Source organism: Vibrio pelagius (genome assembly GCF_024347575.1).
Taxonomy (GTDB): Bacteria; Pseudomonadota; Gammaproteobacteria; order Enterobacterales; family Vibrionaceae; genus Vibrio; species Vibrio pelagius.
In genome coordinates this window covers 288,358-346,028 of the sequence record NZ_AP025505.1, presented here as the reverse complement: position 1 = coordinate 346,028, position 57,671 = coordinate 288,358, and the positions used below count along the sequence as shown (strand labels likewise).

47 protein-coding genes and 3 pseudogenes (1 of these 50 running past the window's edge) are annotated in these 57,671 nt (G+C 42.3%); 18 read left to right on the top strand and 32 right to left on the bottom strand.

What is annotated here, in order from left to right; all coding sequences use genetic code 11:
• Positions 1-310, bottom strand: the 5' portion of a protein-coding gene (locus tag vsple_RS21700; protein WP_261884159.1) for a hydrolase. Its footprint begins 233 nt before the window's first position; 310 of the gene's 543 nt are visible here — the first part of the coding sequence; its start codon is at positions 308-310; its stop codon lies off the left edge, out of view.
• A 175-nt stretch (positions 311-485) separates the two neighbouring features.
• Here vsple_RS21700 and vsple_RS22065 point away from each other — a divergent pair.
• A pseudogene (locus vsple_RS22065) lies at positions 486-611 on the top strand (IS4 family transposase); the annotation flags it as partial.
• Here vsple_RS22065 and vsple_RS21690 read toward each other — a convergent pair.
• Complete coding sequence (locus vsple_RS21690; protein ID WP_420833826.1) at positions 589-2,250, bottom strand: sensor domain-containing diguanylate cyclase; 1,662 nt, start codon at positions 2,248-2,250, stop codon at positions 589-591. The pseudogene vsple_RS22065 and the gene vsple_RS21690 overlap by 23 nt on opposite strands.
• 151 nt (positions 2,251-2,401) lie before the next feature.
• On the opposite strand from vsple_RS21690, the pseudogene vsple_RS21685 reads away from it, so the two are divergent.
• Together vsple_RS21685 and vsple_RS21680 are read left to right on the top strand one after the other, a co-directional pair.
• A pseudogene (locus vsple_RS21685) lies at positions 2,402-2,533 on the top strand (IS4 family transposase); the annotation flags it as partial.
• Between the two features lie 212 nt (positions 2,534-2,745).
• Positions 2,746-4,290, top strand: a complete 1,545-nt coding sequence (locus vsple_RS21680; protein WP_261884158.1) for an inorganic diphosphatase — start codon at positions 2,746-2,748, stop codon at positions 4,288-4,290.
• A 176-nt stretch (positions 4,291-4,466) separates the two neighbouring features.
• On the opposite strand, the gene vsple_RS21675 is transcribed toward vsple_RS21680, so the two are convergent.
• The 3 genes from vsple_RS21675 to vsple_RS21665 all read right to left on the bottom strand — a co-directional run bounded on the left by vsple_RS21675 (position 4,467) and on the right by vsple_RS21665 (position 6,492).
• Positions 4,467-4,850, bottom strand: coding sequence for a VOC family protein (locus vsple_RS21675; RefSeq protein WP_261884157.1), 384 nt, complete (start codon positions 4,848-4,850; stop codon positions 4,467-4,469).
• A 30-nt stretch (positions 4,851-4,880) separates the two neighbouring features.
• A complete protein-coding gene (locus vsple_RS21670) occupies positions 4,881-5,480 on the bottom strand; it encodes a LysE family translocator (RefSeq protein WP_261884156.1) in 600 nt (199 codons plus the stop codon).
• 85 nt (positions 5,481-5,565) lie between these two features.
• Positions 5,566-6,492, bottom strand: coding sequence for a LysR substrate-binding domain-containing protein (locus vsple_RS21665; protein ID WP_261884155.1), 927 nt, complete (start codon positions 6,490-6,492; stop codon positions 5,566-5,568).
• Between the two features lie 154 nt (positions 6,493-6,646).
• Here vsple_RS21665 and vsple_RS21660 point away from each other — a divergent pair, with 154 nt between their 5' ends.
• Positions 6,647-7,450, top strand: a complete 804-nt coding sequence (locus tag vsple_RS21660) for an alpha/beta fold hydrolase (RefSeq protein WP_261884154.1) — start codon at positions 6,647-6,649, stop codon at positions 7,448-7,450.
• Here the strand turns inward: vsple_RS21660 and vsple_RS21655 are convergent.
• Positions 7,434-8,213: an AraC family transcriptional regulator gene (locus vsple_RS21655; RefSeq protein ID WP_261884153.1), complete on the bottom strand. Its 780-nt coding sequence runs from the start codon at positions 8,211-8,213 to the stop codon at positions 7,434-7,436. The genes vsple_RS21660 and vsple_RS21655 overlap by 17 nt on opposite strands.
• 108 nt (positions 8,214-8,321) lie before the next feature.
• Here vsple_RS21655 and vsple_RS21650 point away from each other — a divergent pair, with 108 nt between their 5' ends.
• On the top strand, positions 8,322-9,263 hold the full coding sequence (locus vsple_RS21650; protein WP_261884152.1) for a DMT family transporter: 942 nt from the start codon (positions 8,322-8,324) through the stop codon (positions 9,261-9,263).
• 156 nt (positions 9,264-9,419) lie between these two features.
• Here vsple_RS21650 and vsple_RS21645 read toward each other — a convergent pair whose 3' ends face one another.
• Positions 9,420-10,328, bottom strand: a complete 909-nt coding sequence (locus tag vsple_RS21645; RefSeq protein WP_261884151.1) for a LysR substrate-binding domain-containing protein — start codon at positions 10,326-10,328, stop codon at positions 9,420-9,422.
• Between the two features lie 124 nt (positions 10,329-10,452).
• Here vsple_RS21645 and vsple_RS21640 point away from each other — a divergent pair, with 124 nt between their 5' ends.
• On the top strand, positions 10,453-11,859 hold the full coding sequence (locus vsple_RS21640) for a glycoside hydrolase family 1 protein (RefSeq protein ID WP_261884150.1): 1,407 nt from the start codon (positions 10,453-10,455) through the stop codon (positions 11,857-11,859).
• Between the two features lie 74 nt (positions 11,860-11,933).
• Here vsple_RS21640 and fecE read toward each other — a convergent pair whose 3' ends face one another.
• Genes fecE through vsple_RS21625 form a run of 3 tightly spaced genes read right to left on the bottom strand, consistent with a single transcriptional unit; the run spans position 11,934 to position 14,664 of the window.
• Complete coding sequence (fecE, locus tag vsple_RS21635) at positions 11,934-12,698, bottom strand: Fe(3+) dicitrate ABC transporter ATP-binding protein FecE (RefSeq protein ID WP_261884149.1); 765 nt, start codon at positions 12,696-12,698, stop codon at positions 11,934-11,936.
• Positions 12,695-13,669, bottom strand: a complete 975-nt coding sequence (locus tag vsple_RS21630; RefSeq protein ID WP_261884148.1) for an iron chelate uptake ABC transporter family permease subunit — start codon at positions 13,667-13,669, stop codon at positions 12,695-12,697. The genes fecE and vsple_RS21630 overlap by 4 nt, the downstream gene beginning before the upstream one ends.
• Positions 13,666-14,664, bottom strand: coding sequence for a FecCD family ABC transporter permease (locus tag vsple_RS21625; protein ID WP_261884147.1), 999 nt, complete (start codon positions 14,662-14,664; stop codon positions 13,666-13,668). Before vsple_RS21625 ends, vsple_RS21630 begins: the two co-directional genes overlap by 4 nt.
• Before the next feature lie 368 nt (positions 14,665-15,032).
• On the opposite strand from vsple_RS21625, the gene vsple_RS21620 reads away from it, so the two are divergent.
• Positions 15,033-17,162 (top strand): TonB-dependent siderophore receptor, encoded by a 2,130-nt coding sequence (locus vsple_RS21620; protein ID WP_261884146.1) that lies wholly within the window; start codon positions 15,033-15,035, stop codon positions 17,160-17,162.
• The gene (locus vsple_RS21615) at positions 17,162-18,055 is read left to right on the top strand and encodes a Fe(3+) dicitrate ABC transporter substrate-binding protein (RefSeq protein ID WP_261884145.1); all 894 of its coding nucleotides are present in this window, start codon (positions 17,162-17,164) and stop codon (positions 18,053-18,055) included. The genes vsple_RS21620 and vsple_RS21615 overlap by 1 nt, the downstream gene beginning before the upstream one ends.
• Positions 18,056-18,540: 485 nt before the next feature.
• On the opposite strand, the gene vsple_RS21610 is transcribed toward vsple_RS21615, so the two are convergent.
• Positions 18,541-19,167 carry a LysE/ArgO family amino acid transporter gene (locus tag vsple_RS21610; RefSeq protein ID WP_261884144.1) on the bottom strand — a complete coding sequence of 209 codons (627 nt, stop codon included), beginning with the start codon at positions 19,165-19,167 and terminating at the stop codon, positions 18,541-18,543.
• Position 19,168: 1 nt separating this feature from the next.
• Complete coding sequence (locus tag vsple_RS21605) at positions 19,169-19,873, bottom strand: B3/B4 domain-containing protein (protein WP_261884143.1); 705 nt, start codon at positions 19,871-19,873, stop codon at positions 19,169-19,171.
• 45 nt (positions 19,874-19,918) lie between these two features.
• Between vsple_RS21605 and vsple_RS21600 the strand changes: the two genes are divergently transcribed.
• The gene (locus vsple_RS21600) at positions 19,919-20,521 is read left to right on the top strand and encodes a helix-turn-helix domain-containing protein (protein ID WP_261884142.1); all 603 of its coding nucleotides are present in this window, start codon (positions 19,919-19,921) and stop codon (positions 20,519-20,521) included.
• 270 nt (positions 20,522-20,791) lie between these two features.
• Here vsple_RS21600 and vsple_RS21595 read toward each other — a convergent pair whose 3' ends face one another.
• Together vsple_RS21595 and vsple_RS21590 are read right to left on the bottom strand one after the other, a co-directional pair.
• Positions 20,792-22,438, bottom strand: a complete 1,647-nt coding sequence (locus vsple_RS21595) for an ATP-dependent helicase (RefSeq protein WP_261884141.1) — start codon at positions 22,436-22,438, stop codon at positions 20,792-20,794.
• The gene (locus vsple_RS21590; protein WP_261884140.1) at positions 22,435-24,354 is read right to left on the bottom strand and encodes an AAA family ATPase; all 1,920 of its coding nucleotides are present in this window, start codon (positions 24,352-24,354) and stop codon (positions 22,435-22,437) included. Before vsple_RS21590 ends, vsple_RS21595 begins: the two co-directional genes overlap by 4 nt.
• Positions 24,355-24,601: 247 nt before the next feature.
• Between vsple_RS21590 and vsple_RS21585 the strand changes: the two genes are divergently transcribed.
• Positions 24,602-25,768: an Abi family protein gene (locus vsple_RS21585; protein ID WP_261884139.1), complete on the top strand. Its 1,167-nt coding sequence runs from the start codon at positions 24,602-24,604 to the stop codon at positions 25,766-25,768.
• 420 nt (positions 25,769-26,188) lie between these two features.
• Here vsple_RS21585 and vsple_RS21580 read toward each other — a convergent pair whose 3' ends face one another.
• Entirely contained in the window at positions 26,189-27,334 is a 1,146-nt protein-coding gene (locus tag vsple_RS21580; RefSeq protein WP_261881594.1) for a YecA family protein, read from the bottom strand.
• Between the two features lie 521 nt (positions 27,335-27,855).
• Here vsple_RS21580 and vsple_RS21575 point away from each other — a divergent pair.
• Positions 27,856-28,859 (top strand): annotated as a pseudogene (locus vsple_RS21575) (hypothetical protein).
• Between the two features lie 146 nt (positions 28,860-29,005).
• Here the strand turns inward: vsple_RS21575 and vsple_RS21565 are convergent.
• From vsple_RS21565 to vsple_RS21555, 3 genes are all read right to left on the bottom strand, one after another.
• Positions 29,006-29,374, bottom strand: coding sequence for a VOC family protein (locus tag vsple_RS21565; RefSeq protein WP_261884136.1), 369 nt, complete (start codon positions 29,372-29,374; stop codon positions 29,006-29,008).
• A 98-nt stretch (positions 29,375-29,472) separates the two neighbouring features.
• Complete coding sequence (locus vsple_RS21560) at positions 29,473-29,919, bottom strand: NUDIX hydrolase (RefSeq protein ID WP_261884135.1); 447 nt, start codon at positions 29,917-29,919, stop codon at positions 29,473-29,475.
• Between the two features lie 530 nt (positions 29,920-30,449).
• On the bottom strand, positions 30,450-32,510 hold the full coding sequence (locus tag vsple_RS21555; RefSeq protein WP_261884355.1) for a TonB-dependent siderophore receptor: 2,061 nt from the start codon (positions 32,508-32,510) through the stop codon (positions 30,450-30,452).
• Positions 32,511-32,690: 180 nt separating this feature from the next.
• Here vsple_RS21555 and vsple_RS21550 point away from each other — a divergent pair, with 180 nt between their 5' ends.
• On the top strand, positions 32,691-33,653 hold the full coding sequence (locus vsple_RS21550) for a LysR family transcriptional regulator (protein ID WP_261884134.1): 963 nt from the start codon (positions 32,691-32,693) through the stop codon (positions 33,651-33,653).
• Here vsple_RS21550 and vsple_RS21545 read toward each other — a convergent pair.
• The 4 genes from vsple_RS21545 to vsple_RS21530 are packed head-to-tail and all read right to left on the bottom strand — an operon-like array spanning position 33,638 to position 37,507.
• Positions 33,638-34,438: an ABC transporter ATP-binding protein gene (locus vsple_RS21545; protein ID WP_261884133.1), complete on the bottom strand. Its 801-nt coding sequence runs from the start codon at positions 34,436-34,438 to the stop codon at positions 33,638-33,640. The genes vsple_RS21550 and vsple_RS21545 overlap by 16 nt on opposite strands.
• Entirely contained in the window at positions 34,435-35,475 is a 1,041-nt protein-coding gene (locus vsple_RS21540; protein WP_261884132.1) for a FecCD family ABC transporter permease, read from the bottom strand. The genes vsple_RS21545 and vsple_RS21540 overlap by 4 nt, the downstream gene beginning before the upstream one ends.
• Entirely contained in the window at positions 35,475-36,491 is a 1,017-nt protein-coding gene (locus vsple_RS21535; protein WP_261884354.1) for a FecCD family ABC transporter permease, read from the bottom strand. Before vsple_RS21535 ends, vsple_RS21540 begins: the two co-directional genes overlap by 1 nt.
• A gap of 29 nt (positions 36,492-36,520) precedes the next feature.
• Positions 36,521-37,507, bottom strand: a complete 987-nt coding sequence (locus vsple_RS21530; RefSeq protein ID WP_420833825.1) for an iron-siderophore ABC transporter substrate-binding protein — start codon at positions 37,505-37,507, stop codon at positions 36,521-36,523.
• A 169-nt stretch (positions 37,508-37,676) separates the two neighbouring features.
• Between vsple_RS21530 and vsple_RS21525 the strand changes: the two genes are divergently transcribed.
• Positions 37,677-38,255 (top strand): MSMEG_1061 family FMN-dependent PPOX-type flavoprotein, encoded by a 579-nt coding sequence (locus tag vsple_RS21525; protein WP_261884131.1) that lies wholly within the window; start codon positions 37,677-37,679, stop codon positions 38,253-38,255.
• A gap of 44 nt (positions 38,256-38,299) precedes the next feature.
• Here the strand turns inward: vsple_RS21525 and vsple_RS21520 are convergent, their stop codons facing one another.
• The 8 genes from vsple_RS21520 to vsple_RS21485 form a co-directional block, all read right to left on the bottom strand.
• Positions 38,300-38,782: a tetratricopeptide repeat protein gene (locus vsple_RS21520; protein ID WP_261884130.1), complete on the bottom strand. Its 483-nt coding sequence runs from the start codon at positions 38,780-38,782 to the stop codon at positions 38,300-38,302.
• A gap of 98 nt (positions 38,783-38,880) precedes the next feature.
• Complete coding sequence (locus vsple_RS21515) at positions 38,881-40,614, bottom strand: methyl-accepting chemotaxis protein (RefSeq protein WP_261884129.1); 1,734 nt, start codon at positions 40,612-40,614, stop codon at positions 38,881-38,883.
• A 153-nt stretch (positions 40,615-40,767) separates the two neighbouring features.
• On the bottom strand, positions 40,768-42,036 hold the full coding sequence (locus tag vsple_RS21510; RefSeq protein ID WP_420833832.1) for a maltoporin: 1,269 nt from the start codon (positions 42,034-42,036) through the stop codon (positions 40,768-40,770).
• Between the two features lie 145 nt (positions 42,037-42,181).
• Positions 42,182-44,248 (bottom strand): beta-galactosidase, encoded by a 2,067-nt coding sequence (locus vsple_RS21505; RefSeq protein ID WP_261884127.1) that lies wholly within the window; start codon positions 44,246-44,248, stop codon positions 42,182-42,184.
• Positions 44,248-45,480 (bottom strand): glycoside hydrolase family 53 protein, encoded by a 1,233-nt coding sequence (locus tag vsple_RS21500; RefSeq protein ID WP_261884126.1) that lies wholly within the window; start codon positions 45,478-45,480, stop codon positions 44,248-44,250. Before vsple_RS21500 ends, vsple_RS21505 begins: the two co-directional genes overlap by 1 nt.
• Before the next feature lie 16 nt (positions 45,481-45,496).
• The gene (locus vsple_RS21495; protein ID WP_025789580.1) at positions 45,497-46,339 is read right to left on the bottom strand and encodes a sugar ABC transporter permease; all 843 of its coding nucleotides are present in this window, start codon (positions 46,337-46,339) and stop codon (positions 45,497-45,499) included.
• A 4-nt stretch (positions 46,340-46,343) separates the two neighbouring features.
• Positions 46,344-47,639 carry a sugar ABC transporter permease gene (locus tag vsple_RS21490; RefSeq protein WP_261884352.1) on the bottom strand — a complete coding sequence of 432 codons (1,296 nt, stop codon included), beginning with the start codon at positions 47,637-47,639 and terminating at the stop codon, positions 46,344-46,346.
• Positions 47,640-47,744: 105 nt separating this feature from the next.
• Entirely contained in the window at positions 47,745-48,980 is a 1,236-nt protein-coding gene (locus vsple_RS21485) for an extracellular solute-binding protein (protein ID WP_261884125.1), read from the bottom strand.
• Between the two features lie 217 nt (positions 48,981-49,197).
• Between vsple_RS21485 and vsple_RS21480 the strand changes: the two genes are divergently transcribed.
• The 5 genes from vsple_RS21480 to vsple_RS21460 all read left to right on the top strand — a co-directional run bounded on the left by vsple_RS21480 (position 49,198) and on the right by vsple_RS21460 (position 54,805).
• Positions 49,198-50,301: an ABC transporter ATP-binding protein gene (locus vsple_RS21480; RefSeq protein WP_261884124.1), complete on the top strand. Its 1,104-nt coding sequence runs from the start codon at positions 49,198-49,200 to the stop codon at positions 50,299-50,301.
• Positions 50,302-50,378: 77 nt separating this feature from the next.
• Complete coding sequence (locus tag vsple_RS21475) at positions 50,379-51,386, top strand: LacI family DNA-binding transcriptional regulator (RefSeq protein ID WP_261884123.1); 1,008 nt, start codon at positions 50,379-50,381, stop codon at positions 51,384-51,386.
• Positions 51,387-51,606: 220 nt separating this feature from the next.
• The gene (locus vsple_RS21470) at positions 51,607-52,605 is read left to right on the top strand and encodes a glycoside hydrolase family 53 protein (RefSeq protein WP_261884122.1); all 999 of its coding nucleotides are present in this window, start codon (positions 51,607-51,609) and stop codon (positions 52,603-52,605) included.
• A 253-nt stretch (positions 52,606-52,858) separates the two neighbouring features.
• Entirely contained in the window at positions 52,859-53,872 is a 1,014-nt protein-coding gene (locus vsple_RS21465; RefSeq protein ID WP_261884121.1) for a substrate-binding domain-containing protein, read from the top strand.
• Between the two features lie 114 nt (positions 53,873-53,986).
• On the top strand, positions 53,987-54,805 hold the full coding sequence (locus vsple_RS21460; protein WP_261884120.1) for a hypothetical protein: 819 nt from the start codon (positions 53,987-53,989) through the stop codon (positions 54,803-54,805).
• A gap of 107 nt (positions 54,806-54,912) precedes the next feature.
• Here the strand turns inward: vsple_RS21460 and vsple_RS21455 are convergent, their stop codons facing one another.
• Both vsple_RS21455 and vsple_RS21450 read right to left on the bottom strand, forming a co-directional pair.
• Positions 54,913-55,830, bottom strand: coding sequence for a helicase RepA family protein (locus tag vsple_RS21455; protein ID WP_261884119.1), 918 nt, complete (start codon positions 55,828-55,830; stop codon positions 54,913-54,915).
• The gene (locus tag vsple_RS21450; protein WP_261884118.1) at positions 55,827-56,852 is read right to left on the bottom strand and encodes a DNA mismatch repair protein; all 1,026 of its coding nucleotides are present in this window, start codon (positions 56,850-56,852) and stop codon (positions 55,827-55,829) included. Before vsple_RS21450 ends, vsple_RS21455 begins: the two co-directional genes overlap by 4 nt.
• Positions 56,853-57,671: the final 819 nt, after the last annotated feature.

Below are 57,671 nucleotides of genomic sequence, written 5' to 3'. Positions count from 1 at the left end.
TCCCACAGATTAACCATGTATCGACTTTAGTGTTTTCCACCGCCAGTTTAAATGTCGCTTCTTTGCAGCCATCAAAAGTGTATTTAGCGATCGCTAAATGATCTTTTGCTAGCACTTCGCGAATCGGTTCAACGGTTGGACCTAAACGTTCTGGGTTTTGCTCTAGCCATACAATGGGTAAGTTCAGCGCTTTGGCACCTTTAACTAACTTCGTCGTATTTTCAATATTAGCGTCGCTTTCATGCATCAAACTCGCGAGCTTTCCTTGCACATCAACAACAATCAACGCTGTGGTCTTTTTGGATAACATTTTCACCTCGTATGATTTAATTACCCTACAACAATGTCGACTTTACATATAGACGCAAGTTCAACGTCAACCTCTAATGATCTAACATATTAGCCCTCGCCGCGATTAAAACGCTTTTGACTAGGCGTCCCCACCCGAACAAAATTCAACCACGAAAGGTCAACACGCCCTAGCAAATTGTCATCACCCGTCACCTAAAATCTACTCAGCGTCGGCAAAGGAACCATGGGTTCTGGCAACTAACTTACCTGTTGAAATTCGAACACCAAAACAACTTGTTAGTATCTATTCAAAGCGAATGTAGATTGAGAGGCCCCAACGTGTTCTTCTGTTTCCACGCACTGTCTTCCAGAATTTTTGGCGAGATAGAGTGCTTTATCCGCTCGTGCAACTAGGTCTGCAAGTAATTCATTGGGTTTGTAGGACGCTACACCAGCACTAAATGTTACGTTTGGAACCGGAGAAAAATCCACTTTAGTTATATCGTCTAGCAACTGAGATGCGAACTCCTTCGCATCCTCTAGCTCTCCTTCAACGACGACAATGACAAACTCTTCGCCTCCCCAGCGTGCGACTAGATTTTCTTTTCGAGAATTCGATTGAAGAAATTGAGCAAACCTAATAAGCACTGAATCACCAATATCATGACCATATGTGTCGTTAACTGTCTTAAAGTGGTCGATATCCAAAATGACAAGAGACATAGCTAATTGATGACGGATAACTCTAGAAATTTCCTTTTCAGTAGCCTCGATGAGTGCACGACGATTAAATAGTTTGGTCATTGGATCGTGCATAGCTAACCAGGTCAATTCTTCTGTTCTTTTAGAAACTGCTTTCTCCAAATTAGCATTTTGTTGACTAATTTCAGTGATAACCGTTTTAAATGCATCAGAAAGCTGGCCTATTTCATCAGTAGAACGAATACCTACAAAGTTGTGATAGCCCCCCCCTAAAGCATCATTAACTTTTTTGGTCAGCTCACTGATTGGTCGGGTCACAGCATGGCATAGATATACTATTGCTGGCATAAAAACGGACACCACGATAAACAGTGTGATAGCAATATTTTCTATCACTTGCTCTATATTTAGAACAAGGTCAGATTCGTTTCCCGTCACAAAAACGGTCCAATTAGGCACTACATTTAACCGTGAAAAAGTTAGGTGTTTTTTCTCATTAGATGCTGTTTCATAGTAATAGCCATAACCTGTACTAGCTTGTTTTGTTTTCTCGATAATGTCTACAAGCCCCAGATAATCGAGCTTTTCAGTATCATAAAGATTGACTGTCATAACTTTAGAGAAGTCTGGGTGAGCGATAATCCCACCATTAATATCAGATATCCACGCATAACGATTGTTACCTATGCTCACGGTTGAAAGCCTTTCAGTCAAATACCGTAAAGAGATAGATACCGCAATTATGCCTTTCCATTGCAGATTTGAGTCATGTATTGGCACACCAAGGACGACTACGGGCATGTTGACCACGCCACCATGAAGGGGAGGAGAGACATGATAGTTAGCATTTTGCCATCGAATGTCTTGGATAATGTTCGGGCGGGTAATTTTTAGCTCCGTTCCCTTATAGTCTATTCGATTCCATTGATCATCAATATAGAGTGTATTGACCACTGAGTTTTTAGAGTTTTTTTTCAGCCAAATCAGTTCACTAACGATAGAGTCTAAATGGCCTTGTTGAAACGCTTGACGCTTACTTAACAACTGCATGAGCGCCACGTGTCGAAAGAGTTCTTGGTTTATGACATCAGAATACAGGGTTGAAATTCGATTGGAATATTTTATGGCATTATCTATCAGGCGTTGCCGCTCTGTAATGTAAAAAGCAAAAAACAGAAGTATGACGAAAAAAACGGTGAGAACCGAGTATGTGATTACAAACTTAGTTCTAATTCTAGTCCCCCCCCACCTAGCCATAATCCAATACCCCCGAAGGTTTGATTTTACCTAAAGTCTAGCTTCAAATTAGGATTTAAAAAGAGAAATGGCCCCCGATTTTCGGACATAACTTTAAGTGATTAGCCTGTTTTGATAGTGCCCTGAAATACTGGAGCAGGTTATGACTATAATTCGAATACCCAATCATCTTATCAGGGTCTGTTCGAAACGAATGCAGATTGAAGAAATATCCCGAGACTTGAAAAGCCCTGCCTACGGTCTAGGCCTACTCCATAGCCGAACTAGCAGCTCAGAGCGCTTTGGAGAAATTACGAGGGGAAACCTCAATACTTAACCCTTTGCCATAGTCGAACATAAATCAACCACATACTTTAAATTCTTGTGTTCTTTTACTACAGGCAAGAAAAGCGAGCACGAACGACTGCAATATCTTCTTTATCAAAGTGAAATCTTAATGTCACGATTGCACACTAACTTAGCGCATATATTTTTATTCCACATATAGAAGGACTTATGACTAAAATTGGGATTCTTGCCACCATTGGCGCTCTGGCTATTTCTGCTTTACCCACTCATGCAAGCAATGTCTCGGAAGGCGATGTAATTAACCTTGGTCTCCATGAGTTAAAACCAACTCAACCATCCGTAGGTTATGACCAAATTATGTACAAGTTGGGTCGCTACCAATTTGACCAAGAAAAAATGTTTGATGAAATTTGTGAAGCCAATGGTCAAAAAGGCGTAGTGAGCATCAAAGACCAAGCACATCCAAATATTCCTTCGACCTTCACCTGTGAAATGGAAATAGGTTCACGTAAACAAGACATGAAGACAGTAGTCATCGCACCCAACGATGAATACTACCTGACTGACGGACACCATACATTCAATGTGTTCTATCGCATGTCGCAAGGTGGGCCATCATTCAATGTCAATGTGGTGGTTGATAAAGATTACCGCAACCTAAAAAACATGGATGCATTCTGGAACCAAATGGTTAAAGATGGCAATACATGGCTGTTTAATCACAACGGTGAAGCGATTAGCTACCAACAACTCCCAACCTCTCTTGGGTTAACCAACTTCGCCAACGATCAATACCGCTCACTGATGTACTTTTCTCGAGGTGTGGGCTGGGACAAGCCGAATGACCCCGTCCCGTTCTTAGAATTCTACTGGTCTAAAGAAGTACGTAAAGCAATTGATGCAGCAAACTTCGATCTAAATTCGACTGAAGGTTACGCAAAGGCTGTCAATGCAGTCAGCAACCATATCCTATCTATGGATACCAACAACGTTGGTGGTTCAAAGCTTTCAGTTAAGCAGATGGGGCAGTTTAGCGAATACAATCAAAAAGGCTTCGATAAACTTTTCAAAGAGCGCGGTAAGGTTGATTACATGCTGCGTTATAAAACAACGTCTACCGCCAATGGTTTAAGCTATGACTTAGCAGCAGTTTCAGCTCCTGTACTCAAACAATTGGACCAATTCACACTCGAATCAAACTCAAGCTTTAATGATTACCCAGCCGCTTCTGTTGATGGCATTGTCAATGCAATTGTAGAGATCCCAACAGGCACCTCTGCCAAGTGGGAACTCAGCAAAGACAATGACAAGCAAGTGATTTGGGAGCACAAGAAAGGTGCACCACGCGTGGTTAACTACCTTGGCTACCCAGGTAACTATGGCTCTATCCCACGTACTGCTCTACCTAAAGAGTTTGGTGGCGATGGCGACCCGTTGGATGTGATTGTACTTGGTCAGTCTGTACCACGAGGTGAAGTTGTTCCTATTCGTCTGATCGGTGTAATGAAAATGCTAGATGACGGCGAGCAAGACGACAAACTCGTAGGCGTTCTCACTAACGATTCACCATTTAAAGATGTGACTTCTCTGAACGATCTAAACAGCTCCTATCCAGGCGTTCAGGACATCATTGGTCTATGGTTTGAAAACTACAAAGGTCCAGACGGTGGCATGGAACTGCAAGGCTGGGGCGACGATGTGGAAGCCAACCAGATCCTTGATGCAGCAAAAAAGCACTACGCTCTGAACTAAACGTAGATTTGATTATTGGAATCTGATTTAAGCCCTCACTGCATTGCAATGGGGGCTTTTTAGTGGAGATATGGAAATATAGCGATACCGACTGGGTTGACCAGTTTTGCCCCGTGTTTGAATAAAAAATGGGCTGAAGTCATAGGTTTCTTTCATAACCACTACTGTTCATCGTGTTAAGACTCATAAACGGAACACTCAATCAGATTCCCATCAGGGTCTCGAAAGTAGAAGGAAGTGATCGGTCCCTGCGCTCCAGTACGAGTGATCGGACCTTCTAAAATGTTAACGTTTTGAGCCCGAACATGCTGCATTGCGCTTGCTAAATCCCCTTCAATGATAAAACAGAGATCGGCACTACCTGCTTGTACGTGCCGTGCCTTAGGTTCAAACTCACGGCCTAGCTGATGCAAATTAATCTTTTGCTGACCGTATTCCAAGGCGACTCGCCCTTCTCCGAAGGTGACAGCGTTCATACCCATAACCGATTGAAAAAAAGCAACCGAGGTTGGAATATCGGCCACGGTTAAAACAAAATGATCAAGGTGTTTAATATTCAAGTACCTTTCTCCTTTGAAGTGATGACGTGATTAAATGGATGAACTCCATAACAAATATACGGCCAACAAGACAAACAAAATAGCATTGATCTTATCCAGCCAGTGTCGATGTGCGCCTAGGAAAAGTGTTTTAGCCTTATAGGCGAGTAACGCATAGGTCGAATGCGCACAAATAAATGCCAAGCTAAATATCCCTACCAGCACCGAAAACTGTACAACATAGCTTTCATCTGGCTTGATAAAATGAGGGAAAACAGAAAAGAAGAACAGGATAGCATTCGGGTTACTAAATTGTAGCAAAACACCTTCCCCAAACACTTGTTTCTTCTTGAATGCCGCATTCGTAGAGATCACCTGAGCCTTGCTGCTACCAAACCACAGCCTAAGTCCCAAATAAAATAGGTAAGCGGAACCGCAGTAAGAAACAACTTTAAAAGCCATTGGGGAGGAAACCAACAGCAGCCCCAGACTTGTCGCAGAAAACAAAGCGACAGCGCACACACCCAACGTTAAACCTGATATCCCGACGACCGAACCTTGAAAACCGAAATTAATGGCGTTGGAAATGGATTTTAATGTCCCAGGCCCCGGCATATAGACAACGGCTAATGCAATAGCAGCAAAACTCAAATAGGTATCCAAGAGTGAACTCGCAATAGTTAAAAAAGATGCACTATTGTCTAGCACTCTTAAAATGTTGAAAAATACTATTCAACTAAGAGCTTGATAGGTTTTTCTTATCAGTAATATGTTCTTTCAGCCACTGAACTCCGTAGTCGACCAAAGGGTGACCACGTTCCGGGTCCCACACCAACGCAGCAGTCACGACTGAAATGGCCTCTTTAAGTGGAACGAGTTTGACATTGTTAGGGATCATATTGACGATGCCCATTGGAACTAAAGCTACGCCCTGACCACAGCTCACATAAGCTATCTGAGCTGTCACTGAGCGAACCTCATAAAGAATTCGTGGATTAACATTGTGATTTCGACAAGCGGAAGTTAATAGATCGAAATACGGAGGGTTGACTCGCCTCGACGGCATAACAAGTGCTTCATCTTGCAAACTTCTCAATGAAATACAATCAGCGTTCACCAGTGGATGATCGAGTGGTAATGCGACCCCAAGTTTATCTTCGGTTAATGGTATTGAACTCAACCCCATGCCAATTTCACCGTCAACTCGAACAAATGCCAAATCCAATTCACCAGAGGACAATGATGAAATTGCTTCCGCACTGTCGATTTCATCCACAAAAACAGTGACGTCTGGGTAATGTTGCTTTATGTGCTCTAAAAAGTTTGGTAGCACTTCAAACATAGCAGATGTGATGGCACCAATATGAATAACCCCTGATTGTCCAAGCGCCACCTCCCGAACGACCTTTTCCAAAGATGACATTTGAATAACAAACTTCTGTACATGAGGAAGAATCGCTTTTCCTGACGCACTCAATTTAGTCCCGCGGCGAGAACGTTCAAACAAAGTGAGCTTCAACGACTGCTCAAGTGTTTTGATTTGCTCCGTTAAAGGTGGCTGAGACATTCCTAGCCGCTTTGCTGCGCGACCAAAGTTTTCCTCTTCGGCAACCGCTAAAAAAAGATAAAGTTGTTTTATCAACCTATAATCAATTTTACTCATCAGTAGTCCCTGACTAAACAATAATGAAGTACGTTAAAATGCCTCATTCTATGTTGCTAATTCTATTTTCGTATCACAGAGATACTAATGTTAGAATTTAACTATCAATGAAAAACTGTACATTGGCAACATTAACAACCAATGTGAGTATTGTATGGAGCTATTTTCAAGCCAACGTTTCCCTTTTTTAATCGAAGGTGTACATCTTAGCGTGTCAGCGATAACCCGATCAGGAGAGAACGATCCGATTGTCTTTCTCCATGGTTTTGGTTCAACTAAAGAAGACTACGCTGACATTGTTCATTATGCAGAATTTAACGACCATCCTTTTCTTGCCTACGATGCGCCAGGATGCGGTGAGACTCAATGCAGCGATCCCTCATCCGTTACTATCCCTTTTCTCCTGAAAACAGCTATTGCGGTACTGGATCAGGTAGGGTTCAAACAATTTCATCTCGTAGGGCATTCTATGGGAGGGTTGACCGCATTAATGCTCGCGCATCATTACCCAAACCGTGTGCTCAGCTTCACCGACATTGAAGGAAACATAGCGCCAGAAGATTGTTTTCTGAGCCGGCAAATTATCAATTACCCATCAAGCAGCGCAACAGAATTTTTTGATGAATTTATAACGCGAACTCGCCATGCACCACACTATGCAAGCGCCTTATATTCCGCTAGCTTACGCCATAAAGTTCGAGCCGATGCAGTTAAAGCGATATTCACGTCGATGGTAGAACTATCAGATGATGGTGATCTAATGGCTAAATTTCTGAGCTTGTCATGCCCGAAGATGTTCATGTATGGAGAGCAGAACCAACATCTATCTTACCTATCCCATATTGAGAGGGAAGGTGTAAGACTGGCAGAAATACCTGACTGCGGACATTTCCCTATGTATTCAAACCCTGTCAGTATGTGGCACCATATTGCGCAAAATATTACACGTTCATCTTAAGGTATTCTTTCGGGGTCACACCCATAATTCGTTTAAACATAACGATAAACGCAGATGAACTTGAATACCCCAACTCAAGGGCGATAACTTCAACACTATCGCCCACCTCCAGTCGATTCATCGCTTTCAGTACTTTCAGTTTTTGCTTCCACTCTGTGAGAGACATGCCCAATTCTTTGTTGCTTTTTCTCATGAGAGTACGCTCTGTGATGTAAAAATGGGCCGCCAATGTTTTAAGAGGGATGTCTTGATCAAGATACTTTTCGATATGGTCAAGTACACGTGACAACGTGGCATCATCAGTCGAAGGTAAAAAGCTCTCAATCGAATGAGTTTGCTTAAGTTGATCGTGAATAACCCTAATGAGACGAGTTTGTTCGGCAGAATAAGGAGGCACAGGCAAAAATTGCTTTAAATGTTCAAGCGCTGAACGGATCAATGGTGTGACTTGCAAAGCACATACTTTGTTTGGCAATACGTTCGCGTAATGCGCCTCGATATATAACGAGCAATGAGTGGCCTCATGTTGATTAAAGCCTTGATGTTCAATACCCGGTGGAAGCCAAATCCCATACTGAGAAGGGGCTAAATAGGAGCGGTTTCCTATCTTTACTTCCATAACACCATTGTAAGAATAGACAAACTCCCCCCAAGGGTGACTGTGCTTAGGGTAACTTGAATTAGCCGGGATTTCCGCAACACGAAAGTACATCGGCTCAGGTATACGGTTTTGAAATGGAACTAAGCTGCGATTTTTTTTCATAACCAAAGTGTCACTTTTGCACGGTTACATGTCAGTTTTAAACTATATGTTTTGAATGTGTCATAGGCAATATAAAAATTAACATTAATCATCATAAGACAAACAATTATGCAACAAAGACAACCACTCGATGTCACCGCTTTTTCTCTTATGATCATCTTTTGCATGATCATGGGAGGACAACAAGTCGCGATTAAAGCCGTCAGTGCAGATATGGCCCCTATCGTACAACTTGCTTTGCGCTCATTATTTGCAGCAGTTTTGATCCTAATGTACATGCGCTTTAAAAAAGAACGTTTTGTCTCTAACTCCGGAGCAATAAAATATGGAGTGCTTGCGGGAGCCTTCTTTGCTCTAGAGTTTTTCTTATTGGGCGAGGCACTGACCCGAACGACCGCAGCCCACGCCGTTGTATTTTTATACAGCTCACCGATCTTTACCGCTCTAATTCTTCATCTGTTTGTCCCATCAGAAAGAATGTCGTTGCTTCAATGGATAGGAATTCTGATTGCTTTTAGCGGGATAGGTATCATTTTCTGGGAACCGAGTTCAACGGATGCCTCTGACACTTTCATTGGGGATGTTCTTGCTTTTCTTGCAGCATTGGCATGGTCGCTAACGACAGTGATAGTGCGATGCACTTCTCTTTCTCAAGTACCAGTGAAACAGGTGGTTTTTTATCAGCTCATTGTTGGGTTTGTTTTACTGGCTATAGCATCTACCGTAACGCACCAGTGGCATTTTAATTCAACACCTATGGTGTGGGTTAACTTAATATTTCAATCAGTAGTCGTGTCATTTCTCGCCTTTTTAGTCTGGTTTTGGCTTCTGGGCCGCTATCAAGCCTCACAAATTGGCATCCTTTCCTTTATGACGCCCTTGTTTGGTGTGGTCTTTGGTTACATATTGCTGGGAGAACACCTTGATAAGCAGTTCCTGATAGGCTCAGTTTTCATCCTTTCTGGTATCTTTGTGGTCAATAGTTCAGGTTGGATGTTAAGAGCATTTCGCCGCTTGCAGCAAGCTAAGAATAAAGCTTCAGAGCTCTAGATAACGTTAGAAAAAGCAGCCCAAAGTGAATAGCTCAGTATGAGGCTACAACACATTGGGCTATTTCGTTTTACGATTTCACATTGAATTGGACTTAGTCCAAGAGACAAAAGTGCGAAGCTTAAATGAAGGAAAGTAATGTAAGCCAATATAAAACTATCTATCTTCAGCAAGCTGCTCTCGAATCCAAGATGTAAAAGCTTTAAATTTCTTTCGCTGTTCCATCCCTTTGGGGCAAATAAGTAAATATTTCATGTCGGCACGAACTGAGGGAAACGGAGCAATCAGCTCCCCACTGTCAAGATAGGATTGGATCAAAGCTACTCTCCCCATCCCCATTCCCATATGATTCCTAACTGCAGATATAGCCATTTCGCCATGATTAAAAACACAATAACTTGACGGGGTGTTGATCTTGTTTTTCTGCAACCTGAACCAATGCTGCCATTCAAAATCAAAATTTGCTGAGTCAATAGATTCTGTACAGTGAATTAGCTTCGCATTTGACAAGCAATTGATATCACGATTTATGTTGTTTTTTTCCGCATATAACGGTGTACATACAGGAGTAAGGAACTCTTCCAAAAGGACTTCATTGTACATATCTGGTTGTGAATCTCGGCAATAATATATCGCCAGATCAACGGGTTCATGCTGAAAGTCAAGGTGACTGGCTTTCACTCTGATTTTCAAGTTTAAGTGCGGATACTGGGCTTGGAAATCCGATAGTTTAGGGAGCAGCCATGATTGAGCGAATGTAGGGGCAATACCAATATATAACTCTCCAGAAAGTTCATTGAACGTTATATCATCAATATCTGAAAAAATCGTAGAGAAAGCACCGTTTACGGTTTCATATAGCTGCCTCCCTTCTTCTGTTAGCTCCAGTTTTCTAGTCAACCGAACAAATAACTTAAACCCTAATTGCAGTTCAAGTTGTTTGATTCTCTGACTTACCGCAGCTTGTGTTAAGTGGAGTTCTTCTGCTGCACCAGTAAAGCTCATACATTTGGCCGCAATACCAAAAGTATATAAATTTGAAACCGCATGCTGTTTATGTTCCATCCCCTTCCTTATGCATAATCTCAGCTTATTTATACTATAACCAAATTAGGTTGTAACGCGCAAAACTATCAACTTAAATTAGCTTACCTTATGTTTCTAGATCGTTAACTTTGAGGAGCTACCTATGTCTTTTCGTTTTCCTGAAGGATTTTTATGGGGTGGAGCAACGGCTGCAAACCAAATAGAAGGTGCGCACAATATAGATGGGAAAGGATTATCCACATCAGACATTCAACCATACGGTTCATTTGGTGAGTTAAAACCTCGTCAAGATGGAGATTTTAATATCAAAGATATTGCAATCGATTTTTACCACCGTTACCCACAAGACATTGAATTGTTCTCTGAGCTGGGCTTTACCTGTTTCCGTCTTTCTATCGCTTGGAGTCGGATTTTTCCGAATGGCAATGAATCAATGCCCAACGAACAAGGGTTATCCTACTACGATAAAATCTTTGATGAACTCGAAAAGCACGGTATTACACCCATAGTCACCTTATCTCACTATGAAATGCCGCTGAACTTAGCCCAAAAGTATCACGGCTGGACTAACCGAGAGCTGATCGGCTTCTTTGAAAATTATGCTACGACAGTATTCGCGCGATTTGGGAACCGAGTAAAATATTGGCTGACTTTTAATGAGATCAACGCCACGCTACATGAATCTTTTACTGGGGCTGGTATTCCTCGGGGAAGTGATGCTCAAGCTCTGTATCAGGGAATACATCACCAATTAGTCGCAAGCGCGAAAGCGGTTAAGATCTGTCATGACATGCTACCAGATGCCAAGGTTGGCAACATGATGCTGGGAGCTATCCAGTATGCATTAACCAGTCATCCGGACGATGTCTTTGAAGCCATGCAGCAGAACCGTGAATGGCTATTCTTCGGAGATGTCCAAGGTCGTGGTTACTACCCAAGCTATATGACGCGTAAATTTAAACAAATGGGGGTTGTTCTTGATATTACCGATGAAGATAAAGAGGCATTAAAAGAAACCGTCGATTTTATCTCATTCAGTTATTACATGACTGGCTGTGTCAGCGTTCAGAGCGAGAAATTAGAAATGACAGATGAGAAGGCCTTCAAAATGGGCAGCAACCCTTATCTGGAGTCCACCGACTGGGGATGGCAGGTCGATCCGAAAGGACTACGTACTGTGTTGAATCTACTGTATGACCGCTACCAAAAACCTCTATTCATTGTAGAAAATGGCCTGGGAGCCACCGATACGCCAAACAAAGATGGGCAAATTGAAGACGACTATCGCATTCAGTACCTTAATGATCACTTATATCAAGTTGGAGAAGCTCTACAGGACGGAGTCGATATCATGGGATATACCTGCTGGGGACCGATCGATTTAGTCAGTGCTTCAACCGCTCAAATGTCCAAACGTTATGGCATGATTTACGTCGACCGTGATAACAACGGTAAAGGAACATTAAATCGAACACGGAAAAAAAGTTTTTACTGGTACCAGAAAGTCATTCAATCAAAAGGCGAGACTCTCACACCACCAACAAAGTGATTCGTAGGAAAAAGGCTTCATTGGCGGTAACTAAGTAGTTCGGGAAGGTCAAAGTTCTCAGTCATGATACATCGTCAATACGCGACACACATTGGCGTGTTAGCGATCGGATCTTTAATCACTTTGGCCTTGAGTGAAAATACCTCGCTTAGCATAGTTTCAGTGAAGACCTGCTCTGGTGTGCCTTGTGCCACTAGAGCCCCCTCTTTCAATACAATCAAATGGTCGCAATAACGACACGCTTGGTTCAAATCATGCAGCACAACAACGACTGTTTTACCCTGCTTGTTCATCTCTCTCATGATGTTCATAAGCTCGATTTGATGAGAAAGGTCGAGATAAGTAGTCGGTTCATCGAGCATGACTATATTGGTATCTTGAGCCAAAATCATAGCAATCCAAGTGCGTTGCCGCTGGCCACCAGAGAGAGAATCTACAGATTGCTGAGCCAATTCCGCTACCCCAGTCTCCTGCATGGCTTTGGCAACTGCGTCATTATCAATGTCACCCAACTTACCCCAATGCGATAAATAAGGAGATCGACCGTACTCCACTAACCTCTTTACGTTAATGCCTTCTGGCGTTACCAAAACTTGTGGTAGCAAAGACATTTCGCGAGCCAAAGGTTTGTCACCATAAACGCTCAAGGGCTTATCATTGAGCAAGACTTCACCTTCTGTAGGCTTATTGATTCTAGCTAAGGTCTTTAGCAAAGTTGACTTACCGCATCCATTAGGGCCAACCAAAGCAGTAACCTTGCCTTTAGGTAAAGTAAGATTCAGTTCTTTAATGACAACGGTATCACCATAGGAAACTTTGAGGTTTTTAGTCGAAATCATGACCAACCCTTATAGCGTTGTAGTAGAAAAATAAAATAAGGGGCGCCAATGAGAGAAGTTAGAACACCAGCAGGAAGTTCAATTGGCGGTTGAACCCCTCGAGCTAACGTGTCAGAGATCAACACCATCAAAGCTCCAAGTAGAGCAGTACTTGGGACAAGCAACTTGTGATTGTGACCAAATAACATACGCGCCAAGTGTGGTGCTAATAACCCTACAAAACTAATAGTGCCACATACAGACACACTAATACTCGCGAGTACCACTGCACTCATTAAAGCCATTATTTGAATACGACTTGGATTAACCCCTAATGAAGTTGCTGTCTCTTCACCTAACCCAATCACATCCAGTCGCCATGCAAGCCAAAATGCAAAGGGCAATATGAAGAAGAGCGTGGACCAAATGTAGGGAACTTGCTCCCAATTTCGTCCCCAAAGGCTGCCGGTCAACCACACCATCGCAGTATTGATCTCTACCGGATTAATGATCATCAAAAAATCAATACCACTGGCGAGAAATGCACTGATCGAGATACCAATCAAGGCCAAACGCGCAGGTGATGGTTTTGTTGTATGCCCAATCAATAAAATAAGCAGTGCCGCCCCTAAGCCTCCAACCAATGCCGCCAGAGACAAGTAATGAATAGGGGCTTCTGGAAAATATATTAATAAAAAGGTCGCAGCTAACCCCGCCCCCGCACTGATACCCATCAAATCAGGCGAAGCCAATGGGTTCCGAATAACGCCTTGCACTAACATACCTGAAAGCCCAAGCCCTGCCCCAACCCCCATAGCTAAGATCACACGAGGTAAGCGGTATTGATTAATAACAAAATCAAATTCACCGCCTGATAATAAGGTTTGTCCGAGTTGGCGCATAGAAACATCGGTTGCGCCTGAAATGAGACCGATCACACCAACACAGAATAGGAAGGTGAACAGTGCTACGAGTTTAAGTTGATGATTCATGACCGACCTCGCGCCGCTAGGAAGACAAAGAACGGAGTGCCAATCAAAGCGGTAATCACACCGACTGGGGTTTCTGCAGGGAAGGCAATTGCCCTTGATAGAGCATCTGACCATGCAATAAGGCCAGCCCCCAGTATTGCACACGCTGGGAGCAGAATATGAAAATTAGTACCAACCAATCGCTTCGCGATATGGGGAACCAACATCCCAACAAACCCAATTGGCCCAGCCACTGCGACACAAGAAGCCGTCAATAGCACAACAGAAATACAAGTCAGTAAGCGTGTTAGAGTGATATTCAAACCTAAACTGGTTGCCACATCACTTCCTAGTGAAAGAAGGTTCAATAGCTTAGCCACATATATCGAAATGAGCACTCCTATTACGCTTGCTGGCCACAGCTTATGCCACTGCTCCCAACCGATAGATGAGAGAGAACCAGCAAGCCAATTGATCACACTATAGGCTTTATCGTCAGCTAAAATCACGGATGCTCGAGTGACACCAGTTAACAGCGCACTGATAGCGATGCCAGCAAGAACTAACTTCAAAGGGTGTGGGCGCGCAGAAAAAAAACCACCCAATGTCATGACCAATGTACCACTCACCACACCACCAATAGACGCCACAACGATACTAGGTAGCTCACTTAGAAATGGGACGCCAATTGTTGAAAGCGCCATGAAACAAGCAGCACCAGCATTAATGCCGAGCACTGAAGGAGAAGCTAAAGGGTTACGCGTCAACCCCTGCATCAACGCACCAGCGATGGCAAGGTTGGACCCGAGAATAAGCCCCGAGAGCAGTCTTGGTACACGAATAGACGACAATATCTGATGCTCAATGCTCATAGGATCAAAGGCGAACACGTAGCCGATAAAGTGTGTCAGTGTTAGAGGAAAGCTAGACCAAGAGAGTAACGAATAGAAACTCCCCAGCAACAAGAAGGCTATTAAAGAGAGCCAAATAAAGGTTGGCGCGGTGTTAGTTCGCATTAGATGTCATGTCAATCATTACGTAGTTTAGGTGGACATTGATAAACACACGCCCAGCCGGTATTTATGCAGATTGTAACCACAACAAAAATGACAATCAATTTCATTATCGAAAATCGAACAAAAATATTTCAAATTATTAATGGAACTGAACTAGAAAAACCCAAGACAAAATTACGAGTCAACTCACAAAATAAACCCATTAAGTGATCATAAAAAACATAAATCAATTGAAAATAATAGTGTTGCAAGCTGAATGATAATGATTATTATGTGCGGCGTACATTTGATGATAACAAAACATTACCAAATGTAACTAAATAATAATGCATATCTATGCATAAAAAGAATAAGTACAGAGCCAAATTATGAAATTCGCAGCAAACACCATCACCAAAAGCCTAGTCTTAATTTTAGGCATCAACAGCTACGCTATCGCATCTGATCAACCCCATAAAACCCAAGGAAACGTGACTGACGAAACCATCACGATCTTCGGCCAACAAAATTCTTACCTAAACCCTAAGGTGAGTACTGCGACCAAAACGGATATCGCCCCTCTTGAAACACCGAGTACGGTGAATATTATCAACCAACAATTTCTGCAAGATATCCGCGCAACAACTCTTGAGGATGCTTACGGTTACACTACTGGCTTGACTCGTTCTGGTATTGATGCTGATAGTTTTACGTTGCGAGGCATGCCAGCCGACCTGAATACCATTCAGATCAATGGTCTACCAGGTTTAGCTTCACGTTTTGGCTCTCCAACGACAGCGAACGTTGAACAGGTTGAAATCTTAAAAGGCCCTGCCTCAATCATGTATGGTCAGATCCAGCCTGGTGGTATGGTTAATATCATCACGAAGAAGCCTCAAGATGTGGCTTCAGTAAGCTACGATGTTTCTGCTCGCACATACACAACCAACGTTAGTGATTTTGGAGAAGACAACGGTTTCACAGGCACCATTGATGCAACAGGCCCATTAAACACCAGTAAAACTTGGATGTACCGAATGATCATCAGCGCTGAAGATGCGGATTCTTACCGCAACGATGTCGATGAGCAAAACTACTATCTTTTTCCGACTTTAACTTATCGCCCATCAGACCTTACTGAACTCACTTTTGGCGTTGAATTACAATCTGAACAGCGTGTCGCAGACAATGGTATTGTGGCTCTCAACAATAACATAGACCAAGCTGCACCCATTGATACTCACTACCAATCGGCCGATGACACCGATGAAGATAAAGGCACCGTTGCGTTTGCCACGTTCACAACAGCGCTGACTAATAATTTTGACTTGATCGCTGACTGGAGAAGTGTGTGGCATGAAGACTCACGCGAACTCTATGAAACAAGAAATATCAATGATGCGACTCAAAAGGTGAGCGTTCGTGATCGTGACCAAGTAAACAAACGTGAATATCACTTTGTTGATGTACGCACCACAGGCAGCGTATGGGCTGACAACGTCGAACACCAATTACTCTTTGGAATCAACGTTGGTTTAGAAAAGAAAGATTTCCTTCGTGAGACCTACGCGACCACGACCATCGATTTCGACAACCCTCAAGATCCAAGTGGTCGTGATCAAAGTTCGTATAAGCGAGATCACCGCGTTACTGATTACACCAACTACGGCTTGTACGCTCAAGATACTATTAACTTAAACGAACATTGGACTGTGATGGGTGGTGTGCGTTACACCCGACAGGATGTTGATTTTGATTATGTGAGTAAATCAACGACAGATTCTCAGACAACCGATGCCTTTGTTTCCCAAGCTGGAATTGTATACAAAGTAATAGAGGGCACTTCTTTATACGCAAGTTATGGTGAAAGTTTTAACCCTAACAGCGTCGAGAAAAAAGATGCTAACGATGATGCGTTCGATCCAGAAAAAGGCCGCCAATACGAAGTTGGCACAAAAACGAACCTTATCAATGATAAAACTAACCTAACCGTTGCCTACTTCGATATCAAAAAATCAAATGTTGTCGACAAAAACGATAATGGAGACTACGAACTGCTCGGAGGCATCCGCAGTAAAGGGGTTGAAACCGAGTTACTCGCAATGCCGATTGACAATTGGCAAATCAAGTTAGGGTACGCGTATGTTGATTCTGAGATATCTGATAATCCAGATACGTCAATTCAAAACAATCGTACTCCGATGACTGCATATCATGATGCGTATGTTTGGACCAAATACAACTTCCCTTATCAAATTGCGGGTGGTGTGGTCGGTACAACACTGGGGGCAAATTATGAAGGCGCTCGCTACACGAGTGAAGACCCGTCAAGCCGTGTAGAGTTACCGGCTTACGTGACCGTTGATGTAGGTGTTCACTATGAAGTGAAAGAGTACCGTACCTCTCTGAACATCGCGAACCTATTTGATGAAGAGTATTACGTTGGTGGCACTGACAGTCACCGCTTATACACAGGGGACCCTCGCAATATCACGCTAAGTTTCTCTGGTAAGTTCTAATGAATCTTCGACACTTCATAAAAAGAGCTCTTCTTGCGCTATGCTTATGCACGGCGCAAGTCGCTTTGGCTCAGAATGAAAACAGTTCCGATATTCAACCTCAAACACCTCGCGTTGTCGTTCTTGAGTACTCATTTATTGATGCTTTAGCGGCAGTAGGTATTTCACCTGTGGGGGTTGCCGATGACCAAAATCCTGAGCGTATTATTCCCCAAGTGCGAGAATTGGTCGATCCTTGGACGTCTGTAGGTATGCGTTCTCAACCGAACTTAGAAGTTATTTCTCAGCTCAAACCAGATCTGATCATCGCTGACGCCCATCGGCATAGTATTAGCTTTAAAGATCTCTCACAGATTGCACCAACTATACTGCTCAAAAGCCGTGGAGAGAGTTACCAAGAGAGCCTAGACGCAGCGCTAGAGATTGGAAAAGCCGTTGGTAAGGAACAACAGATGCGCGATCGTATTGCCCTCCACAACAAGATAATGAAGGCCTACAAAGGGAAGTTTTCGACCCGAGGTGTTGTGCAGTTTGCAAATGTCAACGACCGTGGGATGTGGATGCATGGTCCTAGATCTTATACGGGAAGTCTACTTGCTCATCTTGGGTTGCAACCTGCATTGCCCGAATTGAGAACCAGTCACTTAATGGAAGCGAACTTAGAAGTGTTGCTAAAAGTGAACCCTGATTGGCTATTCTACAGTAAAAAAAAGCCTCAAACTGTACTGGATGACTGGCAAACCAGTCCACTTTATCAACTACTAAAAATAAAATCTAACGGACAAGCAATCCAAGTATCTCCCGAACTTTGGTCATTAAATCGAGGAATGCTGGCTGCGGAAGGAATAGCAGAAGACCTTGAGCGAATATTTGAATCTATTGGTAAAAGATAGTTGAAACGGACTGTATAGCTCAGGGCTCTAATAATAAGCGCTTGGGTAGCACAGCGTGTTTAATCGCTTATTCTCACTTAAAGTTTCGACGCCCCCGACCAGAATGGGCACTTCTGAGTAACGAAGTGTCCATTGGCAATATGATCACCAAGCAATTTTATCATCGTGATAAAAAGTGTACTTGTACAAACATAGCGTATGTTAGACATGTGAGAGCAGTTGAACTTTGGAATCTAGCGCCTTGGGTGCTTACTTGAACCCTTAGAGGGCGTCCATTGCGGCCATCCTTGACTGTATCTTTATGAGTTTACCGACTTGCCCATCCTCTACCCTAGAACAACTTTAAATTATCAAGTAATGATGTTAACTCTTGTCTTTCCCTCTAATGCTCTCAGTGATAATGGAAATGCAGAGAGTCCAGAAAACATAAAATTTACCTTCTGAAATAGAATTGTCTAAATGAAATAAAGTATTATCGCGACGTTCTATATGTATTGGTGCAACAGAGGTGCTGCCAGCGTTAATGCAATACCAAACATGATGCATGAAATCGCAGAATCTAACATTCGCCATGTTCTTGGCTTACTAAAGAGTGGGATCAACTTGTTAGCCAAATACACCAGGCCATAAAACCATATCCCTGATGCAACCAGTGCCCCTGTAACAAACTGTAGTTTTTCATCAGGTTCCATTTGAGCAGTCACACCACCAAGAATCACCACCGTATCCAGATAGACATGTGGATTTAAAAAAGTGATAGCCATCGACATCAAAACGACTTTTAACCAACTCTGGGCAATGTCCGAATTCTCCAACTCTAGGTGACTTGAACCTTTCCAAGCTGATTTTGCAGATTGGTAGCCATACCAGAAAAGAAATACTACGCCGCCAAGAGTCAAAAGGTCTTTCCATAATGGTGCTTTATAGAGAAGTGTCCCTATACCAAGTACACCAGTACTGATGAGAAGAATGTCACCAAGAAAACAGACAGTGGCAACGGACAGTGCGTATTGCTTTTTTAATCCGCACTTTAATAGAAACGCATTTTGGCTACCGATTGCGACAATCAAACTTCCAGAAACAACGGCACCCGTTAACAAAGTATTTATCACATCAAACCTCAATGGATTTTGAAGCAAACACCAACGATTGCTCTATCACTGACTCAGGCATGATCACTTGCAAGTGTTTGATCATTTCGTCCCCTGCTTCTCGCAAGCTTTCTAGTGGCATTTCTGGCAAGCTTTCTAGAATAAACCACATATTACGTGTGTCAGATTCAATTCGGGTTCTGACACCTTGCCTCCAGTTCCAACGACGACAAGTAACGCCTACATCATCGCGCCAAATTATTTCCCCAACATCAGGGCTTTCAATTGAAGCCTCACCATTTTTCATGGTGTCAAAGGATTCAGAGCCATCTGCGATAGTGAGTGTTGGCGTTCCTTGATAACTGTCCATATTTTCACCACCAACAGGTATGGCGTATCGAATACTGATGGCATTATAAATATCGACAATAGGGCCAATGCTCTGCATTACTCCATCTTTTAATACTCGTTTACGAAGCGCAGCCGCGGAGCAAGGTGTTCGATTAGGTTTCGAGCCAAATTGACGATAAACCTCTCCCCAAGCATTGATGTGAGACTCAGCCCATGAATGGTCATTCTCAATGATGGAAGTACATGCTTCTTGCAGAACCTGTTTTGCGTACTCTGGGTTTTGAACTTCCGTTCCTTTAACGGATATGCTCAATGCTTTGAACTCTGGCGCAATATGGGAAATGCGAGCATCGATTGACGGCACTATAATAACCATTAGATAATTCCTTCAGTGATTCATTTTCGTGCAAGATACAACGCAATGACCAAAAAAGTCAATATATCGACCAACAATGGTGCTGATGCTAATTTCATAAATCAGGCTGTAGCAGCAAGGATTAAGGAACATAGAAAACATCTCAAACTGTCATTGGATGCCCTGTCAAAAAGAGCAGGAATCAGTAAAGGTATGTTAGTCGAAGTTGAGAAAGGTGCGGCTAACCCTAGTATTTCGACGTTGTGTAAACTGTCTGCTGCCCTTGGGATTTCGGTTGCCGACATTGTTAATGTTGCGAGCAGCCCAACCGTCAACGTCATTGATAAAGAGGATATTCCAACACTTTGGAGTGGCGAGTATGGTGGTAGTGCAAAACTTCTGGCAGGAACTAGCGGCCCCGATATGATTGAACTTTGGCGCTGGGATATGAAGTCATCAGAAATTTTTGAATCATCAGGTCATCCACCAGGTACGTTTGAACTTTTTCATGTTGAGTCTGGAATACTTACTTTAAATATAGATGGGCAAACCATAGAACTGCTTGAAGGTCAGTCCGCTATAGCTAAAACGGATGTCCCTCACAGCTACTCAAACCAAGCTGATTCGGATTTGGTTTTCACGATGAGTGTTGCAGAATTACATCGATAAGCTCACTCATTTGGAGGCGAGTTCGAATAATATTTATTAAGGCACAGTCATACTGGTCATAACTGGATTAGTTCTCGCCCCAAGTAACAATGGGGTAGATACGAGTCAGTCGCACAGAGTTACGAAGTGCCAACTGTGAAGGTTCTGGACAAAAGTAAGTTAGGTTGGTGACGCTAATTCATGCTGGGTAGATTAGGAAAAGTATCGCGTGAAACCGACTTTCGCGATACTTTCTTACGTATTAGTTAATAACAAATACAGTCCTTGTTATCATATTACACACCCCAGAAATCTTTCCTGTTTGCTCCTGTGGGTATTCCACCTTCCATAGTGGTCAGCAGGTCTAGAACGAAAGCCAACATGTGTCAGTAACAACCTTCGTTTTGCTCTTGAAACCCCGACAAAAAAAGTACATAAATTTTCATCTGGATTTCCCCAATAGCTTTCATTTTCAACACCTAGTAGCACTACAGAGTCAAACTCTAAGCCTTTACTCTTATGAACTGTGAGTATTCTAACTGCTTGATCATCTTCAAAGCGTTTCAAAGACTCCAGAAGAGAGAGTCCAGTTGACATTAACTGATCAACCTTTGAGCAAGTGTCATTGAGTACTTCACGTAAACGTGATTCGGTTTCATAGTCATGTGACAGAGACATTAGTGATTGAAATCCTACTTTTTCAACAAAACGTTTCAAACAGTCCCATCTGTTGGCATTTTCAGGAGTTATCGGATTCTGATTTATTGCCTTTTTCTCCTCAATGATGAAGCGTTGCCAATTTTGGACTAGCTCTCTTCTTTCATCATCTTCCTCAGTGAATGGAACTAGTTTTTCCATCAAGCGAATCCATGCAGAGGGCTCTTGTTTACCAAAAGTGCTTAATAAAAAATCTACGATTAAGCGCGCTGCTGGCTCAACTGATATATCCTGCAACTGTTGTTCATTCCTATATGGAATACCTCGTTCACGCAACGCTACCATAAGCTTCATTGCATATAAGTCAGGTTGGTTTTTGATGAGTATGGCTATCTCAGCAGGAGGGACTTTCTCTTCATTTATCCATATGTCGATTTTCTCAGAAAGATAATCGGCTTCTTCTTGGCAGTTTTCGAATGGGTGAATTTGGATGTGACCTTCGTCTCCAGCGACTTGCTCTTCGGGCATAACTGAAGCAGGATCGAGAATTTTGACTATTTCATTTTGCAACTGAAGAAGCTTAGGCTCAGAACGAAAGTTTCGGTACATGTTGAGTGGGGCAGCTTGGAAATCCTCCTTAAAGGTTTCAAAAATGCCGTCAAGTGCACCGGCCCATCCCATAATTTTTTGCTTTGTATCACCGACTGCCGTAAGGCGAATATTCGTTCCTTGAAAGGCAACTTTTATAAGCTCATACTGATGATTCGTACAATCTTGGAACTCATCCAAAAAAACATCTGTGTATGTTTGTCTCAACGCATTTCTAGCTACAGGGGACTCCTCTAATATTTTTATTGCAAGCGGAACTAGATCCGTGAAATCAATTTGCTTATGAAGAACTTTAGGGCCAATTGTAAAGCCCGCTTCTAAGGCCGCATCCCCAGTTAATACTGGACGAAAGCGTTCTATAATGCGCTTAGCAAAAGCATGAAATGTATAGCTATCAAAACGAGATGATAGTTCAATACCGCATCTGCGCTTAATTCGTTCCTTTAAGTTGCTACTCGCATCTACCTTAAATGAAATAGCAAGAATGCGTCTAGGGTATCGACATGAACCAGTACGAAGTAAAAAATCTGCTCTTTGAGCAAGCATCTCTGTTTTTCCAGCACCTGGGCCGGCCGTCAAGGCTAAGCTAACTTCACGCTCCTTAGCTGCTCGATAGGCGTTGGGTTCCAGAACTAACCCGTCAGCTGGTTGCCAGTTTTCTATTTTAATCATTCAGGAAGCTCCAACAATATTTCTTTTGCAGCTTCAACCAACCGCTCTAAGGTTGGGGGAATGTTTACCAAAAGTTGCTCATCAGATAGTTTAGAGAGAGCACTGATATGCTCAGCGGGTTTACTGCTGACTTTGAATAACTTGTGATATGTAATAAATAACTTTCGTTCCTCATCGTCGTATTCCGATGCTTCGGTACGAGACTTGCCCAACACCGCTTTGATCTGTGGAAGTTCTGGTTCAACTTGATCATCAATTTCGATATTGAATGCTGTAGGAAAGGCTCTCAGCATTGCAAAGTCTAAGTCCATTGGGTAAGAGAAAAACACCCGTCGCTTTTCCATTTCTTCTAAATAATTATGATAATCTCTGATTTTGTGGTCAGAATCGTCCCATCTTGGGATAAATGTAAAGCCACCAGTTAACTGAAGAGTTGGTTTATGTAGTATTAATTGATCATTGGTTGTTTTGATACGCCCCCAACCACCTTGATATCTACCCACGTCAAGGTCTAAGAGTGTAATGTGCGGGATATTTAGTCCTTCAAGAAGCCTCCAAAAGTGGTTCACATGCCGTCCACCAAGAGGGGCTACGGTAATACCAAATGCGTCAACAGGCACTTCTTTAGCTTCTAATAATCGTGGTATGACAATTTCTTCACTATCACCTTCACCAAGAATAACCAAGCGTGAAAAGTATATTTCAGGAAAGGCTTTTACCGCCTGAGTGACAAACTTATGGGCATCGCCATAATGCTCCTCATCAGGTATGTTAATGCTAGCAATAGTTGTTTCTCTGTCCGAGTTCAAACGCATGTAACGTATTTGTTTCGGCTCGATACGTCTAAGCATAGATGGTGCATGAGTTGCGATGAGAGCTTGAGCATCCCCGTGACCAAGCATCTCTTGAAGAGAACTCACAATTCTTCCTAAATAATGCGGAGATAAACTATTTTCTGGTTCTTCTATTGCAATTAAGGTAAACACTGCAGGGCGAAGTTTATCAGGATCAAAAGAGTCGTCTCCTTTTAACACTGAACGACCAATTGCCTGAGATGAAAGGACCAGAGACAAATATAACATCGACTTTTGCCCATCACTTAGCCGTGAAAAGTCAACGTTAGCTTCATCGTGTCCTGGAGCAAATGAAATAGACAGATGGCGAAGTAGCGATTCAATTTCGCTCGCCACAAAAGTAATTTTTGGTTGCGTGAAAAACTGCCCTTTATGTAAACAAGACCATGACTTTTGGATACTTGTGCTTAGAGCATTTACCGATATGTTGGCGTCAAGGCTCGAACTAATTTGGTCTGTATGCCCCTTTACAGCTTCTCGCTCTACCTCCCAATTAACGGCTCTTAACATACGTCCTAATAAAGCATTGGCTCCAAAGGTTATATGTTCAGCTGGGTCTCGTCTCGCCGGAAGATAATGTATTTGAATCTGATTGCGATCTATACGAGAAACTTTAGCTGTAATATGTGGTTGCTGATTTTCATCCAGCTCCAAGACATATATCAATGACTCATCGATATCACCGTCAATACCCATTGATGCTTCTAGACGAAATCGCACTCGAGGAATGTCTTCCCCATCGACTAATCTCATATGAGCAAAGTGCGGTGGTACTGTTGTGCTATCTGCCTCTTCATGCAATTCAGGGAATAGAAAATCAGCTTCAATCCAAAGTGTTCGCTCTTCAGGGTGCTCCGTTTCGTTACATGGAACATGGAAGTCAGATTTCTTTATTCGTCGTAGAGATGGGTCAAAAGCAAACATTCTACAAAGTGCCTGAAGAGCAGCCGTTTTTCCTGAGCCATTGGGGCCAATTAGAAAAGTTAGATCGTCAAAAGATAATTCTGTAGGTGTTGAACCATAACTCTGAAAACGTGAGATTCGTAATTTATCGAGTTTCACTATGTCTCCTCACTCTATTGCTCAATAGATTAATTTAGATATGCAGATGCTTGCTTATGCAATCAAGTTTGCAAGATTATACATCATTACATTTAACTAGAATTTGAGAATGTATACACTTCATTATCTTCTTATGCGATATGGGGTTATGTTGTGGGACAGATTTTCTATTGACATTAGTTCATATAGGCGTAGAATTTACGGCAACAGAGCCAATGTCCCCTCCTGATCTAGCATCAGTGACGTCTTGGCCTTTTTTTTACCTGAAATTTATGAAATGACCCAACCCATTGAAGTAAAACCATTTTTTGAATATGACGAACTCATTCAGCGTTTAACTGATAGAGGTATGTTAATTAAAGACCCGCTTCGTGCCCAACGAAAACTAACTCAAGTTGGGTATTATAGGTTGTCGGGTTATTGGCATACGTCTAGAAGATTTGAACGCAATGGCCGTGACATCCAGTACTTCAACGAATTTCAAGTAAATACATGCTTTGAAGATATCTTTGAGTTCTACCTGTTCGATAAGCGGTTGCGAATAGAGTTTACCGATGCATTGGAAAGGATAGAGATCTATCTGAGAACAATCATTGCACATGAGATTGGTAGAATAGCACCTCTAGCTTACTTAGACCGGAAACAGTTCTCACGTGACGCTTTTAAGGCTGATGCAAAAATCCATTATGATGACTGGTTAGCACGTCACAATAAATTGATTGAAGGCAGCAAAGAAGAAAGTATTGATAGCCATCGGGATAAAGGAAAACCTATTCCAATTTGGGTCGCAGCTGAGGTTTGGGATTTTGGTGCCTTATCAAAATTCTACAGCATACTATCAGGCAAAAACCAAGATCTGATCTGCAACAGGCTAGGTTTAGACAGCCGTAGAGAGTTAGATAACTGGTTGATAAACCTAAATGGTATCAGAAATAGGTGCGCGCACCACGCTAGGCTTTGTAATAGACCAAACCCACGGACTCTATCCATACCAAGAAAAGGTTATTTTAACCTTTTGGACTTGGGCCAGGACCAAAGAAGCAAATTCTATGGAATCATTGCTGTTATCTGGTTTTTGTTAAAAAAAATTGGTCCTAGTTCAAATTGGATCTGCAGAGTCGCAGACATCATTGACCAAAAACCCGATATACCAGGCTTCAATTTCAGGTCTATGGGCTTTCCTGAAGATGGCTTCCCACGCAGATTGTTTCCAGAAACAATCCAAGAGTTACCTATTGTTAACGAACCATCACCACAAGAGGAATTTGAAGCAAGGCTAAATGCACTTCTCGCTTTTAGACAAGAGTTTAACCTTGAGGAGACATTGTCGAAAGAAGCAGAAAGTGTTCAAAGCTTGATTGAACAACTTACGGAGTTCTCTTACGAGGTGGATGAAGCCATAAGAAAAGCTTAAAGCCTTCTATACGGCGACAGCACGTATTTTATGATGAAATAATGCTATTTCCCTTTTCAGATTCAACATAAGATCAATAGGTTAGTGAAAAGAGAATTGGTTAAATTACTCGTGTAGCATTATTTTGAGTTTTGCTGGGTTCGGATAACTTTTAGTATGGGAAACGTACATTAACAGCGTGAGAATGAGTATTTACTCTACCTAACAACGGGGCAAAGACGTGTTACTCCTACTTTCGGTAACACGTCCCTGGACAGAAATGTTTTAGGTATATTACTAAATTAGGACGTAACGGATTAGTACAAGTATGTAAAAGTAACGCCCTGTGAAGGTGTGCGATGCAGCCACAGACCACCTAAAACACTAAAATCAACGCATACTGAAAATGCCACGCGTAGCGAATCACTCTTAAACAGATCGTTAAGGCTCAGTACTTAAAGGGGATCCGACTGTAATGACGTCACGCAGCTGAGGAAAGTTGTAAGCAGATAAAGGCTTCGTAATGCCATTCGCGTTGGGAGATATATTGGTAGAGATATTGTCTCCGAACAATTTCATCAAAATCTTTCTATTGCTCTCACTTTCAGACTCCCACCACTTCGGTGATACAAAGACATTTTCGAAATTTTTGAACATGTACTGAATTATTATCGGAACGTAGTCCTCTCGATCTTTATGAAGAAGCGATGACATTACTTTGCAGCATGTTTCATCACTGTTTTCTAACCACGAAAATGCGATAATTCCCTTTTCACCGTCATAATAAGACGTAACAGAGAAGTTATCAGTCCTTTTCATAAGATCCATTAAGTCCTGAACAGGGTTCCCATCAAAATCAAAGTCTGGATTAGTTCCACCACAGACCATGACAGGAGGAGCTTCGTCGAATGTAAATATTACCGCCCTTGCTGTAGAAAAGTCGTCACTTTCCAAGGCACGATCAAAATAACTTTTATGATAGTTAAGGTCTTCAATGGCCGCTCTGTTTCCCAGCTCGTAAAGGAAGTTGTTCATCTGAATATCAAATTGAGCCTCAATGTGTTTGCCTTTATCTGTACCATGCCTCAATGTGGAAAGGTCTTGAGCACCTTCTTTAGCGTAGTACTCCCGAGCAAAAGCTCGATATGCAAGTAGAAAACACTGTTTCTGACTCGCCACAAATGACTCTTTTTCTAAAGGAGCGAAAATCACGTCATCATGATATTTACAAAAGCCATTGAATGTAGATGCATGATTGATACCGATTTTCTCTAATAAGGGTCTACCTCTATTCTTTCGGATCGCCTCATAACTCATTTTAAGTCCAAGGACATGCCCTGCGTCAGATATTGCTTTCAAACTGGAAGTCTTGGGGACAGTATGAGCTCGTATAATATTTCCCGCGCAATTCTCATTAAATGAGTCAGGACATGAACACTTTTTACGTGAGTTTACATTGTTAAATTCTCTGTTTATTTCCCAATGTTTCATTGGCTCTTGCTTATCACGAAACAAGTGACATTTTTTGTATTTTATCTGAGAACCACACCAACAAGGGTCATTTCTACCAATCTTTTTATCGTACAAGCTAAACTCCTTCGTGAGCCTTAACGATTTATAGACGGACTTTTTCCGTCCTTGCATTCCGTCTATGTTGCTGTCATTTATTATGAAACTCAACTGGTATCAACCTGTTGTGTGAATCGGCATATAGTTGTAGGGGGCGAATTACGGAAAGTTCCAAATAAGAGAACAAACTACGGATTAGATTAACTTAGTCTATTGGTGTACTGCTCAGGCGTTCCCTTTACAGGATATGAGAAGTTTTGGGGCAAAGGCGTGTTTGCCCAGATCCAAATTTGCCGAGATCAGCTTCAGCACGTCCTAGGACAAAAGCTACGTCGAGGTTCAGTTCTTCTATTTTTCTTCGGATAATTTCTTGCAAAACAACAGGCTAGAGGTCGTCATCGCTAAAATCTAACTAAGTGACTAAACTCAGCGTATCACTACACTTCAAATCAATGCAGAAGTTGAAGAGTTGAAGAATTATCACTATCATCTTTGCCATTCTTCATAATATTTTCAATTAGTTAGAAGGCGATTAGAGGATGAGAAACGTTGTTAGTGACGATAAAATCAGTGATTTTCGAGACTTAGTTAACTCAAACTCTAGCTTTGTATATCAAATATACAAAGATAAAGGTGGTAAGAATCTTTTTAACCTCGTTTGCTCTGCTATGGATTGGATCTCTGTCTCTGTTCGGCACTTAGAAAATGCGCCTGAGTTTGACAAGAACATAGATAGTAGATGTATGCTGGTCTACTCTCTGATCTCTTCAATAGACCTCACTTTCGAGTCAATAAAACAACTACATCGAGTGTTAATGACTGGTAAGAAAGATCCGTTTTATGGTGAAAAGAAATGCTTCAAAGATCGCCTCTTTGCTAATGAAGATGATAATAATTACTTTAAAACTATCAGGGCGTGTTTCGGTGCTCACCCCGTAAACCTGAATCAAGAAAATTCAAAGCGTTTCGCAAGTTGGCCATTTCCAAGTCATTTCAACACAGGCGATTTGAGTGTTCATTTGTACAGTCGAGATGTGGGTAAAGAAGACTTAACGTTGAACCTCAATATTAATGAGCTGTTGGAATTCCTCAGAATTCGATATGAGTATCTTGATGTTATTGCTGATAGGATTGAAACGCTGTTTGTTGAGTATCACACAAACTTTCAAAAGAAAAGATTGAGACTAAATCAGATCCTTTAGAACAACTCTATGTTCTTCGTACTGAGTCAGAAAAACGATTAGATAACGATTACTATAACAGTGAGATTGACGACCTGATTATGATTTTTGAAGCGGAAGTAACTGACACTGACCTTGTGCTATTGGCTGATAAGTATAAAGAATCCCTCCTACCTTTGATTGAAGAGATTAAGACGAATCTTCAAGAAATGAACATCGTTGACCTAGCAAACGATAGTGAACTGAGAATAAGATCTGACCTTGATAAAGAGTTACGTTATGAACTTGGTAAGTTCAAGTTCACCAAAACTGATGACATCAAACTTACGTTTCTTAAAGCAAAGCTCATGCTAACCGAATAGTGTGAACAAATAGAGTCAACTCTTATCTTTTTCTGTTCATTGCTTTTTGTATATCAAAGTTACCTGAACATCATTGTTTGAACTTTGGGTTGTAACTCATAAAGGGGCACTTTCGAGTCATATAGTGCCACGGGTGATAATTCATATTATAAATGTTCTGAAGGTGAAGTAGCTCCACGAATACCAATTAAATTACCAAATGGGTCTTCAACTTGGCACATGGAAAGTCCATTTTCGATATCGATAGGTCCACGATAAAGATGAGCGCCAAGTGTTTCGAAATGAGCCAAAGCAGCGGGTAGGCTTGCAACAGACCAATATAAAACTGTACCTCTCTTGCCCGAACAAACTTTTTCGTCTGCTTGTACGATTTCTAAAGAAAAACCATTTAGGTCAAGTATCGTGAAGTTAAACATTGGATGATGCACTGAAACGGCGTCAGGAAAAGCTTTCTTATACCATTCAAGCCCTTTGGCCACATCTGGGACATGAATAAGCACTGCCGATGGATTCATAATTATCTCCTACCATATAACCGCTTTTTAATAGAGAAAACGCTCGCCCACTACATCGAAAAGACCGCTCGCTCTATACGATTTGGGACAATTCGATTTTATATATTCATGTGATGGGATTTAAGTCGTTCACATAACTCCCATAAAGCTATCCGATTTGAATCGTACTTGAGAAGTTTACTCGCCTCAGATGCCTTACACCAACGGAACTCTGTGTGTTCCGAAGATAACTTTGGCTCTCCAGACACCTGCACCGAGAAGGAGTATTCTGGTATCACATAAGGGTGATCGTTCCATTTTTCATTATCAGAATAAAAAACTCGAGGCAACATACACATAGAATCTAGTTGAACCCAATCAATGCCCGTTAACGACGCCTCTTCATATAACTCTCTTTTTGCAGCTTCAAGCAGTGACTCGTAATCTTCACCACCACCAGAAATTGCCTGCCATTCACCATTGTCTGTTCGGCAAGCAATCAGGAATATGGGTTCTGCCATTTCAAATTTGTATGGGAATATGAGTACCTGAAATGGTGATCTCATTGAATTAGTTCCACTATTGTTACACGTCCATAGATACTACAACCATTAGGAAAAGTAGGGTAATTTGAAGACTAAATTTTTCACGATTTTGGTGCGCAAACTCGGAATGGGGCACTTTCGAGCTAGAAAGTTTCTCGGGGTAAAAATTCAGCCTGAGAAGCTATTGGTCAATTCTGAGTTTCATCTATTTTAACATTAGTATTTAATGAATTACCTAAAGAAAACCGTTCATCCCAGTTTTCGAAACTAATGGTGCAGATAACTTGTATAGAGCTGGCCAAATTAGGTCAAAAGCACCTTAAATTTAGCTCTCTAATCGATTAGATGTAGAACACAACAGGTGTGGCAGATTTAGACCAATGTCGAACATAATGCATGCGATCAGAAAGTCTAAAATGCCCAAGTTGGGCTCGGATTAATGCACAACCTTGTCTTCGCGGCTAAAATTGGTAAAAAATCAGCCACAGCATCTCCTGATACTGTGGCTGATCTTATCGTAAGATATTAAATTATCCCGAGGTGATGTTTATCTACCAAGAATAATTTAATGCTGCGTTGAATGAACGACCAGGGTTGTAATAATTTGCCGTACCCGATCCTACAACGTATTGTTTATCAGCTAAGTTGTGAACGTTAACGGTCAATTGAGCTGACTTCGAAATACGATAAGCAAATGCTGCGTCAAACAGAGTTGCATCTTCACTCTTTGATGTATTTGCAGCATCAAAATAGTAGCTGCCTACATATCGTACACCTAAACCAACATCGATAGTCTTAATAGGCAAGGTGTAGTAACCCCACAAAGACCCACTGTGATTCGGCGCAGTGGCGAATTCCTTACCATCAAGCTCTAACCCACCTCGGGTGCTACCACGAACCACCTCCGATTCCATGTATGAGTATCCGCCCGTAACATTGAAGTCTTCTGTAAGCTCTGCTTTCATTTCAAGGTCAAAGCCTTTTACGCGAGTTTCGCCGACTGTTTCACGCTCAATCGTACCGTTGTCCTGCACAATTGCCATGGTGACATCATTTTTCTCAAGATCATAAACCGCAACCGAGAAGAGAGCATTCATACCTGCTGGTGCATATTTAACACCTAATTCAAGTTGCTCACCACGCTCCGGCTTCACACCAATGCTTGGTGGTGCAACTGATTCTACCTGACTAATGTAAGTTGACCATTCATCTGTCACTTTGACAGTAAATGCGCCACGCAGTGAAGTCTCGGAGAAATCATCGCTAGACTTAGTTCCACTAATATCACGACTTGCCAGATCCATGTAATCATGACGAATGCCAAATGTAAGAATATAGCGGTCATCAAGAGACAAGTTCTGCTGAAGGAAGACAGACTTTGTTGTCTCGTCCTGATCATTTTTACTATATGGAGCACCAATCGTAGGTTTTCCGGTATATACAGGATTGTCTAAGTTGATGTTATCCGCTAAACCATAAACCGATGCATCTTGGGTTGAAGCATCACGATATTCCAAGCCAACCAGAGTACTACTGTCGATTCGGTCAAAGCTAACATCGTATTGCAAAATGGTGTTACCGATCCACTGTTCTGAAGACGTATCCGTACCGAAATAGTAACGAGCAAGGTCACTGCCCGTACGCCCTTCAAAATCATACAAATAAACATAACCAAAATCATCGGTCAATTTGCTGTAGCGTAAATTACCACTCAAAGACAATCCATTATCAAAGTAATGCGACACCTGAGCGGTAATGTTAGTACGCTCGACATCGTGCTTGTTGTAATCCGGCTCACCAAAAAAATCGCTACGGTCGTATTCTTTGTCGAGTGGGTAGCCACCACTGTTTGGTGTAGCATCACGCCCCAGGTAATCAACAATTAACGTTGCGGTTGTGCTTGCGGATGGTTGCCAGCTTAATCCCCCCATGATTAGCTGAGAATTGTTTTTAGAGTGATCATATTCCAAATCGCCGTCTTTAATTTTAGTCGTAAGACGGTAAGCGACAGTTCCCGCTTCATTGAGGGTATCACCAAAATCCAACCCGAATTCTTTGTTATCGAACGAACCATAAGACACGTAAGTATTACCAAACTGCTCAAACTTAGGCTTCTTACTTACAAAGTTAACCGAGCCGCCTGGGTCAGCAGGGCCAAACAAAGTCGAGTTAGCACCACGAATCACTTCCACTCGCTCATAAGCGTACGGATCTTCTCGTACACCACGCATCGATCCTAGTGTCATACCGTCTCTGTATGTTGTCGCCTGAAAGCCACGAATTTTGAAATAATCATTACGGTCATCCGTACCATAGAAATCCGTTACAAGACCCGGAGAGTACTGAAGAATCTCTTCCGTTGTAGTAGCGTTGCGTTGCTTGATTTCTTTTTCCGTTATTACAGAAACCAATGCCGGTGTATCTAGCACGTTGGTTGCGACTTTACCGCCAACCCAAAGTTCTTCGGCAACAATAGTATCTGAGTCACTGGAAACTGGCTGGCCATATACTGTGATCGTATTGATGCGATGGGCTTCGGCTTCTTTTGATTCATCAGCGTGGACTGTCGCCGAGTAAGAAACAACAGGTAACAAGCAGAGGAGTATGCGCATTGCAATAGACCTTTCTTGGACTAAGGAGTTACCACTGTTAATGTTTTCCATTTTCTATATCCTATACAGCAATTTTTATAGTTATTTATATTTTTGATAATCTAAACGATAATGCTTACTATTTACTATTAATAAAATTGATTTATAGTTATCAACCGATGCCGAGAGAGAAACAAACTCATGGAGCTACGCCACTTAAAATATTTTTTAGCGGTCGCAGAAACACAAAACATTCGATTAGCTGCACAAAAGGTCCACGTTACACAACCAGCAATTTCGAGAAAAATTAAAGAATTAGAAACGGAATTAGGCGTGCAGTTGTTTGAACGGTTACCGAAAGGACTACGTTTAAACCGTGCTGGCAAAGCCTACCAAAAAGAGCTCGGTGCGATTTTACGCCAAATCAGTGATGCCAATGAGCGAGTGCGTCAGTTTAGCCATTCGGATTATGGCAGCCTTACCATTGGTGTCCCAGATTTCGTATTATGGGAAGGTGAAGTGAACCAAGCGATCAACCAGTTCCGTAACGATAACCAAGGTGTAGAGTTGGAACTTTATTCTGATATGCCTGCGGTATTGCTTAAACGACTAGAGCTAGAGCAAATTGACGGCACGTTTCTCTATCGCTTTTCTGAATTGCCTTCCGAATATTCAATGCAGCCCATAGCTCAAGATCGGCTTGTCTTAGCCTATCCAAATAACTGGGCTGATAAAGTATCCCCTTCTATGAGCATTGATGAACTCAATCAACTGCCATTCATCCGTCTGCCACGTGTGGTTGACCCTGAGTATTACGATTGGCAAGAATCTATGCTGAATGACATTGGCTGGATACCAAAAGTAACACAATGGGCACATGGTGAAAGCACGATGCTTGGATTAGTCGCCGCAGGAAGCGGTGTCGCTATCGTTAACGAACGACACTTTAGCCGCCACTCCGATAAGTTCTGTTCAACACCGTTGGACATTCTGCCACACACTTTTACGCTCGGTTTTGTGTATAAGAATAAATCTGATAATCCGGCTCTGATCGAGTTTCTGCATCTGCTTTCCGGAACCGGAAATCCCGGAGAAGCAGCGATTGATATACAAGAGCCCCGCGAGGTTATGCAGAATGAAGAAGCGGTTTATTTAAGCTTGTGACGTCCGATAGGAATCATCATTGGGATGTGAGTGACGGGGTCTTGAATGATATGGTTATTTAAACCAAACACCGCCTGGATCATCTCTGTGGTGAGTACTTGCTGAGGTGCTCCGTGTGCATGTATCTGACCATTAATCATCGCCAGTAAATAATCGGAATAACGCGCCGCCAGGTTGAGATCATGCAAAACCATCACGATGGTAATTCCACGCTGTAGATTGAGATCCACCAGCAGGTCTAAAACCTCAACTTGGTGGGTGACATCCAAAAAGGTGGTCGGCTCATCGAGTAATAGGATGTCGGTTTCCTGAGCAAGCGCCATCGCTATCCATACACGCTGGCGTTGCCCTCCCGATAACTCATCCACTTCACGGTCAATTAACTCAGAGAGTTTTGTCACTTCTAGCGCATTCGCAACAGCTTCATCATCTTTTGTGCTCCAGCGAGACATTAACCCGTGATGCGGGTGACGACCACGACTGACCAGGTCTCCAACCGTGATCCCTTCCGGTGCAATCGGTGATTGCGGCAACAAGCCTAACGTTCGGGCTAAAGTCTTTGTTGAGCTGTGGTGTACTGATTTGCCATCTAACAACACCTGGCCGTGTGAAGGCGCAATTAAACGGGAGATGGTTTTCAGCAGCGTCGATTTACCACACGCATTTGCACCAACAATTGAAGTGAGCTTACCAGGCACAATATTAAGTGAAAGGTCTTTGACGATTGTTTTATCACCGTAGCCAGCAGACAACTGCTCTACCACTAATTCATGAGCTTTTGTCACAACGAGCCTCCTGTGCGATTGACGCGTATGATCAGGTAAATAAGATAGGGAGCGCCAAGTGCTCCGGTAACGACACCAACCGGATAACGGCTTGGCAGAAGAAACTGGCCGATATAATCCCCGGCCAGCACTAACACCGCGCCGACTAAAGCAGACGGAATTAACAAAGAGCCATTTGAGCCAACAACACGGGCGGCGATCGGGCCAGACAGAAAGGCAACAAACGCAATCGGCCCCGTTACCGCCGTCGCAACTGCGATCAAACCCACCGCGCACACAATAACGATAATCCGGGTAACGCTTGTGTTTACACCCAATGCAGCCGCCGTTTCATCGCCCATTCGCAGGGCTTCGAGCGACTTAGTCTGGCTAATCAGCAAACCACCAAAAACACATAGCGATAACAAGATCAGTAAGGTTTGATCAATCTGCACCGAGTTTACGCTGCCGGTTAACCAACGCATCGCTTCTTGCAGATCCCAGGAAATCGCCTGAGACAATAAATAAGCGATATAACTTTCGATCATGGCAGAGATACCAATCCCGATGAGAATCAGCCGGGTACCTGCAACGCCATTTTTGTAGGACAAACCATAAACAGCCATTGCCACTGCGAGGCCGGCGAAGACCGAAAACACCGCGACAGCGGAGCCATCCATATTCAGGACCACGATAGCAAAGACAGCGGCAGCACTGGCTCCTGAGCTGACGCCCACAATATCAGGGCTTGCGAGAGGATTACGCAACATAGTCTGAAATGCGACGCCGGCTAAGCCGAAGCTCATGCCAACTAAGAGCGATACCACCGCTCTTGGAAGTCTCAGATATCCGACAGTAAAACTTGCACCCGGAATATTTTCTCCACCAAGCACTCGCCATACTACAGAAGGTGACGTGTAAGACTGCCCTAATACCAGCGTTAGACACCACGCGCAAAAAGCCAGAAACGAGAGACCTACAATGATTAAAACCCAACGCCGTGCACGCTGCATACGGGCGTTTTGCACGCGTTGTAAAAGAAGCATTTCAGCGGCCATTATAATTCCCTAATTCGCTGACAGCGAACAATCCAGATGAAAAACGGAGCACCAATAAACGCAGTAACAACACCAACAGACAGTTCACTCGGACGAGAAATAATGCGGCCAAGAATATCGGCTAACAACAGCAGACTTGCACCACTCACAGCGGAGAATGGCAACAACCAACGATGATCAACACCCACCAGCAAGCGACAGAAATGTGGTACCACTAACCCCACAAAACCTATCGGTCCGCAAATAGCAGTCGTTGCGCCACACAACAAAATCGCACCCAGTCCTGCGGCGGCACGGGCAAACAACACGTTTTCACCCAAGCCGGCAGCTAACTCATCACCGAGTGCTAATGTATTAAGCTTGCGGGCGGTAAGCATGGTTATCGCTAATCCCGCCACTAAAAACGGAAGCACCATGAATATCGTGTCAAAGGTTGCACCACCGACACCACCGATTTGCCATGATCTTGCTCCGCCTGCAATATCATTACGAGGTAATACGACAGCAATGGTAAAACACGATAAGGCCGCAGAAGTTGCCGCACCGGCTAATGCCAGTTTTAATGGCGTTGCTCCCCCGCGCCCCATAGAACCGATGGTATAGACAAAAGCAGCGGTCAGCGCCGAACCTAAAATCGCCATCCAGACATAGCTTTCCAACTTGTTCATACCAAACCAAGCCAGACCGATAACCACAAAAAAGGCAGCACCAATGTTAACACCCAGAATCCCAGGATCGGCTAACGGATTGCGAGTCACACCCTGCATCACGGCACCTGATAATCCCAGTGCAGCGCCTGCAATCACGGCTAACACTGTGCGAGGAATGCGCATTGACACCGCGGCTTCACCAACCGTATTTAGATTCCCGAGTAATGCACTTGTGATCTCCTGCCATGACACTTCCCTTGTCCCTAAAGCAACAGAAAGCAAGCACAGCAGAACTAAAGCAATGAGCAAAATAACCAGACTCACAGATCGGGAAAGACCAAAACCTTGCCGCCGGGAACATTGCATTGAAGCCGAGGGTTGTGTCCCAGAACGGTTCATTGAGCTTTGCGTGCAGCAGTCGCCAACGCCTCAAGGTAATCGTCCAATACCCAGGAAATCGATAAAGGTGTTGGATTCGCAGCCGTCGCTAGTGGTCCACTACCCAACATCACAATAGATCCATTTTTTACGGCATGCATTTTTGACATTAATGGATTATTTTCGAGTGGGGTCAGCAACTCTTTTGCGCCATAAGTAACAAAAAGATCGACATCATCAAATGCATCAATTTGTTCAATACTCGCCTCACCAGAGAATTGACCTGCGCGACTGAGCGCTTCAATACTCTCTGGTGAGCTCAAGCTTAGATCGTTAAAAAACTTCACTCGAGTATCATTGCCGGTGTAAAAACGAATCACACTTAAATCAGTTGGGTCGAGGTGAGTAATAAACATCGCCGATTTGCCAGCTAACTCAGGGTAAAGAGCAACGCGAGCTGCGATATCCGTTTCAATATCTTTTATCAGCGATTCGCCCTCTTCCGTCATGCCTAAACCTGCGCTGTTAAATCGGATCATACTGCGCCAATCAGTCGCCCAGGGCGCGGTCGGGTAAGCGACAACCGGTGCAATCATATTAAGTGTTTCATAATCAGAACGACTCAAGCCAGAATAGGCCGCCAAGATAACGTCGGGTTGTGTGGCTGCCACTGCCTCAAAATCAATACCGTCACCTTCATCAAATAGCCTTGGCGTCTGAGCGCCGAGTTTGTCCAGTTGTGCTTTTACCCAAGGAAGCACACCGTCACCGTCGTCATCGCCAAATTTTGCCGCAGCAAAACCAACCGGAACGACACCAAGAGCGAGAGGCACCTCATGATTCGCCCATGCGACGGTTGCCACACGTTCTGGTTTTTTCTGAATCACCGTAGTGCCAAAAGCATGCTGGATCTTGATAGGGTAATTGGTATGGTCTCCAGCCCAACTGAAAGTGCTCATAAAAGCGAGAATAACAACGGAAATGACAACACTGAGGTTACGCATAATATTGGCTTCAACTGCAATTGAATCTACTCATGCATTCAGCGTGACGAATGCGATTGAGTTTGACTCTGAAATAGGAATTAGCTCATGATAATGCAAACCAGTTATAAATAGTACTAAGTATCATTTACAAATAGTTTATGACCGATAACCAAAGAGAAAGTATCAAATGACTCGAATAACAACACTGGAAGCACTGAGAGAACTCTACCCTACCCCTCACCCGTTAGCTGTAGCGAAAGACATAAGGCACATCGATCAGCACGCCAAGAAATTTATCGAAAGCAGCACATTATTTTTTCTTTCTTCAACTAGCCAGGATGGTTTTTTGGACGTCTCACCGCGTGGCGGTAAATCAGGCTTCGTAAAAGTATTTGATGACAAAACCATTGGTTTCCCTGACAGCCCAGGAAACAATCGTTTAGACACTTTAACTAACCTGCTGACGAACCCAAATGTAGGGATGCTGTTCATTGTTCCCGGCATTGAAGATGTGGTTCGGGTCAAAGGTACGGCATCCATTCATGTAGACGATGCCAGCCGCAACCTTTGCCTTGATGGTAAAACCAAACCTAAACTCGTAATAAAAGTAGAGGTTGATACATTATTATTCCACTGCCCGAAAGCACTGATGACATCGAACATCTGGAAAAGTGAGACGTTTACGGACAGAGGAGAATTTCTGCCTTCTCTACTTCAAATCATCAAAGATCAACAAGTAGAAAAAGAACACCGAGGAGATAGTTAAAAGCGACAAAAAACCCTTCTCATATACCGATTACTGTGTTTCCTCTACCACGTTCTATCTAAATCTTCTGCGTATAAAGAAATAGCACGCTGATACTCTTTAATTGCATCGCTGTTCGTGGTTGAGACCAATAGTTTGAGTAGCAATGATGTTGCTTCTTTATGACGCCCTAAGTTGTAGAGACACATAGCATAGAAAGGCTGAACTTCAATAGAACTAGGGTACTCTCTTAGAGTCTGCTCGAAATAGCTTAGCGCCTCCGAATACCTACCAAGGCTTCGATAGGTGCTCGCTAGCCCGAACAAAGCATCAAACTTTTCAGCCGACGATAATAGACCTGAAAGAGATGACAGATAATGGGTAATAGCTTCTTGCTCTCTACCTTCATTGTCGTATGACCAAGCGATTTGCAAGTGAGCCTTCGCTGCATAAGTTTCATCTTTTAGAAGGGTTTCTAGCAAAGCTCTCGACTCTTGATGCTTAGTCTCTTTCCTCAATTTAATGGCTTGTTCGATGATGTTTTCCATATTTTCCCTTACATCTTATCTACCGTTTTAATAAGGTAAGATTTGACAAGTTTACCTCAACTTCTCCTTAACTTATTGCAGATGAGTTAGTTTCGTCGTTAAACTTTGAAAACCGCTACATCTTTAGTCAATGCCGAAGAAATTCGACTGATATCTCCATGGACACTCGCAATAGCATTTGCACCGTGAGCAATTTCATCACTCAAACAGTTAGACAGCTCGATCTCTGAGTTAAGTTTCTTCATCATTTCACACTGTGCATCTGATGCTTGTGAAACACCAGAGTTAATGATATTTATTTTACTAACTGCGTGTTCAACAAGTTGAATCTGCTCAATAACTTCTAGTGTACAATTTCGACTAAGCTCACTGCTTTTTAAAACTTGAGACATCTGTTCCACCAGCTTCTGAGACGAGTCAGAAAACTGAATCAGAAACTCATCAATTTCAATAGTGCTGCTTCGAGTTTTCGACGCGAGTATTCGTACTTCTTCGGCGACAACAGCAAACCCCTTTCCTGACTCTCCTGCTCTTGCTGCTTCAATAGAAGCATTTAACGCTAGTAAATCAGTTTGATCGGCAATTTTTTGAATCGAGCTTAGAATGTTACTGATCCCCTGAGATACTGTATCCATAACACCAATTGAGGAAGAGACTTGTTCTGTATTCTCACCTAGGGTGGTTCCAATATTTTCAGCAACCGCACTTTTGACGACCGCTTCACTCACTTGGCTACTTACTTGTTGTGCTAGCTCCATTGCTTGGTGAGTTTGTTGTTGAACATCTAATGATGACCGTCGAATATCATTTATAGCATTAGACAGGCTCTCATTCTGCTTACTGTAACGGGAAACAGTAGATACATTCCGTCCAATTTGCACATCAAGTTCTTGTCTGGCGTCGTTCAAAGCAACATTAGAACTAGAGATTTTTTTAAATAAAGCCTGCAAATTATCTATAAAACCATTCACTGAGTTGGAGATATGACCTATTTCATCTTGACGATTAAGATTAATGCGTTGAGTTAAGTCTGCATCGCGTCCTGCTAAGCTTTCAACTAAATTCTTTAACTTAGGTAACGGGCTTAGTTGAAAATTTAGAATCCACAGACTAATAACCAGCATAATAAAAGCGCAAAATGACATATACTTTGTAATATCTTTATTTATATTATCGATAATTCCTTTGATATATTCGTAGTCAATATACGAGCGTAAATACCAATTTGACCCCGCTACATTAACAACGTCCGTTTGTTTCAAATCTAAGTTTAGACGTCCTGTTGAATAAATAGAGTTTTCATTTTCGTCTAGTAACTCAAAGTGCACACCTGGGACACTATAACGCTGTATTAGCTCTCCAATTAAGCTCAAATTGATAGTAAAGAAATCTACAACACTATGTTTCTTTTTAGAAATGATTACTTTTTCCTGACCACTTTCCGAAAAAACTTGTGTTATTTTTATACCTTCATGATGGTCTCGAGCCAAATCAATATAGTATTGAGATTGCCCTTTATCTAAGCTGCCTTTATCACTCAAAGCTGTCTTATTAACAAGCTTCACAACTTGCTCATAACCCAGTTTCTGTTTTGTGTCACGAATACCAATTATTCCAAAATCTAAACTTTCAATTACCGATATATCGCGTTCAATGGATTTTTTAATTTCGCTGCTAATTAACCCTACATTACTAATCATACGACTGTTGTATGAATTATTGATGTAGTCACCAATAATATACTTAACACTAAAGTAAGCAGTCACAATAGTAATGATTAAAGATATTCCAAATAAGATTATAATTTTATTCTTTAACGACAGTGCTTTCATACATAGTCCGTGAAAAAAGCTCTTGAAGTGGAAATATGTACATATTTTCCGCCCCCTCCGGCTGAATACGACCCACTTCAAGAGCAAATGACAAAAGATTTCCATGTGATAGGTAAAATGGAACTAAGCTGGCCTATCTAAGGTAGAAGTTGATTACCACCAAGCTTCTATTTGCACACCGTAGTTGATCGTGTCATTACTCTTGTTGTTATCAAAAGAGTCGCCTTCGTTATCTTTCAAATACGTTGCAAAAAATCGGATTTCTGGACGAGCGAAGAAAGATTCACCCGCTGAAATTGCGTGTGCGATAGTGAATTTTGTACCACTAAACTTGTCTTCAGAGCCTGAATCCCAAGTTTTTTTCTGATCAAAGTAACCGACCTCTAATATGGTCTTGTTGTATGGTGACCAGTTGTAAGTCGGGCGCGCTACAAATGAGAACAACTCCTCCTTGTCTAACCAGTCACCATGATCTTTTACGTTACCGTAAGTTAGAACATGATTGATTACGACATTTTCGCTTAAATTCAAATCACCGGTGCTGATAAAGCGAAACCCTTTTGCATCGCTGACGTCACCACTCCAGATGTCATACCAGCCTCCTCCTTGTGAGATGGCATTCTGTGCAAGCCCTTTGTCCATGTATTGGAGTACAAACTTGTTGTAACCCAACGCGAAACTCTGGCTAAGTTCAGCAGTTAGCATTAATCCGTTATCGAAGTTTTCAGCATGGCTTTCTTGCTCATCCGTCGGGTTAACTATTGCATAGTCGATACCAAATTCAGTCCAAGATCCTTCCCATGGGCTAAAGCCCGCGTAACGTAAATCTAAGAAATATGTATTCAAATCTCCGTAACTCGTTTTGTTGCCTGCATTATCCCACTCGGCTAACTCATTATCAGCTCGAATCACCGCTGCAGAGATCGCACCGGTATCTAACTTTATATTTTCGACACCGACACCGTAACCGGATATATTCCAGTACTTGGTGTCTATAATATGGATATCATGACGTTGATAAAAACGTTTACCAGCCCAAATAACCGCATCAGGAGAAGCAGAGATATAGCCCTTAGCTTGTATGTTTAACTGTTTAATTCCAAAGTTTGCACTGTCATCCTTACTGTTTTCAGATTCCAAATTTCCGTCGGATGACATTTCAAACATACTTTCAAAGTACATTGAGCGACCGTCTGCATTAAATAGCTCTTGACCCAATCCAATTTCCGAATATGTATCAAATTCATTGCCTAAGCGACCCAATTTCGTTTTATTAAACTCATCTCCAGCCTTTGTGCCACCCCCATCAGCACTAGCTCCCAAACCAGCACGAACGTAACCATAGAAGTCGACGGCTGAAGCTTGAGTGGCGAATAAAGAACCTAAAATAGCGACGGTCAATGTTGCTTTTTTCATTTTAATTTCCTTTTGTATGATTTTTTTGGTTATTGGCTGGGTAAATATCGACATATCCTTAATTTAGGCAATACTTACCCGCAAGATTATTATCATCTTGTTTTTTTCAATATTATTATTAATGGTCCGAACAAATGATCGGACCTAATTTTTACTTGATACTTTTAATTACAACGACTTCGTAAGGAGTGAGTGATATATTACTATTAACATCTTTTCCGGTGTTTAAATTTATCCAGTTTCCGTCTGGAACTTTCAAATCTCTCGACTCATTTAAAAAGTTCATAATAAACAAATAACGAGATTTTTCGTCCTCACGGGATGTCACTGATACTCCGTAAGGTACGTTTTCGATTGGCTTACTAATCCCATGTAAGTTAACAAGAGATTTGTAAAATAATTCGTTGAACTCTGTCTCTGTACGTGCAGCGATGTAGTAAGCACAACCTTTACCAAGTTGATTCTTAGTAATCACTGGACAAGCATCAAATAAGTCCTCACGGTAATAAGCCAGAGCTTCTGCCGTCTCTAAATGAATATGCTCCATTAAGTGCTTGGCCTTGAATTCTCCACTGAAACCAAAACCAGAATGCGTTTCCATTTCAAACAGCACGCGCTCATGATCATAGAGTGAATCAATCTCTTCAGCCCAAATACCGAATGTACGGCGTAACGGGCTCCCCTCTCCACCGGGAAAACCTCCCAAGAAGCACAGATCATTCTGGTCAACGATGCCACTCCAATAAGTCGCGACTAACGTCCCACCTTGCTCTACAAATGCTTCCAGGCGCTCCGATACACCCGGCTTTATCAAGTACAGCATTGGCGCAACAATGATCTTGTAAGGAGTAAAATCACATAGTTGCTCTATGATGTCGCAGCTAACACCTTGCTGCCAAAAACCTCGATAATGGTCACACACGGTTTGTTCATAGTGAAGACCTTCATTACGAGGACCTGATGCATCATCCATTGCCCAACGGTTTTCCCAATCAAAAATGATCGCCACTTCCGCTTGCGTGCTCGTTCCCGCTACATCATTGATCTGTTTAAGATACTCACCAACGGCCGTCACTTCACGACCAGTGCGAGTATGTGCATGACCAACGTGATCAATCACCGCGCCATGAAACTTCTCTACAGAACCGCGGCTTTTTCGCCACTGAAAGTACTGGACAGAGTCAGAACCATGAGCCACTGCTTGCAATGATGAAAGTAAGTGAACACCATCTTTTTTGAGCTTAGTAATTGGCTGCCAGTTGGTTTGGCTGGGAGTTGATTCCATGAGTAAAAACGGTTGGTTTTTCAGTGTACGCATCAAGTCATGGTACATCCCGGTATAGCAAGCGAGTGCAACTTCGTCGCTATCACGGTGCCAAAGCGGATAACTGTCCCAAGACACAACATCAATTGATTTTGCCAGCTCCCAATAGTTGTAGTCGTAAAAATATTCCATGAAATTAGCCGTCGTAGGCAGATCTGGATTAATAGACTTGAGCGGTGCAATCTCGTGTTCACAGAAGTTCAAAACACGATCAGTACAGAATCGCTTCCAATCCAACTTAAGCGCGTGAACAGAGTTCTCACCAATCGGAGATGGCGATTCGATTTGCTCCCAACTGGTGTAAGTGTGACTCCAAAACGCACTCCACCACAGTTTATTTAAGTTATCCAGAGAGCCATACTTGTCTTGCAACCATAAGCGGAATGCGTCTTGACAGTAGTTACAGTGGCAGTCACCGCCATATTCATTCGAAACGTGCCAGCCTATCACCGCAGGATGTTGACTGTAACGTTCAGCCAGTTTTGCGTTCATGATAGCTACTTTCTCTCGATAGTTAGGAGAGCTGTAACAATGGTTATGACGCTCTCCGTGTAGCTGTTTAACTCGAGAGCTGTTAACTCGTAAAACGTCCGGATATCTTTGCGACAACCAAGCAGGGCGCGCACCGCTTGGCGTTGCCAGAAATACAGAAATATCATTGACTGCTAAGTTATCAAGTACACTATCGAGCCATTCAAACTGAAACTCACCTTCAACAGGCTCAAGAGCAGACCAACTGAAGATACCGACAGACATAACGTTGCAATTCGTCTGCTTCATCAATTCGATATCTTTCGCTAAAATATCTGGTTTATCTAACCATTGCTCAGGGTTGTAATCTGCGCCATGGAGTAAGCCTTTTATCTTGGGAATGATGTGTTTTTTGTTGTTCATTATTGACCTTTAAATACTTTCAATGACGGTAGAGCGTTGCCTTCAAAATCAAACAATGCTTGGTTTTCCCATGAGTTGCCCATATCCCACTTATCCCCGCTATAGTCCATACCAGCGCCCGTTGACCAAGTAGCTCCATCGATTGGCAACCATGCAGGCTCCCAATAATAAATTCCTAAACCTTGCTCGTTAGGTAACTCATTCAGCAACATCATCATGTCGGACAGATATTGTGCTTGCCCCTCGATTGACACACTGTACCCCTCAATCGGACCGGCCTCGGAGTAACTATTAGCTAATGAATCGCCGTTATCAGTGGTAAATGGGAAAGACGTTTCGACCAAGACGATAGGCTTGTTGTAACGACTAATGACGTCATTCATGTTGGCCTTTACTTTGTCAATTGGACCATGCCACCACGGGTAATAAGACATACCAATCACATCAAAATCGACACCACGTTGGGTGATTTCATCAAACCACCAACGGAAGAGCCCGTTGTCACCTGCTTCTGCGAGGTGCAACATAATTTGAATGTCTTTACCACTGTCGTTGTCGTGTACCGCTTGGATGCCACTTTTTAAAAGGAGTGATAGACGGTCGAATTCCTTACCATCTTGACCCCAACTTTTACCTTCAGGCCAAAGCATGCCACCATTCAGTTCGTTACCAACTTGCACCATATCAGGCACGACACCTGCAGCTTGGTGTGCTTTCATCACTTGTGTCGTGTAGTCGTAAACTTTCTGTGTGAGGTTCTCAAACGTAAGTTGATCCCACTCTTTCGGTTTTTGTTGCTTTTTAGGGTCCGCCCAAAAGTCGCTGTAATGGATATCCAATAGGAATGACATATCGTTTTCTTGTGCGCGTTTACCAAGCTCTATAGAACGCTCTAACGTGTTATTGCCGCCACCAAATACTTCACCTGTAGCAGACGCTGGATCGACCCACAAACGAGCGCGGATAGAGTTAACACCATTATTTTTTAGTATTTTAATCAGATCTTCTTCATTTCCATCTTGATAATACTTTCCACCTAATTTTTCTATTTCAGGCAACATGGAAATATCCATACCTCGAATAAAGTCAGATCTCAAATTTGGTGCAGTTATAACAAGCTTATCCGAGTCAGTATCAGAGTTAGTGCTACTGTTATTTGAAGAATTTACTGATTGACAGCCAGCCAAAGCCACTGCCGCACTAATAAGTGCAACCTTAAATTTATTATTCATGTCTTTCTCTCTAGTATTAGCCTTTTGTACTACCTGCTGTTAAACCGGATACAAAGTATTTTTGCAATGATAGATAAAGAAGTGCTACAGGTATTGAAATGAGCACAGCACCTGCTGCATATGTGGTATAACTTGCTCCCATCTTTTCCACGACTAAATTATATAAACCGATAGGTAACGTATAATTTTCAGGCGTTCTTAAAATGGTTGTTGCTAGAATAAAATCACCAAGTGGTCCCGTGAAAGAGAATAATGCAACTACTGCAATGATTGGTTTTGAAATAGGTAATATAATCTCCAGGAATATGCGAATATTACTCGCACCGTCCATCTTTGCTGACTCATCCAGATCTTTTGGTATCGCGTCCAAGTAGCCTTTCATTAAATATGTATTCATCGGAATCATACCGCCAACATAAACCAGTACTAATGCGAGATGGCTATTAATCAACCCCAACATCTGTGCCAGAACAAATATCGCAATTAGAGCGGAAAATTGCGGAATCATCTGCAAGAGAAGAAACAGCATTAGACCATTTTTTCTGCCTTTAAAGCGAAAGCGTGAAAATGCATATGACGTACATGACACACTGATAAGCGTAAGCACCATGGTTAAAAAGCTGATTTTCAAGCTATTCCAGAACCAGGTCAGGTAAGCCACTTTGTCATTTGCAAACAAGGTTGCATAGTGACTCAGAGTTGGGTTGTCCGGGAATATAGACTCCCCCATGATACTGTTACCAGGATAGAAGGACGCACCAACTGTCCACACTAATGGGTAAATAATGATCACTGATACCAACAGAATCAGGCCATAACTCAATGTCAATCGGATGCGATTACTGCGTTTAATACTCATTTTGTTATCTCGCCTCTTCTTTGAATGACTTAGTCATACGGAATTGCCAGAGAGCAATACCCACAACGAAAATCGACAGCAATAAAGTGATGGCAGAGGCAATACCGTATTGCGATGAAGACATCGTCAGTTTGTAAATCCATGACACCAAGATATCGGTTCCGGCTGCGTTACTACCAATGACAGCAGGACCACCATTGTTAAACAGATAAATAATATTGAAATTATTAAAATTAAACGTGTATTGTGTAATCAAAATTGGAGCGATTGAGTATAGAACCAACGGTAAAGTGATGGTCCGTAACTGCTGAAACTTGCTTGCACCGTCCATTGTGGCTGCTTCATAAAGATCGTTAGGAATTGCCTGTAGGACCCCCGTTGTCATGGCGAATACAAATGGGAAACCTAGCCAGGTTTGGATCATGATAAGCGCGACTTTCGTCCAGAACGGGTCTGTGAGCCAAGCTTTGGGCTCAATACCAAAGAAGTCGAGAATCACGTTGTTGATAACACCAAAGCTGTCGTTAAACATCCCTGTAAAAATGAGGATGGTAACAAAGCCAGGTACCGCCCAAGGAAGAATAAAAATAGTACGGATCAAAGGTTTAAATTTAAGGTCTTTTTGGTTTACCAAAATTGCCAACAGAACTCCTACTGTGCATTGCAATGTCGATGCAACTAGTGTCCAAACAACAGTCCACTGCAAAACATCAATAAAGGTGTTGCGCCACAAATTAATTTGGAAAATGTTAAAGAAGTTCTTCAATCCAACCCAATCAACCAGTTTCGCTGGCGGTGAGTTATAAAGGTTGTAGTTAGTAAACCCAATCGCAAAACCAAAGATGATCGGAAAAACAACAACAAAGACTAAAAGGATAAAACCAGGACTTATCATCAGATATGGGAAGCCAGCATTGATAACATTGCGATACTGAACACGCAGTGAGTTCAATGAACGGCCTTCATCGAGACGTTGACCATTTTTATAGGCGTCTGTAATACTGAGTACATAAACCGCTAAACCAAATACGACCACTAGCGAAGCAATGATACCTTCTGCAAGTAGGAAAACTGAGTTGTCCTCTGGTAGGTTTTCGCCAAGTGTTACAAGACCCCACATACCGTGGGTAATAAAATCACGAGTTACTGCATAAAAACTGGTTAGCAAGATGAAGAACATCATGCCTTTCACAAACTGTCGGTTATAAAATTGACCAAAGCCAGGAACCAGCGCAAGCAAGGAGGCAGTAAACCGTTGGGATCGATATAACCCCGAGTTATGCTCAAAATGTTCACTCATGTCAGACATCACTTACAACTCCATTTCGGAAAACTTCTGGCGTCTTTCAGCCCTAGACGAACAACTAGGGCTGACAATCGCTTTCGCCAGAACAATACCTTTGAATTATTGACCCATCATTGCGTGGTTAGCTTCAATTTGCATATTGATGCTGTCTACTGCAGAGTCGAGTGCACTTTTCGCATCTTGTTTATTGGTTGCAATCAACTGAAGTGCACTATTGGCAGGGCCCCACACTTCGTTCATTTCTGGAATGGAAGGCATCGACGTAGCGTGAATGGATTGCATCGCAACTGCGCTTGCTCCTGGATCATTTTTAATAACAGGATCGTCCACCAATTTTGTCACAGCGGGAACTTCTCCTGTTAGCTCAAAGCGGTGCTTGGCGTTGTCATAGTTATTGACGAATGTAATAAACTCTTGCGCGAGAGGTTTGTTTTTCGAGAAAGTAGAAACACTGTAACTCTTCACTCCCATAAATGAACCCATTTGCTCACCAGATGGCAGTTTTGGAAGAGGTGCTACACCGTAGTTAATGCCTGCCTCTTTGTAGGGTTGTAGCGCCCAAGGACCGGTTTGAACAATCGCGGCTTTACCCGACGTGAATAGTGAATCGATTGCATTTAGTCCGTTATTGCCTATGATGCCAGTTGGAAACACCTTAGATTCGTAAAACTTCTGGATGAAGTTTGCGCCTTCTACAGCTCCTGGGGTATTCAGTAATATTTTATTTGGATCATAAGAACCATCATCTTTTTTAGCGAAAACATCCCCCCCCATACCATTTAAAATTCCGTAGGTGTAATAAAGCTCATCCCATTTTGCCAGCAAACCATATTTACCTTCCTCACGGAACTTTTTAGACAATTCGTATATTTCGTCCAGTGTTTCAGGAAGTGCGGAAATAAGGTCTTTGTTGTAAACCATAAATACGGTTTCAACTGATTTTGGTAGACCATAGAGCACGCCATTGTATGTCAAAGCGTTAATAGAGGACTGGCTAAATGTATCAGTAACGGCTTTATCAACCTTCATTGGTGCCAGTAAACCTTGGATTACTGCACCTCCAATCTGATCATGAGGAATCAAGACAACGTCAGGGCCAGTGCCTGCGGGTCCGTCCATACGTAACGATTCAACCTGACCACCATATGGCATTTCAAGCACATTCACTTTCACATCATGCAGTTTTTCAAAAGCGGCTACCGCTTCTTCATTACCAAAAGACTTTTGAATGTCTTCCCAAACTAATAAGGTTTGCTGTGCCAATGCCATTGGCGAACAAAATAGAGCAGTAACTGCGAGAGCAGAAAGTTTTTTACTAAATTTATTATTATCCATAAAATTTCACGCCTTTTAGTTTTTGGTATAAATAAAATTTATGGTGCAAATATGCTCCTTTATGTTATTTTTTCCATACAGACGATTCGCCGATGTGATTTAAATCACTATATCTAGTAGTTATTGTGATAAAACAAACAAGTAAAAATAAAATTTACTAAATAAAAGACGAGTTGGGTCACACACTTTATTTATTATCATTAAGAGGAATTTAAAAATGTCTTCGATTCAATTATCCAATGTCGTAAAACGTTTTGACGATACCCAAACCATTCACAACGTAAACTTGTCGATAGAAGAAGGCGAGTTTGTGGTGTTTGTTGGCCCATCGGGCTGTGGCAAATCAACGCTCTTGCGCATGATTGCCGGCCTGGAAGACATCAGTGATGGAGCAATATCTATCTCGGGCAATGTCGTTAACGACACTCCACCATCAGAAAGAGGGGTGGCGATGGTGTTCCAATCTTATGCACTATACCCACATATGACTGTGGCAGAAAATATGGGGTACTCACTAAAAGTAAACAAAGTACCTAAAGAAGAACGTGATAAAAAAGTACAGTTAGTCGGAAAGGCGCTACAGTTGGAACATCTGCTCGATCGTAAACCTGCCCAACTGTCAGGAGGCCAACGTCAGCGCGTTGCTATCGGTCGTGCTATCGTGAGAGATCCTAAAGTATTTTTATTCGATGAACCTCTATCAAACCTTGATGCAGAATTACGTGTAGATATGCGTCTACACATCGCAAAGCTACATCAAGAGCTGAAATCGACGATGATCTACGTAACGCATGATCAAGTTGAAGCCATGACTCTAGCGGATAAAATCGTTGTGCTTCGTGATGGGAAAGTTGAGCAAGTTGGCTCACCAATGGATCTCTACCATAACCCTATCAACAGATTTGTTGCCGGATTTATTGGTTCACCGAAGATGAACTTTCTTCCTTGTACTGTTGAAGCATGGGATGAAAGCAGCTTAACCGTAAGCTTGGATGTAGGTCATTCTATCACCTTGCCGATAAGTTCAGCTCAAATGGAATCAGGTAGAAGACTAACTCTAGGTATTAGACCAGAGCATCTGACGACCAAGCCAGAAATGATCTCACTCGCGTTCCAATGCGAAGTGGTTGAGAGATTAGGTGGAATGACATACATCTTTGGCCAATGTGGTGGCGTAGATGACTTCAAATACCTTCATCATGGGGATACACAAATCCAGCCCGGAGAGTCAATTTCGTTATTTACATCACCTTCCCATTTACACATTTTTGAACCTGATGGAAACGCCATTACATTTAATTCCGTACAATCAACGCATTAGTACTGTTATGCCAAGGAGCATTCCAATGCTCTTTGGCACGATAAATCCGTTATATAACATCAATATAGGGTAATCTTTTGGCTACACTTAAAGACATTGCACATAAAGCGAAGATTTCTACTTCCACTATTTCTCGCTTTCTAAACGAAGACCCTACGTTGTCTGTAAGTGAAGACAAAAAGCGGGCTATTTTAGAGGCGGTAGAGTCATTAGGCTATCAATCCCCTAAACGCAGTAAAAAACAGTTTGTTCACCAAGAAGTAAACAAAGTGAACAAGTCAGTTGACGCACGCGATGCTGTTATGTTGAACTTTTTAACGCCAACCCAGGAAATAGACGATCCATATTTCACATCTATCCGTGCTGGCATTCAAAATCGTTGCTTAGAAACGAGCATCGATTTAAGAACAATCCATTTAGACCAGATTAAGACCAACATAAATCTAATTGAAAAAGCACCAGCTGTCATTGCAGTCGGACATTTCTCCAAACATGTTGTAGATACATTATATCAAGCTAACCAGAATATTATATTTGTTGACTCGAACCCTTTAGGGAGCAAAACTGATGCTGTCTTAATTGACCGATTGGCGTTATCCAATGACGTTATGCAAAATGTACTACGAAGCAGTTGTAAGCGACCCGCTTTTATTGGCAATAATGAGGAGCGACTACATACTTTTCGCAAAGTTACCAAAGAAAACGGCTTGTACCACGACGAACTATGCAAAGTGAGTAAAGAATATTGTATAGAATCGGGATATCAAGCGATGAAAGAGATGCTACAACTCGATGAACTACCCGATCTGGTCTATGCTGCGACTGATATGGTAGCCGTTGGTGTTTATCGGGCAATTTACGAAGCTGGATTGACCATTCCAACCGATATACAAGTCATTGGTACCAATGATATCTCGTCAGCCCGACATATGAGCCCAAGCCTAACTACAATGCGACTGTTCCCTTTTGAGATGGGAGAAATCGCAGTCGATATGTTGAACGAGAAAATAGAAGGTAGAAAATACACAAAAACCCTTCTATTAGGTCATGAGTTTATATGGCGTGACAGTTTTAAAGTTAACTGATTTAGACTGAATTTATAATATTGATTTGACATTTTTATTTGGACTTTATTCACAATTATCTAGGTAAATTTACCTAGATAATTAATCCATAATCACAACTACCAACATAAGTTTATAAAAATCCTCACTAACACTTTAATCCCGAACCTCGGGGAAAAGTCCGTTGCTATATTGTTAACGTTAAACGCAACTAAAACGTGAATATAAAAACGGTGAAACGATGAAAAAGACCTTAAAATCAATAATTATCTTCGGCTCATTAATGGCCTCAAGCTATTCTCATGCATTTACTAAAGGTGCAGATATTAGTTGGATAACTCAGATGGAAGACGCTGGCTATGAGTTCTTTAATGATTGGGGATATAAACAAGATGTTCTCTCAATATTAAGAGATCATGGCATGAATGCCGTGCGCCTTCGTGTTTGGGTTGACCCCAGTGATGGTTACTATAGTTCGATGGATGATGTCATTGTCAAAGCGCAGTGGGCCAAAGACGCAAATATGGATGTGATGATTGACTTCCACTATAGCGACACTTGGGCAGATCCAGGAAATCAATGGAAACCTGCTGCATGGCAACAACTGAGCTTCGAAGATTTAATGGAACAAGTATGGACTTACACTAGAGACTCACTCAACACCTTGAAAGCAGCAGGTATAACACCAAAATGGATTCAAGTAGGCAATGAAACCAACAACGGAATGCTATGGAATGAAGGGATGGCTTCTATAAATATGCGTAACTACGCTTGGCTATTTAATAGTGGACGTAACGCGGCTAAGGAAGTATTCCCAGATGCTAAAGTCATTGTTCATTTAGCCAACTGCCACGACAATGCTAATTTCCGATGGATTCTTGATGGTTTGCAATCGAACAGTGCTTGGTGGGATGTCATTGGCGCGTCATCCTATCCTAAGAATGCGACTGGGCTTACTTGGCAAGAAGCAAACGATCAATGCCTCTCAAATCTCAATGATATGGTCGAGCGCTATGGATCGGAAGTGATGATCACTGAAATTGGCGTACCTTGGGACGAACCCGAGGCAAAGGCTATCGTCGCTGATATGATCCAAAAAGTACGTAGTGTGAATCAAAATAAAGGCACAGGGATTTTCTATTGGGAGCCACAAGCCTATAGTTGGCAAGGTTATACTTTAGGAGCATGGGATCCAAATACTCGCCAACCGACTCAAGCGCTTGATGCTTTTCTTGAATAGCTAACAGTAGAGTAATGTACAACCCCCTTTATAACTATAGGGTTACATTCAAAACGGAAGAAACACGTTTATCACCAACAAGCCAAGTTGGCATTGTATCAACGCTAGCTTGGCGATATACCGTGAATGTAGGACCTCGGCTAACGCTTTTCGTCTAAATTCTTGATGCGTAGTGGAAATTATTACTTAACTGTTTGAGTTAAACTGCTACACATTGTTAAATAGCTCAAAATAATTAGTTTCTGAGTTCCTTATGGCCACCATAAAAGATGTCGCAAGAGAAGCTGGCGTATCGATCGCTACCACTTCTCGAGTGCTCAATAATGCCCCCCACACCAGTGAAGCAGCAATTGTTGCTGTGAAAAAAGCAATGGAAAAACTGGGGTACCGCCCCAATGCCAATGCACGAGCACTCGTTAGCAAGTCCTCTAACGCGATAGGCGTATTGGTCAATGATATGTCGGCGCCATTTTTCGGCTCGATGATCAAAGCTATAGACACGATTGCAAGTGAGCAAGAAAAACAGCTGCTGGTGGGCAGTGGTTACCATGACGCCACGAAAGAGCGCAATGCCATCAACCTTCTAATCAACAGTCGCTGTGAATCATTAGTCGTGCACAGTAAAGGTATGTCTGATGAAGAGCTTACTAAGCTTTCTGAAGAGATCCCCGGTATGGTCATCATCAATCGAGTTGTGGATAATATTGCGCCACGATGTATCGCGCTAGATAATCGTCAAGGCTCTTACATCGCTACTGAGCACCTTATTCGTAACGGCCACAAACATATTGGTTACCTTTGTTCGAGCCATGATATTGATGACGCTCGCGACCGTCTTGAAGGCTATCTCGATGCCCTGCGAGACAATGATATTGAACCACGTGAAGAGTACATTCAATACGGTGAACCCGATGAAACCGGTGGCGAACAAGCCATGGTCGACCTAATGACCAGAAATACACCGATCACAGCCGTCGCGACTTATAACGACTCTATGGCTGCGGGATGTATGACACTACTTCAAGAAAATGGGGTTCGCATCCCTGAAGATATGTCAGTGATAGGTTTCGATGACGGCCATATTGCACGCTATATCTACCCGCGTTTAACGACCATTCGCTACCCTATCCAAGTGATGGCGGACGAGGCAGTGAAACTGTCACTACAGCTCGTAAACAAAGAACAGACACAACTGAAAGAACACAAGTTGTTTATGCCCATACTGGTAAAACGTTCTTCTGTTAGTACAGCCACTATAAAGGACTAAGGAGGCGCGCTCCGCTCCCTTAAAAACGGTAATATGCTCAACTACATATCAAGAAAAGCCCCATGGCTACTCATTGCATTCTGCTTTCTAGGATTTCTTGTTCCTGGCATCTCAATGCATGTATTTAAGATATTGCCGTTTGTTTTGTTCTTTTTAATGTTCTTCACCTTGGTCGGACTCGACCAAAAAGCCCTACTCAAATCCTTAGTTCGCCCGAAAGGCTGGCTTTATGCGGTACTACATACCTTCGGCATGATTGCGCTCTGCGGGGCAGTGATAATGACATTCGGCTTAAATCAGGACCACGCCTTAGCCATGTTAGGAGTGGCAGCTACTGGCTCTCTGTTTGCAACACCAGCGATTGTGCGCTCGATTGGCTTGGATTACTTTTCAGCCATGACATATACCATCACATCAACGCTACTGAAGCCTGTGGCGCTATACGCGACGTTATGGTGGGCTTACAACGATCACTTTGAGTTAGATATGCAAGCCTACCTATTTAAGTTGATCGTTTACATCGTTGGCCCTATTGCACTCTCTTTCGTGATCCACGCCTGTTTTGATCTTACCAAGATCAAAAAGGCGCATGCTGAACTGGCTAAGTACAACATCATGCTGGTGTTTCTTTTCCCGCTCGGCCTAATGGGCGACTTTCGTCAATTGTGGGATGCAAGCCCAGAGCACGCACTTCACCTTTTCTTACTGGGTTTTGTTCTATGCCTGAGCTTTTTTGTGACCGCTTACTTGATATTCAAATTTACCGATCGCGATGAAGCGATGATTGCCGCTATCACATCGGGAAACCGCAATGTGTTACTCACTTACACCATTGCAGGCGCTTATCTCGGACCACTATTCTTGCCCCTAGTCGGCGCTCTGCAACTGCCCATTTACTTGCAACCCTTGTTAATCAAGCGTTTGATGAAGTAAACGGCACAGCAAATCGTTAAAAGAACAGGATCTAATGAGCAATATAACCCTCATTGCACTTGAGAGTTAATACCTCGACCAGTATAGGAAGAGCGAGAAAAATGCTTCTAGAGAACATCACGTAGGTTCTTGCGCTCTTCGATCTCTTCCTGCTCGGGTATGGTCCCGGATAGTGTAATTGATTTAGGCGCGGCTTTAATTCGAGTCGTCGTTCTAACACCTTTGCTGCTCGCGCGCGCTTTCGGGTTGTATAGCTCAGGATTTATAGTCAGGCTTTGGCGTACTTCAACCGCAAACTCTTGATTCTCGTTTTCTGGTAGATAGTTACTTTTCAGGTACTTAATCGACATTAGGTCTTTGCTGCGTTTCAACGTAAATAAACACTTGGTCAAACGCATTACCGATGTAAGCCCTGCTCCAGACGCCATGGTTATTTCTTGATTGCCACGAATTTCATCTTTGTTTACGTGGTGTACTAGCAATAGGCTTGCACCTGAGTCATTGGCTAGCGACTGAAACACATTCTTAATCAATCTGTCGTGCTTCACTTCCTCACATCGCCCGATTGCTTCAGTTACGGTATCAATGATCACTAGATCAAATTGAGAAAATGTTTCTGTAAGTTGAGCCAAGTATTGTTGATGCTCTATTTGCTCTTGATGTGAACAATCAGGCGGTATGACGATAGGCTCAATATCGGTCATGAAGTGCAAGTTGTTCTTCAGTTCAGAGCGAATTGTAGGAGTACAACTGGCTAGCTTATCTTTCATTCTAGTTTGAATAACACCCGCCCCATCCTCCGAGCTCAGGACCAGTGTTTTAGCGGGCCTATCGGCTGCACTCATACCCAATAGGGTCATCGAAGAGGCATGTTCCATAGCGATACACAGTGCTAAGTGAGATTTACCGACATTAGGAGCTGCTATCAACATCCCCACATGACCTTTGAGTAAACCTTTTAAGCTAAAGCTCATTTCTTGACTTGCACGTGACGACATCAGCGTATCAAGAGATTGAGTTATCATGATTCACTTTCTCCGATATAGAAAATCTGAATACCATTTCCGACGTCTCGAAATTGAAGACTAAAGTCTTTCTCAATTTGTACTGCATTCGCTAACAGATCTTTTCTAAGATCACTACGAAAGCTGTGGCTAACTTTCGAAGCTATAGACTGGATATAGCTATCAAGCGCCCATTCAAACTTCTTGTTATGAAGAAACTCTGCTTTATGTGTAGTTATGTACTTCAAAAATGAGCGTACAGATGGCTTGCTGTAGTTCGTCATTTTGTGCTGTTCGAGACGATAATAGTAACCATGATCACGAATGGCTTGTAGTAAGCGCATATCAGGAACCAAAAATACGTGGTTGGTTAAATTCTTAGTTGTTTTACGACCAGTCTTAAATTTGCTGCGATCACAATAGAATCGATAATCTTGTACAAACTCTAGTGGTTTTTTACCAACGACATTTTGATCATCATCGAGTTCATTGATCACAAGATGTGCGGTTGCCAATTGAGTAATTCTACGCTCAATTTGATCATAGTTAGCTCGTGTTGTTGCCATTCCCATTCTCGTTGCCAATTCATACATACTCATTGAAAGAACGGTTGCATCTCGATCAATAAATGAATCAAAGCCATCTTCTTGTGTATCCGAAACATCACCATCGGTAATTGTTTGGTATACCTGCGACCAAGTCAGGCGCGCACCTGCTTCATAGGAAGAATCATCTAATTGGATCGTTTGCGCGTAAGCCAACATAGTTTCTAAGATATCGCGGTGAGGTTGCAGTAAATAGTCAACATGAAGATCAACTCTAAAATTTTTGCCGTAGCTGTTGATATTCACGCTTTCTAATGGATAGTTAAGATCCGTACCACCATTTTGTGCAATCTTAACCAACTTGGACTGCATAGTTGACGTTAATCGAGATGCAGGATGAAAAATCGTTGCTCTAGAAAACAAGATGGATGAGATGAATCGATTCTTTCGATCTTCTTCATTAATAACGGTTAAGCTGGATGATGAAGTCATGATCATTACCTATGGATACGATAGTGATAGTCTAACAGAGATCTTCGATTAACTCATTAACTTCGGTAAATATCCATACCATATCGGTAAATGTTGATAGTGGATCACAATAAACCCCTATAAATATCGGTAGATGTTTAGTTGTTTCGGTAAATGTCTACTTGTAGTTAATTGATCTTTGTTTACCGATCTATCCCCCTAGGAACCTTATTGTGATTATTTTGTGTACTTGGATCGCTTTAAGATCATTAGGTTTTATTAAATCAGGAGCTTACTTCATTCTAGATCGGTTAATGTTGATATTAAAACAGATGGGATCGGTAAATGTTTATATGTTAGATCGTCTAATGTCATTAGAATTTCGGTAAATATCTATATCTAATCGGCAAATATCTACGCTTTATCGGCAAATGTTATTACTTAAAGCACTCTACTAAGAAACTAGAACCTTTAGGATCTAGTTTTAAAAACTACCAACTTCACTTAGGTTCTGTTGGTGACTCAAAACCTCATCACAAAACTCAAGAGAGTTTTGCAATGAGCTGTTGAGTTTACAAACAAATTTTAACTATTTAACACTCTTTTTGTACGTTATTTGTTCTTGTGAAGGTGGGGGGTAATTTATTGCTTTGAACTAAATTAAGTTCAAAGCAATAGATCGCCAAATGTCATTATTTCTAGCTCTTAGATATAAACATTTAACGAAATCGGTTTGATCTAAACAATGAGTTAAAGTGGTACATGATGTGTTGATCTTAAAGTTGAGATCACAATAGTATGTAACGAGCAGTCATTGATTGATCAAAAAAGTAAGTAATCTAATAC

Bases quoted from the DNA above. Each gene is read 5' to 3' on its own strand.
- vsple_RS21690 (WP_420833826.1), bottom strand. From the start codon at position 2,250: ATGGCTAGGTGGGGGGGGACTAGAATTAGAACTAAGTTTGTAATCACA.
- vsple_RS21680 (WP_261884158.1), top strand. From the start codon at position 2,746: ATGACTAAAATTGGGATTCTTGCCACCATTGGCGCTCTGGCTATTTCT.
- vsple_RS21665 (WP_261884155.1), bottom strand. From the start codon at position 6,492: ATGAGTAAAATTGATTATAGGTTGATAAAACAACTTTATCTTTTTTTA.
- vsple_RS21660 (WP_261884154.1), top strand. From the start codon at position 6,647: ATGGAGCTATTTTCAAGCCAACGTTTCCCTTTTTTAATCGAAGGTGTA.
- vsple_RS21655 (WP_261884153.1), bottom strand. From the start codon at position 8,213: ATGAAAAAAAATCGCAGCTTAGTTCCATTTCAAAACCGTATACCTGAG.
- vsple_RS21650 (WP_261884152.1), top strand. From the start codon at position 8,322: ATGCAACAAAGACAACCACTCGATGTCACCGCTTTTTCTCTTATGATC.
- vsple_RS21645 (WP_261884151.1), bottom strand. From the start codon at position 10,328: ATGGAACATAAACAGCATGCGGTTTCAAATTTATATACTTTTGGTATT.
- vsple_RS21640 (WP_261884150.1), top strand. From the start codon at position 10,453: ATGTCTTTTCGTTTTCCTGAAGGATTTTTATGGGGTGGAGCAACGGCT.
- fecE (WP_261884149.1), bottom strand. From the start codon at position 12,698: ATGATTTCGACTAAAAACCTCAAAGTTTCCTATGGTGATACCGTTGTC.
- vsple_RS21630 (WP_261884148.1), bottom strand. From the start codon at position 13,669: ATGAATCATCAACTTAAACTCGTAGCACTGTTCACCTTCCTATTCTGT.
- vsple_RS21625 (WP_261884147.1), bottom strand. From the start codon at position 14,664: ATGCGAACTAACACCGCGCCAACCTTTATTTGGCTCTCTTTAATAGCC.
- vsple_RS21620 (WP_261884146.1), top strand. From the start codon at position 15,033: ATGAAATTCGCAGCAAACACCATCACCAAAAGCCTAGTCTTAATTTTA.
- vsple_RS21615 (WP_261884145.1), top strand. From the start codon at position 17,162: ATGAATCTTCGACACTTCATAAAAAGAGCTCTTCTTGCGCTATGCTTA.
- vsple_RS21605 (WP_261884143.1), bottom strand. From the start codon at position 19,873: ATGGTTATTATAGTGCCGTCAATCGATGCTCGCATTTCCCATATTGCG.
- vsple_RS21600 (WP_261884142.1), top strand. From the start codon at position 19,919: ATGACCAAAAAAGTCAATATATCGACCAACAATGGTGCTGATGCTAAT.
- vsple_RS21595 (WP_261884141.1), bottom strand. From the start codon at position 22,438: ATGATTAAAATAGAAAACTGGCAACCAGCTGACGGGTTAGTTCTGGAA.
- vsple_RS21565 (WP_261884136.1), bottom strand. From the start codon at position 29,374: ATGAATCCATCGGCAGTGCTTATTCATGTCCCAGATGTGGCCAAAGGG.
- vsple_RS21560 (WP_261884135.1), bottom strand. From the start codon at position 29,919: ATGAGATCACCATTTCAGGTACTCATATTCCCATACAAATTTGAAATG.
- vsple_RS21555 (WP_261884355.1), bottom strand. From the start codon at position 32,510: ATGCGCATACTCCTCTGCTTGTTACCTGTTGTTTCTTACTCGGCGACA.
- vsple_RS21550 (WP_261884134.1), top strand. From the start codon at position 32,691: ATGGAGCTACGCCACTTAAAATATTTTTTAGCGGTCGCAGAAACACAA.
- vsple_RS21540 (WP_261884132.1), bottom strand. From the start codon at position 35,475: ATGGCCGCTGAAATGCTTCTTTTACAACGCGTGCAAAACGCCCGTATG.
- vsple_RS21535 (WP_261884354.1), bottom strand. From the start codon at position 36,491: ATGCAATGTTCCCGGCGGCAAGGTTTTGGTCTTTCCCGATCTGTGAGT.
- vsple_RS21530 (WP_420833825.1), bottom strand. From the start codon at position 37,507: ATGCGTAACCTCAGTGTTGTCATTTCCGTTGTTATTCTCGCTTTTATG.
- vsple_RS21525 (WP_261884131.1), top strand. From the start codon at position 37,677: ATGACTCGAATAACAACACTGGAAGCACTGAGAGAACTCTACCCTACC.
- vsple_RS21520 (WP_261884130.1), bottom strand. From the start codon at position 38,782: ATGGAAAACATCATCGAACAAGCCATTAAATTGAGGAAAGAGACTAAG.
- vsple_RS21515 (WP_261884129.1), bottom strand. From the start codon at position 40,614: ATGAAAGCACTGTCGTTAAAGAATAAAATTATAATCTTATTTGGAATA.
- vsple_RS21505 (WP_261884127.1), bottom strand. From the start codon at position 44,248: ATGAACAACAAAAAACACATCATTCCCAAGATAAAAGGCTTACTCCAT.
- vsple_RS21500 (WP_261884126.1), bottom strand. From the start codon at position 45,480: ATGAATAATAAATTTAAGGTTGCACTTATTAGTGCGGCAGTGGCTTTG.
- vsple_RS21495 (WP_025789580.1), bottom strand. From the start codon at position 46,339: ATGAGTATTAAACGCAGTAATCGCATCCGATTGACATTGAGTTATGGC.
- vsple_RS21490 (WP_261884352.1), bottom strand. From the start codon at position 47,639: ATGAGTGAACATTTTGAGCATAACTCGGGGTTATATCGATCCCAACGG.
- vsple_RS21485 (WP_261884125.1), bottom strand. From the start codon at position 48,980: ATGGATAATAATAAATTTAGTAAAAAACTTTCTGCTCTCGCAGTTACT.
- vsple_RS21480 (WP_261884124.1), top strand. From the start codon at position 49,198: ATGTCTTCGATTCAATTATCCAATGTCGTAAAACGTTTTGACGATACC.
- vsple_RS21470 (WP_261884122.1), top strand. From the start codon at position 51,607: ATGAAAAAGACCTTAAAATCAATAATTATCTTCGGCTCATTAATGGCC.
- vsple_RS21465 (WP_261884121.1), top strand. From the start codon at position 52,859: ATGGCCACCATAAAAGATGTCGCAAGAGAAGCTGGCGTATCGATCGCT.
- vsple_RS21460 (WP_261884120.1), top strand. From the start codon at position 53,987: ATGCATGTATTTAAGATATTGCCGTTTGTTTTGTTCTTTTTAATGTTC.
- vsple_RS21455 (WP_261884119.1), bottom strand. From the start codon at position 55,830: ATGATAACTCAATCTCTTGATACGCTGATGTCGTCACGTGCAAGTCAA.
- vsple_RS21450 (WP_261884118.1), bottom strand. From the start codon at position 56,852: ATGATCATGACTTCATCATCCAGCTTAACCGTTATTAATGAAGAAGAT.